Origin of the sequence: Bradyrhizobium sp. SBR1B, assembly GCF_014198205.1 — a bacterium.
In the GTDB taxonomy this organism is placed as follows: Bacteria; Pseudomonadota; Alphaproteobacteria; order Rhizobiales; family Xanthobacteraceae; genus Bradyrhizobium.
On sequence record NZ_JACIHC010000028.1, the window covers coordinates 1 to 47668 of the forward strand.

Genomic DNA, 47668 nt, shown 5'->3' on the forward strand with positions numbered 1-47668 from the left:
TGCTGCCGGCGGGCTCGTCTGCTCATCGTCTCTCCTGATTCGCGGGACAATCTTGCCCGCCGTCAGGCACAAACTCCACTTATCGCCCTGTCCAGATTTCCGGAGCCAGCTCTAATCACCCGTCGCATTCGCACCTCCTGCCAATCAGACCACATGACGGGAGCTACGGGCGACACGACAACTACGGATTCGCGCTCTCAGCGCAACCGGGCGAGTCGCAGAGGCGGCCAGCTACTAACTCGAGCTCGCGACTCATGGTATGCATCGGCCTGCCCGCACCTTCGTGCTCCCGGTGCCTCTGTCCCGATGGTCGCACCATACGTCAGGATGCAGAACATCGCAGCGGAACGTTGGCACCAAGAAATCTCACACCGGTTACAAACCCAATCGAGAGCGTGTTCGCCACCGTGCGGCACAGGACGGTGCGCACCAAGGGCTCGTTGTCGCCGACCACGGCCAGGCTGATGGTGTTCAAGCTGGTCATCGCTGCAGCAAAGACCTGGCGGCGGCTCAAAGGCACAAATCAGTTGCCGCAGCTGATCGCAGGTGTCAGATTCAACGACGGCATCGAGGTCATCCAAATGCCGGCAAACCACGCCGCCTGATCACCTCGTCACCCAAAATCCCGCATAACTCCTCTCAAGCATCGGCTCACCACAGCATTTCATCACGACCCTGACGTCGCGAGCCGGGGCAGGCCGCTCAAGGTGGTGGCGCCTTCGATCTAAACAGCGGGAAAGTTAGCGGGGCGGAGACAGCGCTAACTGCCGCCTCGTCCACTTCATGCGCAATGCGCTGGCACATGCCGGCAAGAGCGGCCGCCGCGTCGTCTCCGCCTTCATCGCCACTGCGTTTGCCCAGGACGATGCCGAGGCCGCACGAACCCAATGGCGCAAGGTCGCCGATCAGCTCGCCCCAAGCTGCCCAAGCTGGCCAGCTTCCTCGGAGGCTGAGAGCGATGTGCTGGCCTACATGACGTTCCGGTAAACAAAGACGTTGCATTTGACGTATTGGCGACCGTGCATCACGCTCGGTATCTTTGCAGGACGTATGCCCCGGTACGGCCGCTCATAGTAGGCATGCCTACTTGGAATAAGTTAACGACACCTGAGACAGACAAGCGGACCGAGCGAATCCTACACCTCGAGGAATGCTTCTGATTCGTCGCCTCACTGCTCCTCTTGGCGTTGTCGGATATGAATGTCTGGGTGTTCCCTACCTGTCGTGTTTCGATGGCGTCTCACTTAGAGGCGGTAAGGGCCGCAGGGGCTTATACGTCCAGAGGTGAAAACAGGACCGGGGAATACTTGATTGACGCACTGCGGAACGTGAAGCCCGCGCTTGCGCCAAGCTATGATCGAAAACGTTTGCGGGGAACTCGCTGGCGAAAAAATCAATGGGAATGCGCTGCTTAAGCGCCTAGATTGTTTTGAGTAGTTTCAACATTATTACTACACTCATGAGGAGTTTGTGCAAGCGTTAGAAGCTGCTGGCACAGAGTTTCGAGAAGAGCTCGCCCTGTCGAGTTACCGCCCGTTTGACCGGCTGTCTCACACGGTTTCTCTCGCTAGATCTTGATTTTAATTGGTGGCGCACCAGAACATCATCGCTCTTGCTCCTTCATTCTTAACGGGCCTTCGTGACGCGCCTCGTCTTTGTCGTTTCGCGGTAGGTGGCGCTCTTGAGCAGAGTCTAGGATGCTTGCGCGTGCAAAGGAACGACCTTTTCCGAGATGCTGCGCGATCCGTTCCTTGGCGAATGCCATAGTGCTCTGGCGAGCACTCTCATCATTGGGCAGCGCGCGTTCGACGAGCTTGTTGATCACGACAAGCTGGGATTGGACAGCGAGCAGGTCGGAATCATGCCCTGCCCCTGGCCGGTCTGCACGGCGTTCCTCCACCGTCACTTTCCACATGTTGCGCCACATCTGGCGCCGTTCAGCGCTAGCGGCTCCTGTGGCGGCGTCTATGGACTTGATCGACCTGATGACGGGTTCGACGCTATCCCTTCGCAGTGTGATGCGGTCGCCAGGCCTGGCGCCACTGTCTGCGACGTCCGTTACAATGCCGACGCCCCACACCTGATGTCGCCGACCATCGTCTAATTCGATGGCTACATAGGTTGACGGCTCCGCGTCGGCGCGGTTGCGATACGGGCCGAAACCGACCTCTATCAGACGTCCGGAAACGCCCTTGTCGTAATCGAGCCTATCCGCCTGCAGTGACCTGCCGGAGGCCGAGTGAGCCTCGACATCATTGGTATGGGCGTGGGCTCGATCCCATGCGACTCGTCGGTCAGCGAGCGCCTGGCGATCAAGTTCGTTTGGCTGAAAGCCCTGCACCTCTATTCCGCGCGCGCTAGCCTCGAGCCAAGCCTCGCGTCGGAACTCGACGGAACCACGGACATGCAGTGCCTCCCACCGGCGATGGTGTGCCACACTGACCATGTCCCGGATCACCTCGGCGGCAGCGATGCGGGTGACCAAGCGATCGTCAGTGGTCTTGAACGCAAGATACTCTTTTCGCTCATCGGCGTAGAGCCGCGCTTCGCGGCCAGATCCATCCTTTTCGGATGCACTGGCCACCAAGTAGTATTTCCGACGGATACGATCCGGAAACGCACTATCAGTGACCTCCGCGGATGAGGGCTTGTTAGGGGCTGGTGCTATGGACTCGCATTCCCCCTTTTCTCGGGCGGAAGCGCGCCCGGCGCGACGTTGCCGCTCCAGGCTGAAGCCCTCGCTCGCATCACGTATGTCGTTCATGCTGCTCACCCTTCTGCCTGCGACCCATCCGCCGCGACGGCGGAATGACCTGAGCATCGATGTAGTTCAGGGTCCAGGCTTTCAGGTCGTCTTCGGAGAGACCTTCAAGGTCGACATCCACATCCCCGAAATCGAAGCTGGCGCCGGCAGGAATCGTGGAAGGGTCGGCCACCTCCTCATCGGTCATGGGCCGCGCTCGCAGTACCACGCGCAACTCGGCAATCTCGGAGCGCAGCTCCTTAAGTTCAGCATCCAGCAGCGCATTTGAACGTCCCTTGGGCAGTTCTGGGACGGGCGCCGGCAGCAATCGCTGCAGAAAAGACTTGTCTTCGTAATAGATGATCTTCTCGGCAATGATGGGGGGGATTCCCGTACCGAGAATGAAGGCTTTGGATTTCGGAAGAAGCTTCAGCTCTTGCGGCAGCATCAGGGCGCGACGATGCTCGGATACGGTCTCGCTGATCGCGCGCATCGCCAGCCCTTTTGGTCCGCTGCGGCTGCGGGCGTTCACAGTCTCGAAGCCGAGGCGCTCCGAGAGCTCGTTGGCCACGTCCTGCTCCTTCGGAGCAAATACGACCTCAACGGCATGGTTGGTCATGAAGTTGCGCGCAGCGTCGACCCCGTAGATGGCGCGCAGCTGCGCCGGGCTCTGGACGACGGTGAGAAGGCGGATGCCGTATCCGGCAATGAAGGCGACCGATTTTGCCAGCACATTGACGTTGCCCAGCGCCGGAAATTCGTCCAGCAAGAGCAATACCTTGCGAGTGAGTTTTGGGTTCTGTTCCGGCAGCTCGCGGGTATTGAGATTGACCACCTGCTGAAAGAACAGATTGAGAAGCGGCGCCATGCGGTCGAGATTGTCAGGTGTCACCCCAAGGTAGATCGACATGGGCTGCTGCCTCAGCTGCCGCAGGTCGAAATCATTGCTCGAGGTTGCGGCATCGATGCGGGGATTGAGCCAGAGACCGAGCCGTGCCGTCACCGTCTTGCGGACCGAGTTCAACGTGTTCTCTGAGGCGGCGAGAAAATCGTTTAGCGCTGTGATGCAGTGCCGCGACAGCGGGGAAGGACCTGCCTTGCGGTCAGAGATGATCTTATCGAAGTGGGCTTTGAGATCCTGGGTCGCCGACAGCTGGCGCAGAATCTCACCGATCGTCAAAGGCAAGCCCGGTGTTTCCGCGACATAGCCGCCGATCGCCACAAAGGATGAACGTGCCGCCTCGAACCAGAACGGATCGCCGCGGCTTTCGGCCGGAAACAGCATCACCGCGATGCGCTGCAGATCGTCATAGAGGTCGGCGGGGTCGCTGCGCACATAGCCCAGGGGATTGTAACGTGCGGTGCGACCGTTCTCGTCGAGGGGATCGAACAGATGGACTTCCTGCCCGTGGGCGGCGCGAAAGCCTGCCGAACGATCCCAGTTCTCTTTCTTGACGTCGAGGGCAACAACTGAATCCGGCCAATTGAGCAGGTTCGGAATAACATAGCCGACACCCTTCCCCGCGCGGGTTGGGGCGTAAAGGAGGACGTGCTCCGATCCACCGAAGCAGAGCATTTTTCCATCTTTGCGGCCGAGCAGCAGACCGTCTTTTGACCGCAGGCCGGCGGCCTTGATCTCTCGCTCGGAGGCAAAGCGGGCTTTGCCGTGTAGGGGAAGCGGACGCTGCCGAAGGATGGCGCCAAGCAGAGCAAAGACCACAATCAGGCCGGCGAGAGTCGACAGCGTTAGCCAGCGGTCGAAGCGCGGGTCGGCGCCATAGCGCGGCAAGCCTGTGGCGATCTCCGACCAGTGAAAGCCGCCATCGTGAAGCCTGAGCCCGAGCAGCAGAACGTTCGAGGCGACCAGAAGGAAGACTGCGGCGGCCCCGAACGCAAGCGCCGTACCCTGTGCCGCCTTAACGGGCGTGGTCGCGTTTGCGAACGGGGTCATAGTAGATTTCCGAAATGCGATATCGCCCATTGCGCTTCTGCATCTGGACGACGACGTCGACGAGATGCAGCAAGAGGGAACGGATATCGTCGCGATGAAGGTCCCGTCCCTCCGCACTCTCCTTGACCAGGAGTGTCATCTGTTCGAAGGCAAGGCGGGCGCTGTCGGCGTGAACCGTCGTGATCGACCCCGGGTGGCCTGAATTCACGTTCCTGAGATAAAAGAAGGCGGTGCCGTCGCGCAGCTCCTGCAAAAGGATGCGATCTGGCCGCATGCGCAAGGACGACTCGAGCAGTTCGCGGGGGCCGATCTTGGCCACGCCCTGCCCGTCCTTGGCATAGAGGAGCCGGACACAATTCTGATGCGGGATGGCGAGCTCGGCGGTGTCTTCAATGGTGAGCAGCCGCTCATGCGGCGGGATCGCCGCAATCAGCGCCTTGGACAGAGTGGTCTTGCCAGAACCGGTCGCCCCCGAGATCAGGATATTGCGGCGCGTGCGCACCGCGAGCTCAAGGAAATCGCGCCATTGGCCCGCCTCTTTCAGAGCAAGCAGTCGACGCTCGTCGGGATCCAGCTCGTCGCTGGCGGAGCGGACTTCATCGAACAGCTTTACCCGCGCAAGAGCGTCCAGGTTCATAGTCAGTGTCGAGGGCTTGCGGATTGTGAGGCTGATCGTGCCAGCTGGCACGGCAGGCGGCACGACGATCTGGCAGCGCTCCTCGCCGATCAGGCTGGTCGATACGACCGGGTATTCCGGCCCGATGTCCTGACGAGTATGGCTGGCAGCCGCGGTCGCAAGGTGAGAGAGATAGGCGCGCGTAAGGGCTGCGACTTCATGCCGGATCCAACCGTTGGATCCCTCCACGAAGATCTCGCCGGGGCGGTTGACGACGATTTCAGTCAGGGTGTCGTCGGCCAAGTATGGAGCCAGCGGCTCGAGGTAGCGCGCCAACACCAGGCGACCACTGTCCAGTCCGGTGAATGCGACTTGGCTCATTTCGTCCCCACGGCGGGCCCGACGAGGCGTCCGGGAATGGTGCGGTCGAGAATCTCGGTGCGGCTTTCGATCCGTTTGAGCTGGTAGACCGACGAGAAATCTAGGTCGCGCGCGACAAAGATATTGACGAGCTCGCCCTGATTCTTGCTCAGCGTCGGCGGGATGTTGATGGACTGCTCGACGGCGATGCCGGCAGCCGTGTTGGTCGCGCCAGCCGTGTTGTTGATCTGGATCGAGCCGTCTTGCAGCTGGCGTCCGATCGCAGAGGCATCGCCAACGATTGACAACAATAGCGCCGAGCCGAAGCGTTCCCAGAAGTGCGTGTCGATGTCGCCGTCGAACCCTGCGCGACCGAGCGCATCCGTGGCGGGCGAGGCCAGCGCTACGATGACACCTGTCGGTGTCTTGGCGCGAGCCCATAGCACAAACATTCGTTTTGAGCCGCGCCGGACATTGCCGCGGTATTCGCCAACGACTTGCGTGCCCTTTTCCATGAGCACAACGTTGCCGGAATCCGACATCACGTCGCGCAGCACGACGCAGGAGACGAAGCCGGACACATCCGACGACATTGCGGTCTCGAGCACGCAAGGGATTGACGTGCCCTGGGTAACCAGAAGATTGCGATTGGGCAGCCGCGCCGCCCGCACGCCCTCGATCGGCGTGGGTTTGAGCTTCTCGGCAAGCTCATTGCGTGGCTCGGGCCGCCCGAAATCAAAGGGATCAGCTGGGACGCCACCGGCCGGGACGTCGCGGGCCGAACGTCCCGATGCGACCGGCCGATTATATGCCAGCACCGGTGCGCGCCGCGCGCTTTCGAGCATCTGGTCGGGAGCCGGCGCGGCGGCCATCGGCGGGGCTGGGATGGGTGCGATCGGAATTGATGCCGTGGTGACCGGTACAGCGGGTGTTTCCGCGGCGGGCTCGAAGGCCGCCGCCTGGCGGATCATGAGCTTTCGGGCCGAATCCGTGACCGGCTTATCGCTTTTCCAGGTTCCCCAGATGATCAGGAAGGCGAATGCGGTGAGCGCGAGCGCGCCAAAGCCGCGTTTGAGCATTGCTGTTCGACCATTGTCCCCTCCTCCCACCGGGGTAATTCCGCGCTCGCCGGCAAGCGTCTCATGTTCAAGCTCGGTCATGTTGCACCCGCCTCATCGTGCCTTAAGGGTTGGAGATGACCTCTTCGCCCGCCGCTCGACCGAGGGGCTCGTGGTGTTGGTGCCGGGATTGACGCCGACAGCATCGAACGCTTCGTTGAAGATACAGAGCACGATGTCGCCCTTGCGCAGTCGGAACTCGCGGGCCGTGGCGTGGACGACCACGAGCTCGCCGCGGACATCCTTGGGCACCAGACTTTCAGAGCCGTCCGAGTTGATCAGATAGATCGCCGGGATCTCGCGATTGCCAGCGAAGCGGAATGTGGTTTCTTTGCCGTCGTCGAAGACGGCTTCGGGTTCGAGGTCGATCGAGCCCTGGGCCGAAAAACGCCAGTTGCGCGCGCCATAGGCATGATGCAGGTCAAAGGTCTGATCGATCAGCGCGCCTTCCCGCTCGGCGCCCCGGGCGGCCGCCTCAATGCGCCGGCGCTCGATTTCGTCGCCGGGATAGGCAAAGCGGACGACGAAGTAGCTGTCCGCCAGCGTCGTCTCGGCGATCGACAATTCGAATTGATAGGAGCGCTTGCGTCCGTCGGGCCGCGTGGTGACGACCTGCAGATTGGTCGGTGGGTGTTTTTCGCGCGGCTTGAGGAACAGGATCGAACCAGCCGGCGCGACTTCCCATGCGATCGCGTCGCCGATGGCGACATGCGCGATCTCCTCGTCATCGGCAAACACGACCTGGGTCGAGGCGCGAATGACGCCGTTGAGGCGGACCACATTGGCTGGGTCGTAGGTCACGGTGCGCACACGCGCATCGTGTTGCCCCGGCGCTGGCTGCTGCAGCGCCAGCACGGGCCCGACGAATCCTAGAGCTAGAGAGATCAGAAGCGCAAAACGTTTCATGGCACGACCTCCGGATCGGCGCGATATTCCGAAACCAGAAAGCCGAGCGGATTGATCAGGCGGTCTGCGGAGGACATCGGTGCGCTGGCATAAGAGAACGTCAGGGTCGACACCCAGTGCGTCACATGGGTTTCCTCGCCCTTGCGGCTCTCTTTCATGAACCGCACAGATGCGACGTTGTCGGCCAGCAGCGAAATCGCCTTGATACGTATCGTGGCAATCCCGAAGCGGCCCTGAACGACTTGCGGGCTCTCGGGATTGGAGCCTCGGTACCAAGCTGCGAAACGGGCCTGTTCGCCCTGGCCCGAAAGCAGCGAAATCGTCCGAAAGTTGGTTTCAGCCTCCGGGTAGCTGTAACCCTCACGCGCGCGTACGTAGCGTCCAAGGAAATATTTGGTGACGGCCTCGTCGTAGCGTACCGGCGTCGAGTTGAGGGCCGAGACGGTGTCGACAATGCCGGTGGCATTGTCGACCCGAATGACGAACGGTTCGACGGTCTTCAGCGGCGCCAGCGCAGCGACCGCACCAACCGAGGCCACAGCCAAAGCGCAGGCGCCCGCGGCAACCACCCACGCTGTTCGCCGCGAGCGATGGGCCGAGAGCAAAAGGTCCTGTTCCCATCGCCGCGCATTCTCGAAATAGCTCTTCAGATCATCCTGCCCAACCATCTCACGCCTCCTTGCCGCAGGAGCGATAAGAGGCCGCAATGCCAGCCCAGCGGTCGGACGCAGCGAGATGGGAAGGTGCGGACAAGCCGCCTTCGCCCTTCCGGATGGTGGGTGCGGATGGCTCAGCTGGCGGCACGGGTGTCGCTGACGGCGCGCCCGACTCCCAATCCCAGAGCGAGCGATTGAGCGGCCGCCGAGTCAGGCCATCACAGGACGGCGGCCCCTTTGACCAGTTCGCGCAGCCGCCAAGCTGCCATGCGATGACGCAGATGATGAATAGTCGACGCCACATCGTTCTGATGCCCCTGTCTTGCTTGTCGCCTGATGCCGGCGATCTTTGCTTACGTTGTCGAAGTACCCTGGGATTGCGCCCGCCGCATGCTGCCGCCCTGGCGGCCGGCTCTGAGTGCGGCAAGGCCGCGGCCGGCCGACCAGCGAGCGCCGGCATAGGCACCGCCGGCGGCGGCCGTCGCGTTGGCAATCATCGGGCTGGTGACCAGTCGGCTTGCTAGCGATGCCCCGCCGCCGGCGAGACCACCTGCGATGATGGGCAGCTGAAGCGCGATGTACCCGGACAGGCCCAACACGGCGCTGATGGCGATCGCGGCGACCACCAGCTCGCCGGCCGTTCCCGCATTCGCCGCGAACCGGTCCATGAAGCCGCTGACAGTGGACAGCATCAACCCGACCAGTGCGACAACAAGGACCAGCAGGATCACGAAATTCGCTACCTGCCGAAGCCAGGCTTCCGTAAATGGCCGCGTTGCCTCAAACAGTCCCAGTGCAATGAAGATTGGGCCAAGCGCGATGACGACGCCTAGGCCCACTTTGGCGTAGAGCAGGATGGCAAATTGTAGGAACGACCCGACGGCCACAAAGACCAGGAGAATGGCTGCTATGAGCGCGGGTGCGATATTGGTCAACCCGGCTTGTTTGTAGATCCTGTTGGCGACATCAATTCCCTTAGAGAGGAGCTGATCGAATGGCGCTCCGGAACTGGTATTCAGTCCAGCGCCTGCTAGCGCATTGCCGATCTCTTTGGGCAAGGAATCGAAGAACAATCCCGTGACGTAGTGTTGGAACTCACTCGCGTTCGTCGCTAAAAGCACCACGACGACGATCCGCATTGCGCGCCAGGCAAACTCCATGATCGGCTCGGAGATCGCGCCGCGCATTACGGCAAACCCATAGAGAATGACATAGAGCGTCACCGCGGTACGAAGTGGACCGTCGATGTAAGAGGCGAGGTTCGAGACCGAGGTCGACACGAATGCCGTGATCGGTTGCTCAAATTCTTTCAGGAAACTGTCGAAGACGTTTATGGCCACGCGGCGAATCCTTATTTAAGGGCGTCTTCCATCTCTTTGATGGTGACTTGGTTGCGGGCCTCGTTTGCATTGATGCAATTGGGCGTCTTCTCCAGTTCTCCGGGGTTGTCGCTGCATCCCTGGAGAGTCGCCGCAAGCTCGCCCCGATGATCAAGGAACCAGCCGACCGTCTTGCCCTGCTGACCCTTGTCGGCTTCGTTGCAACCCGTGAGAGCTGCGGCGACAGCGAAAAGGAGAATTGCAAGTCTCGTTTTCATTGCAGAGCCGCCTTCATCTCATCGATCAGTTGTTCCTGTTTCTCCCGCTCCCGCTGACCATCCATGTCCATGCGAGCCTGCTGAATCATCGTCAGTCCCTGCATTCGGAGCACGTCGTTTTGCAGCAGCGCCTGTTCGGCCTGCAGCCGCGCGGAGAGATCGAGGGTCTCCTTGGCGTCCGTCGCCGAGCTGATGCGGGCCCTGAGCTCCTCAAGCGCATCGATCCGCTGCGAGGCGGTGTCATAGACCGCCTGGCCCAGGGAATGCTTCGCTCCCGTCTGTCGGGCGATCCGGTCGAGCTCGCTCTGGTAGTAGGAGTTGCCGCTGTTGCCGGCGTACGCTCGGTTCTGCGAAAGATAATGGTTGATGGAATCGGCGAAATTGCCGCCACCCTGCCCTGCGACGAGCCGTTCGATGTCCGAGAATTGTTGGGGCAGAACTTTGCGGAACTGCGGCGTGTTCAAGAGCGCGCCGATGTCGTTCGCGGTCGTCCGCTTGTTGAAGCTGTCATAGAGCTGCTTGGCTTGGCTTAATTGATCCTGTGCCACTTTGAGCTGCGACGTCAGGGTATCGACCTGCTTCTTCAGCTCCGTCAGTTGCTCAAACTGCCGCGCATAGACGCTTGGGTCGAACACGATTTCCGCCCTGGCCGGTGAGGCCGTCAGCAAGATGACGACAGACAGGCAGGCGAGAGCCGCCAGGATACGTTGAACCATCATCGGGCCGTCCTCCGTTCCGCGTGAAATACCGGCAGCCATTGCGCGGGGTTGTCGCCGACCTGCTGGCGAATGCGGTCGAGCAGCTCGACGGTTTCCGTGCGTCCCGACAAGACGGCGAGCGCATCGTCGAAACCGCCAAGGTCGAGCTCTGCCACCACGGAGTTATGGCCTTGCTTGACCAGGAATCGCCGGCTTTCCGGCGCGAGTTCCTCCTTGATCAGGCGGAATTCTGTGTCAGTCAGGTGAAAGCCGTCGACATAGTCCGAACGCGTGCCACGCGCGTTGGGCAGGAAGATCTGGGTTGGGCATTGTTCAACAATGGTGTGCGCGATCGGCGAGGCCAGCGCGTCGCGGGGCGACTGCGTGCCGAACACCATGACCCCGTTCTGCTTGCGGATGGTTTTTAGTTTGTTGTTGGCGAGATCGCGAAACGCCCCATCACCAAGTGCCTTCCAGAACTCGTCGATGTCGATGATCAGGCGACGACCGTCGATCAGCCGCTCCACCCGATGGAACAGGTACATCATCAGCGGAGTGCGAACGGTGGGATGATCCAGGAGATCGGTCATGTCGAAACCAATGAACCGGGCGTCGAGACCAATCGCATCCTGATCACCATCGAGCGCCCAGCCGAATGGAGCTCCCCGGCACCATCGCTCAAGCCGCGCGCCGATGCCCTCCCGATCCTGCTGACCAAGAAATGCCCGCAACGTCCCGAATGATCGCTCCGACTGCCGCAACTGACCGAGCGCGCGCAGCCCGGAATCGATCCTTTCCTCCTCGACCACGGTCAGCGCGCGGTCGTCTGGCGTGACGAGTTTCCGGACAAGTTCTCCCAGGAATGAAAGATTTGCTGGAGTCAGCTCCAGCGCCTTGAGCGGCGCGCATCCGGTCGGGGCGCCATTGTGGAGCGTCAAATAGGTGCCGCTGGCGGCACGCACGAAAATCTCGGCGCCACGGTCCTTGTCAAAGAAAACGTAGGACGCTCCTAACCGCTCGGCCTGCGACAGCAGGAAGTTCTGTACGACGGTCTTGCCGGACCCCGAGGGGCCGCAGATGAAGGTGTTGCCGAGATCGCCATGATGGAAGGAGAAATAGAAGGGCGATCCGGATGCGGTCTTAAGCATCGCTACCGCCGGTCCCCAATGGTTGCCCATAGGCTGCCCTGTGGGATAGGTGTGGAATGGCGAAAACGCGGCGAAATTGCGCGAGTTGATCGCGCCGGTGCGTGCCCGATACTTGAAAAGCCCGGGAAGCTGAGCCCAATAGGCTGCTTCAAGTCCGAGATCTTCCCGGGCGACCACGGCACCCGCATCGGCCAGTGCGCGCCGGGCCACGCTCATGTGATCCTGTAGCTGCGAAGGCGTGTCGGCGTAGACCAGGAGGGAGAGGTGATGGTCTCCAAGCACGAACCGGTTGGATTCGAGATCGTCGAGCGCGTCAGAGAGCTCATCGATTTGCGAAGCGGCGGGATCCTGGGCCGAGACCAGCTGGTTCTGCTTACGCGTCAGGACCGTCTTGGCATCTGCCTTCCCCAAAAACGCGAATGATTGCGTGACGATCAGTTCAAACGGCGCCGAAAGAAGCGCGTTCAACAGGCCTGGCCGAGTAGACGCCGGATATTCCTTGAGGCCGAACATGCCAGCGAAGCGCGATCCGCCGGCCCCGCGAATCTCAAGGGCTTCGCGGCCAAAGATGACGCGATTCGAATAGAGTGCGGGGCCGATCGGCCCTTGCGGCAACGGCATCGCCATCCATTCCCCGGAAGCCAGAACATGGAGCAACTCCATCGGTTCTGAGAAAGTGATGCCGTTGCGCTCGACCAATCCGACCGTTCGGGCGCCGTAACGGTCGAGTGCTGCAACGATATCTCGCGTAGCATCGTCGAGGCGCTTCAGGGCCGCGCTGTCGACCTCGGCGGAATTCCCACCACTTCGACCGAGCCGCCGAAAGAACGCTGCCGCCGTATCCGTCGCCGCACGGCCGGGGTGACAAACCAGGGTCAGATAGAGATCGTTGCGAAACAGCGCTTCCTTGCAAAGCCGCTCTCGATATTGTGCGTCAAGTGCGGCTGCAAAGGTCGACCGGAAGACGCCGTCGGGATAGACGGACGTCCGTCGGCGCACCAGGTGGCTCCAGAGCGCGAGCTGCGGATCTGCGACGTTGCGCAGGGTCAGATTCAGCTTGCTGTGAAGATCGTTCAGATCCGACGTCTCGGCCGTCTCGAAGGAGGTGCCGTCAATCCGGATCACCGTCGCCAGGGCTCGGGTCGTGAGACTGATCACCGTGTTGGTGACATGCCGACCGAACGGCAGATAGACGTCGGGCTCAATCTCTCGGGTTTTCAGCGCCCTGTTACGCATAACCAAGGTCCCTTGTTCGATATCGCCGCAGGAGTTTGAGGGGCGTGCAGGACGAGCCGCCCCAGAATGCTGCGTTGCGCGCGCGGCCTCGGGTTTCGATCCAGGCAAGCAGGATCCGGAACATATTGGGGTCGTGCCGGCAGATGATGCGGCAAAGCCCATGGATCGGAATTGCGACCAGGCCGTAGACGATGCTCCCGGCCACCAGGAAGAGGATGCAGGAGAACATCACGTTGAGCGCCAGGGCTTCCATGGTGACGCCGGCGACCATGGCGGGACGCGTACATGCGAGGAACAAGGTGTCCTCGGTGAGACGCGGGGCCTCGATCATCAATGGCCCCCAGCCAAGGTCGAGACCACCTCGGAGGCGCCGAACGTGATGGCGACGCCCAGCACGACATAGGCGGCCTTGCGCAGATCGAGATAGCCAAACATCCAGGCGATGCCGACGATGATGACCGCGAGTGTGGCCAGCAGGCGAGCAACGTTGCCGGTCAGCATGTTGACGATGTTCTGCAGCACGCCTTCTATGTTCGCAGTCTGAGCCAGCGCCGGCTCCACCAACGCAATGCTGAGAACGGCCCCCATGCAAAAGAGGGCAGCGGAGTGTTTAAGAGGAGAGGTCATGGCTCGGCTCCGATTAGCACTGCAGCCGGACTCCTGCCCGGACCGCGTATTGAGTTGAGAGGAAAAGAGGGCGTTCTTCATCGCTCGTAAACAAATGCAGACATGCCTAGTCCCGAGCGATAGACGTCCCAGCGCGGGCGCTCACTGGCAGGGACTGCGGTTGGATTGATCGTGGCATCGCCGGTGGGGCGAGCACGACCGGTGGTCGCTATCGGCTGAATGCCAGGCTCGGAGGCTTGGCTGGGAGCTTTGGACGCAAAGCTCGCGATAACTTTCTCAATGGCCTTGTCGCGATCTGCGCTTTTCATGCTCGCAGCTTGCAGTCGCGCATCGAACAATCTGCCAAGGCCAGCAATGTGCTGGCACGCATCAAACGTGGTGGTAGCCGTCAGCCCAGCCTTCTTTGTTTCCTCAGCATCAAGTTGAGCAAAGCCTGTTCGGACCTGCTGGCCGCTAGCGATGGCCTCGGTCGCGAGCTGGATGGCTTCGTCACGATTCGTGGCCTGAATCGGAATTGGTTTGCGTCCTTCAATCGTGATGAGCAGCGGCTCGAACGAGCTCGCTTGCCGCACGATTGCCGTCAGCGGCCGGACCATTTCGGTCGGGGCGCATCGTTCGACCAGAGCCACGAATGCAGCGAGATCCATGGTGAAAGCCTTTTGTGAGGAGCTGAAGAGATCCGACGTTAGGCCGCGATCGCCAGACTTAATGGCGCGTCAATTGCACACCCCGAAATCTGACCGGCCGCTCGGATCGCGCCGAGAGCCTCATCGGTGATCGGCAACAAACCGGCGACGGCTTTGGTCGTCCCGATTTGACGAGGTGTTCCAAGGCGATGGAGCTGCCATCCGGCCCGGCGCAGGATGCGTTCCATGCGCAGATCAGTGACAGTTGCGATGGCCCGAAGATTGCGCTGCTGACCCCATTCGATCATTGCTGCAAACAGCAGGAACGTTGCCTTGCGCAGACCATTCTCTGCCGTTGCAGCAACAGTCTGTGTGTCAACGCAAAAACGCGAGCTCTCCCATATCGTGGTCGCCTTCGGCGCCGGGTTGCCATCAAGCAACACCGGGAACGTCTCGGCGAGCATGTTGCGCCCAGTGGTCGGCAGCAGCCGAACACAACCCACGACCTCAGTCTGCTCAAGCGCCAGCAGATATGTCGGCTTGAAGGTGTCGTACTGATCGATCTCCAGTCCGTATGAGACGGAGACGTCCCAGTCGAGCCGATCCTTGAACACGCGCCCTCGCAGGCGATGCATTCCGATTGTCAGTTCCGAATCGTGCAGGAGTGCCGCCCGGCTACGCACAATGACTTTCATTCTTAACCTCGAACTTACGAATCACAGCTTCGAGATCAAGAAAGCAGTCGTGGTCACGGCGTTGCGCTGTCAGTTCTGACAGGGCGCTATGGATTGGGCGCGAACCGTCTTCGCAAGCCGCGACTATCCGGGCGCACTTTGGAACTCGATAAAATCGCGACGTGCCAAGCTGACAGGTGAAGGAATGAAATTTTTCACCTCAATAAAACGGAGAAAAATTGTTGCTTTGGGTGACTCAGTCAGAGGTTGTTCGTCCTCTATCTCTCGGTTCGGGTTTGCCGATGTAGTTCTGAGGACGCGATATCGAATTGCTCATGCCGCAAAGCTGCCGCAACGTCAGAATACGGCCTGCACGTAAGGCGCGAATCGTTAGACTGTTCGCGTTGTGGGAACTAAGAATCGGCTGAAGTAGCGCAATGAAAGATGTCAAAAGAGCATATGATGAATTCGTCGATTGTCTTCACTCGGCCCATATGGAAGATGATTTTCGGCGCGTCGCGGAACGGACCGCGCATGCGTTCGGCTTCCGTTGGTTCGCCTATTTTGGCCACCGCGTGAATGGCCCCAGTCTGATCTCATCCTATCCGAAGAGTTGGACAAGCCACTATTTCCGGGAAGGGTATCACAACATCGATCCGGTTCTGCAGGAACCGCGAAATACAAGCCGGGTCTTCTTCTGGGATGGTCGTGAGGCGCGAAGCGCCAGATCACCCAAAGAGCGCCGTCTGTTTGATGATGCACTCAGCTTCAAGATCAGAACGGGGCTGACTGTTCGCATTCCCTCACGTCAAAACCAGTTTGCGGCATTTACCCTGGCGGTGGACGAGCGCAGCCTTGCGCTCGATCGTTTCATCGAGACCTCGCAGGACTTGTTGGAGATGGTAGGGCAGACGTACCACGCACATGTAAACGCCGCCAGAATCGGACGCCCGATCCCGGTCGGGCAGCAGGAATGCCTGCTGACTCCGCGCGAGCGGCAGTGTCTCGGTTGGATTTCTGACGGCAAGACAATGCAAGATGTAGCGGAGCTTCTTGGAATCAAGCCGCGGGGAGTAAAGTTTCACCTAGACAATGCCAGGCAAAATCTTGCTGCATCAACCCTCCCGCACGCTGTGGCCCTGGCGCTTCGGAAGGGGCTGCTCCCATAATGCGCCAAACAGCTGTCCACTGGCATGAAGTTCCAACGTTACGGTTCAATCAGGATGGCGGGTTGGAGAATCGCAACTGTCGAAAGCACCGTCCAATTAATTTATCGAATCGATCAGGCCTCTCGATTCAGAAGTTTAATGCTGGTGCTGAAGGCCGTTGAGGGTGCTCGGCGAGCGGTCTCGGAAAATAATGTCGGCTGTTGTGCGCCTCTGACTGCGAAGAAGATGGGCGTCACCCTGCGGGCCGCGCTGTTGGCTGCGCTGAAGCCCCGCGAGCGGGTCTTCCGGTGGGGTAGGCGCGGGACACCTCGTAAGAGGATATCCCTACGCCTCCCTCCAAACCGTGCGGGCACCTTTCAATGCACACGGCTTTCCGTACGCGCATGCTTTCGACCAGAAACGGTTGTTCGGCATGACGGGCACAGGACAATGGTCTTGCGCCGCCAACCGGACTGTTTCCAAACCGCCAGCACGCTTCGCAGATCTCCTACGCGGCGGAGGTGATGCATCTCAAATGGTCCGCTCGTACCGCCGCACGCTTCGCACCTGCGAGCGCTAAGTCGATCGATGAGATCATTTGGGTTTTTGACCCACCACGCACCTGCCGTGACGTTGTCCACAACAGGACTCGGCCAGAAGGTTTGAGTGAGATGCTTCAGTCTCCACAGCTTGATGCTGCGAAGCTTGCCACGAACTACAGAGCTAACCTCGTAGTCCGACCCATTCCACAGACATGCCATCGTTCTCGCTGTCGTCGTTCGATGTCGCATCGCCAGCGTCTTCACAAGACTACGGAACACAACAAGCTCCAGCAGTCCCAAGGCGCTTTTGATATCGTCGGCCAACGAATGGTAGTTCGCGAATCCACGGAACTCTGAGTTATAGGCGAGGACGGTTGCGACGTCGCTGGTAACAAGGAACTGTGCGCGATGGCGGCCAGTCTTCCTGGCGAGGTCGCCATAGCCGTGTCGCTTACAGAACTTGGTGACTTCCTTCCGTGGCACTCGCAAGCTGACATTGTCGGTGGTCGGGCGGCGTACCACGCGCCATGTCCGTCCGTCCGGTCCCGTGCGGCTGGTTTTCCGTCCAGCCCCGTAGGATGTGTATGTCGAGATGCGATAGCTGAGGAAGGTCACTCCCTTTGAAGCGGCGTGAACTCCACTTTTCTCGGGCGACACGGCGAGCTTCAAGGCGTGCGTCAAGAACTGTTCGACGCTCGCCATGATCTCACACGCTTCCCGCTTGCTCCCGATCACGCCGATGAGGAAGTCGTCGGCGTAGCGGCAGTAACGGAGCCTTTTGAAGTTGGGGTCCATCGGATCGACGGAAGGCACTTTCCGTCTCTCCTTGTTGACGGCTTTGATCTCTGCAAATGCAGCGTCGATCTCGGCCTGATCCGCACCGTCGGCACGGAGCCGTTCAATTTTGCGGCGGAGACGGAGCACGCGCCGTTCCAGCGCGGCATAGCGCGGGAATGGGCGCCGCACGCGGCCTTTGTCGAAGTCCGCTTTCATTGTCTGCATTTGCTGATCCAGCTCATGCAGATAGATGTTAGCGAGCAAGGGCGAGACAACGCCGCCCTGTGGCGTACCACTGTACGTGCGTCCGTAGACCCAATCTTCCATGTAACCTGCTTTGAGCATTCCTTCGATCAGGCCGATGAACCTATCGTCATCGATCCGTTTCCTCAGAAGCTCGAGCAGAATGTCATGGTCGATATTGTCGAAGAACCCACGCACATCCACTTCGACTAGCCACTTACAACCCGTCCAAGTCTTCTTGATGGTCTTAAGAGCGGTATGGCAGGATCGACCCGGGCGGAACCCATGCGACTCATCGAGGAACACAGGTTCGTAGATCGCTTCGAGCAATATCCTGACCGCCTCCTGGACGAGCCGGTCTTCCACCGTAGGGATACCCAGCGGTCGTGTTTTGCCGTTGTCCTTCGGGATATAAACCCTCCGGACCGGCCGGAAGCGATAAGTACCCTCTGCTAAGCGCCTGGCAATATCGGCAAGCTTCGCCAGCGACATGCCGTCGAAGGTCTTGCCATCTACACCGGGCGTCAGGGCTCCCTTGTTGCGGGAGACCTTTTCGTAGGCCCGCTCGAAGAGATGCGGAGATCTCATCAGGCGGTGAAGGCCATTTACGCGCTTACCCGACCGCGACAAAGTCGGCAGTGATTCAATTCTTCTCTGGATAGTAGCGGCCTGCATCAGCAGAACCTCTCCGTCGAAGAATCTCTTCTACGCATACTGCAAATGCCGCTGTTAACGGCATCGTCCTTCCCCCGATCGGAGGCGCTTTCGGTCCGGTCACTCGGCCTTATACGCATGATCGTCCACCTCGCGGCGGCTGTCCCGGCCATTACGTCGGGCATTTGGGTACTATGACGGCTCCGTCGCCATACAGGTTCTCGAAAGAGCCTGCTGTAGGCGATCCCGTAGTTACGCGTGTGGGGAGTTGCGGCATGTTTAGGTGTCCCGTTCGTCTCCTTGACCCACTGACAGTGGTCGTCCCACGCGGACTGGTGGCAGTTCGCACTGGGAGGTGCGATCTGCCCCGCGTGGCATAGCGTGTCAGCCGCGTTCGCTACGGCCAGCCCTTTGGCAACTGGAAACAGCGTGCGGGCCAGATCGAAGGCGTGATTCTGAGCGAGGGAAACTGGGATTCAGGCAATACAGCTTTCACCATGCATACCTTTACTATGTACTCTCCACCGGGCTGCGGCGCCCGATTTCGAGACGTTTCCCGGCATGCTCTGGTCCCGTTCCCCTTTCGAGGTTTCAGTCGTTTCCGACACCGGTAAGCCGGGCAAGTAAGAGGCATAACCAGCAGGCTCCATTCTTTCGAACACTCCCTTCTTCTCCACGCCTCTACGGCGCGCCCCTTGCGGGCTGCCATCCCTGACGCGAAGCGGCCCGAGCCCACCGGAAGCATGTAAGCCGAAACGCACATGGTTCGTCTCGCGGATACATGCCGGTCTGATTGACCGCGAGAACAGCCGCCGTCCTTTTTGTCCGAAGCGAATGTCGATTTGCCCAATTGGCGGTTGCCCCGCGAAATTTCCGCTTTCGTTCGATGTCCTCGAGGCCATAGGCAGATGGTGCCAGTCATCCTTTTTCAGACTGAGAACGAGTTCGGCGTGATGGTTTCCAGCGAATACGACGGCGATCAGGACGCCACCGTCCATGAATACGATCCCTGGTGCCCGGCTCATTGAGCCGGGTGACCGGCTGCCGCTGGCGCCATGCCGGCTGCAAGGGAAGCTTCGCCGCGCGCAGCCATCTGACAAATTCGACAGCTTGTCTGCGCGCCCTTGCGCCCGGCAGGCTTCGCGGCCGGTCGGAGATGTGCCGCAAGGCCAGGAACAAGTTAGACCAACAGAAGAAGGGGCCGGTCGTCGCCTGCGCAACGCCGGTGCAAACAATGAACAAGAGAGCAATCGAAGAGTTGCGCGAAAAGGTTGGCTGCGCTGCCCTGCTGGAGAAAGACGGCTGGAAGGTAGACCTCAAGGAAAGTACCCGCCGTGCGATCAAGTATCGCCGCGAGACGAACATCATCATCGTCATCCATCAGGGCCGCGGCTGGTTCGATCCCTTGTCGCCGGCAAAAGGGGACGTGTTTTCGCTTGCCGAACACCTCGGCGCCGACGGTTTCCTCGAGGCATGTGACCGTGTTGGGGATGTGGTTGGCTTCGTCCCGGCTGCGCCTGCGTGGCAGCGCCCGGCAAGGCCCAAGGCCCCCTCGTCCGTTGCAGAACGGTGGAAACGTCGTTTCAGACCGCGCCCCGGCTCCCCAGCCTGGCGCTATCTCATCGGCGAGCGGGCACTGCCAGCCTACATCGTGAAGCAGGCGGTCGGTGGCGATCGGTTGCGAGAGGGCCCCCAAGGCAGCATGTGGGCGGCGCATAGCGATTCTGCTGGAGCGCTCACAGGCTGGGAGGAACGTGGACCCGCATGGCGAGGCTTCGCCACGGACGGCGGCAAAGAGCTATTTCGGTTCGGATCGGAGGACGCCGAGCGGATCTGCATCACCGAGGCGGCTATTGATGCGATGAGCCTCGCCGCGATCGAGGTCGCGCGTGCTGACACGCTTTATGTCAGCACCGGCGGCGGTTGGTCGCCCGCAACCGATGACGCCATCCGCGGCTTGGCCAAGCGCGCCAACGCTCTTCTCGTGGCGGCAACCGACAACAATCGGCAAGGCGACATCTATGCCGACCGTGTTCGCGCCATCGTCGCGGATGCAAGCGCGGGGTACGTCCGATTGCGGCCGTGCGCCGGCGACTGGAATGAGGATTTAAGGGCCTGATGGCCACCTGATGCGGCTCGCGAGGGCGGCGCGCAGGCTGCGTGGCTGCACCCCGATGGCCTCCGCATGAGTGGGTTTCTATCCCTCGGCATCGAGCGAAGGAAAAGGGAATCGAACAATGAGGGAGGGTAAATGAAATGAAACGCTGCCGCACGCCCGGCCGGCGCGTCAAGGGTGAAGCTTCGCCCGCGTTCCGCGGCCCTTGACCCGCCGGACCTGCGATGCGGCCGGCGATGAGGTGTGATGAAGGACCGAAGTGACGAAGGGATCAGGCGGATCGCTCGCGCTGTCAGTCCGGCCAGGCCAAGAGGAGCCGCCCATGCACACCTCCCCCAGCATCCGCAAAGTCTTCGAGGGCGTTGCGACGCGCCACGAAATGCACCGCTTGTTCAATCGCCATCGTGGTGACCCTGCGATGGCCGAAGGTGAAGGCCAACGTCTCTTCGCCGGTGAGTGGTTCGAGGTCAACGAGCGGGAGCACGACTACATGCTCGAAATCCTGCCGCCGCTGTTCATGCGCGCTGACATGTTCGCGATGCGTGAATTCATGACGGGCAGCGTCACCAGCATCTTCTTCGCCCTTGCGATCGACGGAAAGCGGCGCTGGTTTCACGGCTATTGCGATCTTTCCGACCGGCTGTCGCTGGAGCGGATGAAGGCGGCGATCATCGAGCGCGAGTCACGGCCCGTGCGCGCGATGACGCGCGACGAGCGGCTCGAGCACATCTGGTCGAGCACGCATGACGATTATCGCGGCTAAGCCGGCGAGCGCTGGCCGCAGGCCGCGCGCGGCCGCCGCACTGTACTCGTCTATGCCGGCCAGAGCGGCACGGTCCTAAAGCTGCTCGACGACCTCACCGAGGCAGAGATCGCGGCCAAGCTGCCGGTGCAGTTCCGCCATCTGCCGGAGACTGTTGCCGCCTAGCCCGACCCCCCTCCCCGCCCCTCGGCAGCCCGGCCTCGCGCCGGGCGCCCGCATTTCAGAACCCGGCCCGCCGCGGGCCCACTCATCAACCCCCGCATCCCCGTGCCTGTCCATCGCAGCCCGCGGTTGGCGGACGGCGGCGCGCGCCCAACTGGAGGACATTTCCTATGCCGCACGACGATCCTTTTACCCTCGACCTCTTCGGCAATACCGCCCTTTCATCCAGCCTCGGCCTTGGCGTCACGGCCTTTGCCGCCGATTTCGGCGGTGACGACGACCATGAGCATGATCCACCGCCGTCGACGCTGGCCCCGGTAGGCCCGGCCATCGAAGCGGCGCGGCGCTCCGATGACGGTCCCCGCAAGCGCGGCGACAATTTGTATCTTTCCGGCGAGCGCGGACTCGCAAAGGGCTGGAAGCAGCGCGCCCGCGACAGCATCGCCGCAGTTCGGCTCGCAGCACAGATCGAGAGCGAGGAGCGCCCCGCGACGGCCGAGGAGCAGCGGCAACTGATCCGCTTTACCGGCTTCGGCGCCTCGGAGCTCGCCAATGGCGTTTTCCGAAGGCCCGGCGCAACCGAATTCGCGAAGGGCTGGGACGAGATCGGGGCCGATCTGCAGGATGCGGTCGATGAGGCTGACTACGCTTCGCTGGCACGCTGCACCCAGTACGCCCATTTCACGCCGGAGTTCATCGTCCAGACGATGTGGGCGGCTTTGCTGCGACTCGGCTGGCGCGGCGGCCGCGTGCTCGAGCCCGGCATCGGCACCGGCATGTTTCCGGCGCTGATGCCGCCAGTTCTACGCGAAGTCTCCCACGTCACCGGCGTCGAGCTCGATCCTGTCACGGCGCGCATCGCGCGGCTGTTGCAGCCCCGGGCGCGGATCGTCACCGGCGATTTCGCGCGCACCGAGCTGCCGGCGCGGTTCGACCTTGTGATCGGCAACCCGCCCTTCTCCGATCGCACCGTCCGCTCGGACCGCACGCTGCGCTCGCTCGGTCTGGGGCTCCACGACTACTTCATCGTTAAGGCGATCAAGCTGCTGAAGCCGGGCGGTCTTGCCGCCTTTGTCACGTCGCACGGCACGATGGATAAGGCGGATGGCTCGGCGCGCGCGCTGATCGCGAAGCACGCCGATCTCCTCAGTGCCATCCGTCTGCCGGAGGGTAGCTTCCGCGCCGATGCCGGCACCGACGTCGTGGTCGACATCCTGTTCTTCCGGCGGCGCAAGCAGGGCGAGCCCGAAGGCGACCTCTCGTGGCTCGAGCTCGACGAGGTGCGCCCGGCGACCGAGGACGAGGGCGCAATTCGCGTCAACCGCTGGTTCGCGTGCCATCGCCACCTTGTGCTCGGCGCGCACGCGCTGACCTCCGGCCCGTTTGGCGAGACCTACACCTGTGTGCCTGATGACGGCGAGGACCTCGCGACCGCGCTGGACGAGGCGATCACCCTCCTTCCGGCCGCAATCTATAACGGCGAACCGGAGGCGATCGACCCTGACTGCGAAGACGAGGCCGAGCCGGCGAAGTCGGAGAGCTCGGGGAGCCTCACGGCGCTCGAGGGTAGCTATCTCCTCGATAACCGGCATGGCTTGATGCAGATCCTCGACGGGAAGCCGGCTGCTGTCTGGGTGCGCAAGGGCCGCAGCGCCGATGGCATTCCGGAAAAGCATGTCCGAATCGTCCAGAAGCTGATCCCGATCCGCGACGCGGTGCGAGAGGTGCTGAAGTGCCAGGAGCTCGACTGGCCGTGGAAGGATGCGCAAGTCAAGCTGCGCATCGCTTGGTCTAACTTCGTGCGCGCCTTCGGGCCGATCAACACGACGGTCGTGTCGACGGCCGAGGACGACCAAACCGGTGAGGTCCGCGAAACGCACCGCAGGCCGAACCTGCAGCCATTCCTGGACGATCCGGACTGCTGGCTCGTCGCCTCGATCGAAGACTACGACCTCGAGTCGGATACGGCGAAGCCGGGTCCGATCTTCACCGAGCGGGTGATTGCTCCGCCGGCGCCGCCCGTCATCACCAGCGCCGCCGACGCGCTGGCCGTCGTTCTCAACGAGCGCGGGCATGTTGACCCCGACCACATCGCGGAGCTCGTGCACTGCGATGCGGACGACGTCATTGCCGAACTCGGCAGCGCCATCTTCCGCGATCCCAGCAGCGGCTCGTGGCAGACGGCGGACGCTTATCTGTCGGGTGCGGTCCGGTCGAAGCTTGCGGCGGCGGAAGCGGCGGCTGCGCTCGACCCCGCCTATGCGCGCAACGTGACCGCCCTGCGCGACGTGCAGCCTGCCGACCTCCGGCCCTCGGACATCACCGCGCGCCTTGGCGCGCCGTGGACTCCCGCCGCCGACATCGTCGCCTTCGTCAAGGAAACGATGGGCGCGGAGATCAGGATTCACCACATGCCGGAATGGCGTCGTGGACCGTGGAGGCCCGCCAGCTCGGCTGGCTGGCCGCCGGCACGTCGGAATGGGGCACGGAGCGGCGGCACGCCGGCCAGCTTCTCTCTGATGCGCTCAACTCCTCCGTCCCGCAGATCTTCGACACCATCAAAGACGGCGATAGCGAGCGTCGGGTCCTCAACGTCGTCGACACCGAGGCGGCAAAGGAGAAACTCTCGAGGATCAAGACCGCGTTCCAGAATTGGATCTGGTCCGATCCGGATCGGACCGACCGGCTGGCGCGGGTCTACAACGACCGCTTCAACAATATCGTGCCGCGCGCCTTCGACGGCTCCCATCTGAAGCTCCCGGGCGCTTCAGGCGCCTTCGTTCTCTACGAACATCAGAAGCGCGGGATCTGGCGCATCATCGCCTCGGGGGCGACCTATCTCGCCCACGCCGTCGGCGCCGGCAAGACGATGACGATGGCGGCTGCGATCATGGAGCAGCGCCGCCTCGGGCTGATCGCCAAAGCCATGCTTGTCGTTCCGGGCCATTGCCTGGCGCAGGCGGCGCGCGAGTTCCTGGCGCTCTATCCCGGCGCCCGCATCCTCGTCGCCGACGAGACCAACTTCACCAAGGACAAGCGGCATCGCTTCCTGTCGCGCGCCGCGACCGCGCCGTGGGATGCGATCATTATCACCCATTCGGCCTTCCGCTTCATCGGCGTCCCGTCCGCCTTCGAGCAGCAAATGATCCAGGATGAGCTCGAACTCTACGAGCAGCTCCTGACCAAGGTGGAAAGCGACGACCTCGTCTCGCGCAAGCGGCTCGAGCGGCTGAAGGAGGGATTGAAGGAACGGCTCGAAGCGCTGGCCACGCGCAAGGACGATCTCCTGACCATCTCCGAGATCGGCGTCGATCAGATCATCGTCGACGAGGCGCAGGAGTTTCGCAGGCTATCCTTCGCTACCAATATGTCGACATTGAAGGGCGTCGACCCCAACGGCTCGCAGCGCGCCTGGGACCTCTATGTGAAGTCGCGCTTCATCGAGACCAAGAACCCTGGGCGGGCGCTGGTGCTCGCCTCCGGCACGCCGATTACCAACACGCTCGGTGAGATGTTTTCGGTGCAGCGCTATCTCGGCTACGCCGCGCTCCTGGTTAGGGGCCTGCACGAGTTCGACGCCTGGGCCTCGACTTTCGGCGACGTCTCGACGGAGCTCGAGCTCCAGCCGTCCGGCAGGTACAAGCCGGTCACCCGCTTCGCCACCTTTGTGAACGTCCCTGAATTGATCGCCATTTCAGGTCCTTCGCCGACGTGGTGATGCCGGAGGACCTGCGGCAGTACGTGAAGGTCCCGGCGGTCTCGACGGGCAAGCGCCAGATCCTGACGGCAAAACCGACGCCGGCGTTCAAGCGCTACCAGGCCCTGCTCGACGCGCGGATCAAGGCGATCGAGACGCGCGGCCGGCCGCCGGAGCCGGGTGACGACATTTTGCTCTCGGTCATTACCGACGGGCGGCATGCGGCGATTGACCTGCGTCTGGTCGATCCGGACAGCGATAACGAACCGAACAACCAGTTGAATCTTCTTGTCGGTAACGCCTTCCGCATCTGGAAGGAGACGTCCGACAACAGTTACGTGCGCGCCGATGGCAAGCCGTACGAGCTGCCGGGCGCCGCGCAGATGATCTTCTCCGATCTCGGAACGATCAGCGTCGAGAAGACACGCGGCTTCTCGGCCTATCGCTGGATCAGAGACGAGCTCGTCCGCATGGGCGTGCCTCCGTCCGAGATCGCCTTCATGCAGGACTTTAGGAAGTCCGAGGCCAAGCAGCGTCTGTTCGGCGACGTACGCTCCGGCAAGGTCCGCTTCCTGATCGGCTCCTCAGATACAATGGGAACGGGCGTCAATGCGCAGCTTCGCCTGAAGGCGCTCCATCACCTCGACGTGCCGTGGCTGCCGTCGCAGATCGCACAGCGCGAGGGCCGGATCGAGCGCCAGGGCAACCAGCACGACGTGATCGACATCTTCGCCTATGCGACCGAGGGCTCGCTCGACGCGAGCATGTGGCAGAACAACGAGCGCAAGGCTCGCTTCATCGCCGCGGCGCTCTCCGGCGACACGTCGATCCGTCGGCTCGAGGACCTCGGCGAAGGCCAGGCCAACCAGTTCGCGATGGCCAAGGCGATCGCGAGCGGCGACCAGCGGCTGATGCTAAAGGCCGGGCTCGAAGCCGACGTCGCCCGGCTCGAGCGTCTGCGCGCGGCCCATATCGACGACCAGCACGCCGTCCGTCGGCAGATTCGGGACGCGGAACGCGACATCGAGTTCTGCACGCGGCGGATCGCGGAGGTCGGCAAGGATATCGAGCACCTCGTTCCGACCGCCGGCGACGCCTTCGCCGCGACCGTTGCCGGCAAGCGCTATGTCGAGCGCAAGGAGGCCGGCCGCGCCCTGATGAAGGAAATCCTGACCCTCGTCCAGCTCCAGCAGGAGCGCGAGACTATCATCGCCACGATCGGCGGGTTTGACCTCGCGTACTGCGGCGAGCGTTACAGCCGTGACGGCTATCGCTACACCACCATGCTGATCCGCACCGGGGATGAGCAAGAGATAGAGTTGCCCGTAACGGTGACGCCGCTCGGTGCGATCTCTCGCCTGGAGCACGCGCTCGACCCAGCGTCTCGCCGACGCACGTCGCCGGCTCTCCTCGTACCGGTCGCGGGAGGACGGCGAATTCGCACTTGCAGCCGACCTCGCCGAGAAGCGCCGGCAGTTGGCGGAGGTCGAGAATGCTCTCGCGACGGATGTGGAGGGCGCGGACGAGGCCGCAATCGCAGCGTGATGAGGGAGGAAGGGAAAACCGCGCTCGCAGATCGGCCAGGCCGGCAGCGCTAACGCTCAACCGCCGCCTGCGCGATCCCAGCCCGTCGTCCTTCGCAGGGCTGTTAGCCCTGCTCGTCCGGCCTGGCAGGGATGCTCGGCCGCAGTTGTGCCGGCCCGACCGCTCCGCGGGGTCGGGGGGTCTTCGGAAAGAAGACAAGGAAGGACCCGCAAGGCGGGGTCCGCGAACCCGAACAGGAGAAATCCCATGCATCTCATCAAGATTGATCCGCGTGCGCTGAACGAAAATCCCGACCGCATGCGCCAGACGAAGTCGACGCCGCAGGCCGACGCCCTGCTGCTTGCGACAATCAAGGCCGTCGGCATCGTCCAGCCACCCGTCATCACGCCCGAGACCGGCGGCGGCAACGGCTATGTCATCAATGCGGGTCATCGCCGCGTCAAGCAGGCGATCGCCGCCGGCCTCGAGGAGATCGACGTCCTCGTCGACGAGGCGGCGAACGACAACGGCGCCATGCGCTCGATGATCGAGAACATCGCGCGCGAGGCGCTCAATCCCGTCGACCAGTGGCGTGCGATCGAACGCCTCGTCGCGCTCGGGTGGACCGAAGAGGCAATCGGCGTCGCATTGACCCTGCCCGTCCGGCAGATCAGGAAGCTCCGCCTGCTCGCGAACGTGCTGCCGATCATGCTCGATCACATGGCCAAGGGCGACATGCCAGACGAACGTCAGCTTCGTACCATCGCCTCGGCCTCGCTCGATGAGCAGAAGGAGGTTTGGAAGAAGCACAAGCCCTCCAAGGCGGATCCGCAGGTGTCGTGGGGAAGCGTCGCGCAAGCCCTGACCAAGGCCCGCATGTACGCTCGTCACGCCAGCTTCGGTGACGACCTCGCCCAGGCCTACGGCATTCAGTGGGTCGAGGACCTGTTCGCACCAGCAGACGAGGACAGCCGCTACACCACAGATGTCGAGGCATTCCTCGGCGCGCAGCAGGAGTGGATGACGAACAACTTGCCGAAGAAGGGCATCATCGCCGAGACGACGAACTGGGGTGAGGTCAAGCTGCCGCCAAAGGCGGAGCGCGTCTACGGCAAGCCGTCGAAGTCGGATTGTACGGCGATGTATCTCGACCGGGACGGGCGGGTCTCGAGCGTGCATTACCGCATGCCTGCGGCGAAGAAGTCGAAGGACAAGGGCACGGCGGCCGGCGCGGATGCTGCCGATGAGAGCACAGCGGTCTCGAAGCCACGTCCTGAAGTGACGCGCAAGGGCGTCGAGATCATCGGCGACCTCCGGACGGACGCCCTCCACGAGGCGCTGGCGAGCGCCCCAGTCGAGGATGACGCGCTGATGGCGCTGTTGATCCTCGCCTTCGCCGGTCAGAACGTCTCGGTCGATTCCGGTAGCAGCGGTACCTATTACGGCAACCGCCGGATTGCGCGCCATGCCGCGACGCTGTTCGATCAGGACGGCAAGCTCGTCCTCGACATGGACACGCTGCGCGTTGCGGCGCGCTCGATCCTCGTTGAGGTTCTCTCGTGCCGGGAAAACGCACCGACAGCGGCATCGTTGCGCGCGTCGCAGGCCAAGTGGTCGGCGCGGACAACTTCCTGCCGAACATGGGAACCGACGACTTCCTGTCGTGCCTGTCGCGCACCGCGCTCGAAGGCTCGTGCAAGGACACCTCGGTTCTCCCGCGCCAAAAGGTGAAAGACACCCGCGCCGCTTTGGTCGAGCACTTCAAGGAAGGCCGCTTCGTTCATCCGGCTGCGCTGTTCGCTCCGGACAAGGTCAACTTACTGGCTTGGCTGGCAAAGAACGTGGTCACCGCCGCCGACGAGGCCGACGACCAGATCGAGGACCAGATCGAGGACCCTGGCGCTGGCGACGAGCACAGCGGCGAAGCCTTAGGTGACGAGGCGTTCCGTGAGGCGGCTGAATAGCCCGCACGCTATCGACAATCCGAATGACATCCCGCCGCCGGCCACCCGGCGGCGGCTTCGTTTCCACTACCCATGAACAGGAGGACGTCCATGTCCGCCCAATTGATCTACGACCTGGTCCCGCTCGGCGCGATCATCCGGTTTTCCGACGGCACTCCGCGGCCGCCGGAACGTCACCGCAAGAAGCTCGCAGCCTGGGAACACCGCAACAGCGGCGGCCGGCTGATCCGCAAGCAGGCAGAACGCCGCGTCGGCAACACCGTCATAGCCGCCACCATCACACTGCACGCCGGCGACTATGGCGGCGGCGGGGTTGTGGTCCTTCGCGTCCACCGGACCTTCTCGGTCGACAGCGACCTGAGATTCGTCGTGACCGAACGCCCGAGGGGCGGGGCGGTCCGCGTGCTCAGCCGATCCGGCGAGGACGCCGAACTCGTCTATCTCGCTAGCCGCGCCGGCGCCGAAGCCTGGCTGCAGAGCCACGGCTATCCGGATGCGGTTCTCGACGAGGTGACCGCCGATGCGCCAGCAGCTGACGTCATGGAGGGGAGGACAGCCGCATGACTACGCCCTCACCCCTCACCACCGAGCCGGACTCGGATTCTGGATTTCCCGAGGTCGAGTTCGGCCGCAACGGCGACGGCGATCTCGTCGCTCGCGTCGGCGACACGGCCTTCGCCATGCTGCCGGGACGCGACGGCCGCCATTATCTCGCGACCGGCTGGCGCATCAACCGGCCGATTGCCGAATGGAAGCGCTCTGACTTCTACGGCCATTCCGGCGGGCTCGCCGAGGAGGCGGCGTTCCGCACGAAGGTCGTGGAGAACGCAGAGCATCAGCGCGAGAAGCGTGCGCTCGGCCGTCGCGACATCGGCTCCAATGCGAACACGCCATGGGGTCCGTCGCAGGGTGCAACCGTCTATGCGGAGGGCATTGTCTGCCATTCGGCGGGCCACGGCGGCTTCCATCTCTCGGCCGAGCGCAACCGCAAGGTCAACCCTGTACTGCGCGCTCGGAGCGGCTGGTACGAAGAAGATGAGGCCTGGGCGATCGTGGCGATCACCTTCCCGCATCTGTTCACGGGCTACGAGCGGGGCTGCGCCGAGCGCACCATCAAGGATAGCTGGCCCGATGCGTGGGAGGCGATCTTCGGGACTGTGCTCCAGCCCGGCGAATCCCGCGAGAAGGATCGGCGCGCATTCGAGAAGGAGCACGCCGAGAACTGGATCGTCGTGTCGGCGATCACGTCGGATCAGCAGCCGGGCTTTATTGAAGTCGTCGCCACGCCGGGCGGCAGACGCGGCGCGGGCACCGAGGAGCGACGTTTCCTCGTCCCCTGCGACGAGTACCGGATTGGCCGCTTCGGCTTCGTCGTCGATGAGACCCGCCACCCGGTCTATTCCGGACCATCGAGCTTCATCGGTTGGCAGGGAAGGACGTCGCCATGAAGGCTTCCCCCGAACGCCTCGCCCAGCTTTCGCGCATGGAGGAGGCGCGTCGCCAGACGCAGCGCCAGCTCGACATAATCGACCGGCAGATCATCCGCCGCATGACGGCGCTGATCCCGCAGCTCGGCCGCAAGCGGTCCGGATATCGTCGCGGCAAGCCGCCTGACCCGAGTGCATTCCTCGAACGCTATCGCTCGAACCTCGCGGCGATCACGGCAGAGCGCCAGCCGGAGATCGACGCGCTGTCGCGCAAGCTCGCCCGGCAGGATGCCGCGATCGAAACGCTGCGAACCCGATGCGCGCCGGAGTCTCGCCCCGCTCGTGGCGACCCGGAGTGCGCGCATCGCAAGGATGAATGTCGCAGTCCGGCCGACTGTCGTCCGGGGAAGCGGCATGGCGCTGCGGCCTCGCTAGAGCCTAGGCCGACCTTGCGGCCCGCTCAGGCGGAAACATCTTGAGCTCGGCGCGAAGCTGGCGATCTGCTGGCTCGAACCTTTCCAAAGTTTCGCCAACCCCGGCCCCGGACCCCGTCGGCTCTCCCCTCGGGTTTGCTGCGGTCTGCGCCCCCGGCGGTCCGCTTCAAGGCCAAGTCGCAAGCGACCGGAGACCGCCGATCTCGGCAAGACCCGGCCGCGTCCCGCGCAGGGCTCCAGCAAGCTGAGCCCCGCTTGTCCGCAACCGGGCCTCGCTCGCCTGGCGGTCCCCGGACCTTGAAGCGGCCCTCATCCCGGCGGCGCTCGGCGAGCGCACCCGAAGGGAGGTCCGGCAGGGGCCGGATCGAACCGACGGCGAAACCAGACAAGGAATTCACCATGACCAAACCTGCTCGTTCCTCTCGCGCCAGCGCCCGTGTCATCCCGCTTCGCAAGGGCACCACTCTCGAAATGGTCCGGCTCGCCTGCCCCGACGCGGCGCAGGCACAGCGCATCTCCGAAAGCTTCGGGCTTGCGATCCTGGACAGCGACGGCATCAGCGATCTGCATGAGAGGCTCATCATCGAAACCGCCGACGCGCTCAAGGACGGCCTGAGCGAACGCGCAATGCAGATTCACCTTCAACGGATCGTCGGCGCTTACGTCGGCTCCGCGCACGGCGCCGGCCAGTTCTACACCCGCGCAGTTACCGAAGCGCGAGATGCGACCGCCAAGCTGGCCAACGACGGCCGCGATGAGGACCTCGATGGTCCGGTCGGCTTCGACAGCCAGGCACGGCGCAAGCGTGAGTTCGCCGCCGACATGGGCGTCCAGTCTCACGCGCTTCGCATGGCCGCCGAGGGCGCCGTCGCAGCCTACGAAAAACTGGTCGGCGAGACCTGGAAGCCTTTCGAGCGTCCCGTCGACCCCACGACCGACACCGTCGGCAGGAAGGCGGCCAAGGCACAGATGTCGGCGTTCGACTGATGCCGCCGGGCGGGGCTTCGGCCCCGCCATTCTCTTTCACAGTTCAATGTCGGCCGGTCCATGCGGGCCGGCCTTTTCATGTCGCACGGCGCGACGGCGCAAACGAGCAAAGAGAAATCAATCGGGTTGGACTGCCCCTCACGGCCCGTAGCGGCGTCGGTCGATACTCCGGCCCGCGCGGCAGCGCAACGGCTTTGCCGTCCTCCACTGACGTTCCGGTCCGGCGTCTCTGTCGCCACTCAGACCATCAGCGCCACCGGATGCGCGACCCCGCAGGCCTTCGCAGCGGACCGCCGTGACGGGCCGCGATGGGCGCGGTCTTCAACGGAGACTAGGATCATGACAGGTAAGGAAACGAAACCCCGCGCCGACATCTATGCGCGGATCACCGATCGCATCGTCGCGGACCTGGAGCGCGGCGTACGTCCGTGGGTCAAGCCATGGAATGCGGCCAACGCCGGTGGACGCATCACGCGGCCGCTGCGCCACAACGGCATGCCCTATCAGGGCATCAACGTCGTGCTGCTGTGGTCGGAGGCCGTCGCCCGCGGCTTCACATCACCGATCTGGATGACCTTCAAGCAGTCGCTCGAACTCGGCGGTCACGTTCGCAAGGGTGAGAGCGGAACGATGGTGGTCTATGCCAACAGGTTCACCAAGACCGAGACGGATGAGCATGGCGACGAGGTCGAACGGACCGTTCCGTTCCTGCGCGCCTATACGGTGTTTTGCGTCGATCAGATCGACGACTTGCCGGATCACTATTACGGGCGCCCGGCGCCAAGCATCGCGCCGGGGCAGCGCATTGCGCATGTGGACGGATTCTTCGCCAATACGGGCGCAACCATCCGACATGGCGGCGACAAGGCATTTTTCGCGCCGGCGCTCGATCTCATCCAGATGCCGCCATTCGAGAGCTTTCGTGACGCAGAGAGCTACGCCGCCACACTCGCGCACGAATGCGTGCATTGGACTGCGCCGGCGCACCGCGTCAATCGCGATCTCAGCCGCTACGCGAAAGATCGGAGCGAGCGCGCCCGCGAAGAGTTGGTCGCCGAACTTGGCGCGTGTTTCCTCAGTGCGGATCTTGGTATTGTACCCGAGCTCGAGCCGCGCGCCGATCACGCAAGCTATCTAGCGTCGTGGTTGGAGGTGCTGTCCAATGAGAAGCGCTTCATCTTCTCCGCGGCCGCCCACGCTCAGCGGGCAGTCACCTATCTGCACGATCTTCAACCCAAGCCCGCCGAGATTGACCAAGCGGCATGAGGCGCAACGATCCGCGCCTCGGCTGCTTGCGTTCATCGTTCACCTTTCTAGAAAATGACGAAGGCCTCGCCTCACGGCGGGGCCTTTTTTATGTGCATCGTCATGCGTGTGCTGGTGACTGGAGAGGCGGTGCTTCCCCCCATCCTGAGACGTAGGCGAGATGCGCCTGGCGGATTCTTCTGGCTTCCGAGATGCCCGTCTGCTTCAGGGCCAGCGTCTTTCCGAAGCCGCAGAAGGGCGATGTCATCCACGATGCGACAGTCCGTGGTTGTTACCGCGTCCGCCGGACTGGACGAAAGCTTACGCGGCGCGCGCGAGTGTCTTTCACCAATGCGCCCGTCGTCGTGCCGTGTGGCTTGCGTGTCGCTCAGTCGTATCCTCATCGTTCGGCCTGTCGCGCCCAATGCGTCCTCGATTTGGCATGTCTAACCGAAGGCCGTCGTCGCTGCGCTCCGCCTCGATCAAAAGACCGCAACGGCCGTTCTCGGCTTTCTTCCCCTGGTCGCTGCGCGCCCATTCCTCGCGAGATAAGAAAGCCTCGCCCTGGCCGCCCTCTACTGCGTGGCGGCCCTTCGGGTGCGGCCCGATCGCCTCCGGTCAACGACAGCCATCGAGGTCGCGATGGTCGCGACCCGAGGACACGAACATGGCTGCATCGGCAACTTCACCGTCAACGGCAACGGTTTCCTCGGCACCGTCAAGACCCTCGCGCTGGGCACCGTCAAGACCAAGATCGTTCCGGCCGAACGCACTTCGGACAAGGCCCCGGACTACCGCATCTTCGCGGGCGCGAACATCGAGTTCGGCGCCATGTGGAAGAAGAGGTCTCAGGACACGGGCCGCGAGTACCACTCGGTCAAGCTGGACGACCCGAGCTTCCCGGCTCCGATCTACGCGACGCTGGTCGAGGTCGAAGGCGAGGAAGGCTTCTCGCTCATCTGGTCTCGCCCGAGTCGCGACTGAGACGCCGCGTAGAGGCTCCGCCGCCAGGCGGGGCCTTCACGCGTAGGCGGAAAGGAGAACGATCATGTGCAAGGTCTTGAGGCGCGGACTGTCGGCAAGTACTCAAACGCGGCGCGGATCTATTCGGCCGACCCAGCAAGTGGGGCAATCCGTTTCGTCATCGGATGCGACGGCTCACGCGCGGACGTCATCGCGGAATATCGCGCCTGGATCGGCAGCCTGCGCTGATAAATGCGCTCGGCGAGCTGGCGGCCGCGATCTTGTTGCTGGCGCGCACCGTTCGGGTGCCACGGCGACGTGCTGCTCGAACTTGCCAAAAGGCGCCATCACGCTCGCAGGCGAGATCCGGATAGAGTACCTACCCTGACCGGCAGCCATTCTGCCAACATAAAGAATCCTCGAAGAGCAGATGGCGTTCGGTCGAGTGCCTCGCGCGGAAGCCCGCGAACTGGAGTCTCTTCCCACGACAGCTGCCCTTATGCGGATGTACTAGATAGCTCATCAAGCGCGGACACGAGTACGCGGCTGCACCTGGATGTTTGGCAAGATCTGATCATAAACCTCGACAGCACCGGGCATCTCGACCGTGACTGTCAACCCGAAAGGAATAGGCTCGTCGATCGGTACACCTTGATCCCGCTCTCGCTGAACCTGCACAGGAATTGTTGCAGCGCCGGTGCCGATCCGTTCGTCCCGCCAACGGCGATGAACAATCGTACCGCTCTCCGATTGGCTGTTCGTGGGTTGCCCGGTGACAGTATCGATGCCGGCCATTTCCAGAGCGTCGGCTTGGAACGACGGAATCCGCAGCTTGACCGCTCGATACGCAAGGTAGCCTGGCCGCGTCGGTGCAAGCCAGGCGAGCGTAGCCCGCACTTCTCGCGGGTTGGCATTGCTGCCAAAAATGGCGGGAAGCGGGACGTCGAATGCCATCGACCCTTCAGGTTGAATGGTGCCCGTGGCCCACATCGTCGCTCGGTCCCCCGCGCAGAAGATTGCATCGTCAGGATCGACGAACCCATATCCAAGATGACGGCAGACTTCGCGACGCCAATGCTCATGATGCAGCGCTTCATCAGGATCAATGACCGAGCGAATAAAGGCTTCTGAGCCCCGCCATGAGGCCGTGTGGACAAGTAGAGTCTTCAATAAACAGGCGCGTTGCGGCAGCGACATTCCTGCCAGGACGTCAGGGTAGGCCTCCTCGAGTGCATCAAAAATGCGATGCGCCGAATGGGTGGCAAGCGCCGTGGCGGCGCTCGTGCCCATCGTGAAATGCAGTCCCGCCGTCCCGTTTTCCGGCGGAGCCGCCACCTTCAGCCCCCAAAAACGGCTTGGGAGCGGATGGCTCAAAAGGATCGGAGGCGCGGCAATCGGGTCAAGACGCCCGCGCTGTCGACCACCGGCGAACAGCGCGTCAGGCTTGGTGCTACGGCGCAGACCAGGTCCGAGGCGCGAGGACAAGTTCGGCATCTCTTCGCCGTCATAAGGAACGAAGGGGCTCGCGCCGCGGAAGACTTCGGTCGACGCATCGCGATGCCAGGCACCAATCGTAAGTGCGTTTAGACTATCCGCCGGCGCCAGCAGCCTGCGGTCTGCCTTCATAGCATCAATTCCCCGCAATGCTCCTTCCGCGCGCGCAGCCGTTGTAGCAGCGTCGAAAGCGGCTCCATTTGCGAATTCTGCGAGCGGAATTCCATCGTTGACGTTGCCGGCGCTCACTAGAAAAAGGATGCCGTAGGTGAAAGCAAGATAATCCAAGGCCCGTCCCCAGGTCGAAATCTTTCCTGCGAACGGCTTCGTCTGGTCGCCCAGCGAAAGGTTGACCACGATGACGTGCGGGCCGCCATTGGCGCGCATGCGCATGATGGCCTCGACGATGACGTCGACCACCAGCCTATCGTTGTCGAAGATCTCATCTCCCAATGTCGGTGCGTACATTACTGGCCGGAAGTAGACGCGTCGACTGATCGGACTCGGCGGATCGTTGAGGTCTCCGTGGAGTACAATCGAGGCCATGGCGGTGCCATGCACTCGGGCACCGACAGCCCTCGCCTCCAGATTGGTGGGATCGTCGATCGCGAGCCGATCAGCCAAGAGAGGATGCGCCTGAACTGGAACCGCGTCGAAGATCGCGGCGATCGGATCATCAAGCCGCGCGGCTGGCCTCGCCTGATCCACGGGTGTCCGATCTGCTGCCTCGATCGGCGTACCAAGGCTCTGCGGCACGATCGAAGCCACCGGATCCGCGCCTGCGAGCGAGGCGGGATCAAGGTCGGCAATGCGGCGGATTTCTCCTGCGGGGACGTCGGCCAATACGGCGTGATAGGCAAATTCCGGGCGGCGGGATCGGTCGATGACCGCGCCGCCGCCTTGCCTGATGTGCTCTGCCACGGCAGCCTCGGCGACCTGAGCGACATCGCCTCCCGCGCGAAACACCAGCTCGATTTCGATCCGAACCAGCTCGTTATCAGGTGCGCCGTCTATGCTGTGACGAAAATACTCGCGGTTCTGCGGCGAGACGCGGTCTGCCGGGCCCCACGGGCGCACGCTCCGCATTTGGGCGAACAAGTGTCGCCACGGCCCATAGTTTCGCGGCACTGAACCGGTTCGCTGCCAGCCTTGCCAAAGGGAGAGGATTTCCCGCAATGCGTCGAGCTGCGGGACGAGAAGATAGAACTCGGGATTATCGTCGAACTCGTCGGCGGCTAATTCTTCTTCGCCTGCGAACTCAAGTCCTGCGATTCGTGACACGGCGTTGACGAAATTCTGAATCGAGCCGGTGACTTCAAACACAAGGAGTCGCTCTGGGGCCAACGAGTTGGGGTCGGCACGCAGCTGCAGCGCGGCATCGGGTCGATTGAGGATCGTCTGCAGACGCTGAAAAACTGGACCATGCGCCCGCCCCTGCGCGGCACGATCAAACGTCCGTGCTTGGCTGCCTCCGCCTCCCGACCGGCGCCTTCCGGTGTCTTTCGGATCGTTCAGACGAAGGAGGGGTTTCTCCGGGTCGTGTGGCATCGATTTCTTCCGGCGCGACTCTGGCGGTCCAGAGATTGAGTTGCTCGCTCACGATGTCCCTCAGCGCGCGGTTGCCGAGGGCGAGAATGTGTTGGCGCCGAACGGTCTGACAGAATTCGAGAGCCTCCGCGAAGCTGATGTGTCCCAGGCTAGCGGCAAGCTTGCCGGCTTCAATCCCAGCCGGTTCAGGCCAAGCCTCGAACTGGCGGTCGAGAAAGACAGAAAGTGCGTCGAGCGAGGGTTGCGGCAGCGCTAGCCGCAGTTGAAACCGCCGCCATACGGCGCGATCCAGCAATTCAGCGTGATTCGTCGCCGCGACGGTGACCACGTAGCTCGGCAATTGATCGATCTGCATCAACAGGAACGATACGACGCGCTTGATCTCGCCGGTCTCATGAATGTCGCCGCGCTCTTTGCCGATCGAGTCGAACTCATCGAAGAACAGCACGCAGGGAACTGTTCGCGCGTAGTCGAACAACCTTGCGAGGCGGGTGTTGGTCTCACCGAGATATGAGCCCACGAGTGCATCGTAGCGAACCGTGAAGAATTGCACCGCCAAGGCTTCTGCGATCGCTTCTCCAACAGAGGTTTTGCCGTTGCCGGGCGGCCCGGACAGCAGGACGCGGTGTCGGGGTTGCATGCCATGCGCGCGCAAGAGGTCGGCCCTGTGCTGCTCCTCGACAAGCTGTTTAACCTGCTCGTTGACAGGCAGTGGCAGGATCAACTCGTCAAGGCGGCGTCGAGGCGTACTCTCAAGGATGGTATCCTTGCCCGATTGGCCCGCCGACGGCTGCGTGGCAGGCGGACTGACTGTGACAGTGCTCAACGCGCGTTGGAGACGGTCCGCTAGAATATGGTGGTTCTTGCCGCGCTCCTCGGCAACGATGGCCTCCACCGATGAGCGCAGCGCATTGCGGTCGCCGGTTGCACCGGCGCGGACAATGGAGAGAAGAAGATCGCTTCGGGCCACCGCGCTACATCCGGAAATCGCAAATCAATACGGCAAGACTGGTTAACATTTTGGCGCCCGCTTGACACCTACAATGACGGACTGACCGACCCACATCACAGGAAAGCGAGGCTGCTGGCAACGCTCCGGGCGCCGGGCGTTCCGCGACATCTCGGCTATCATGGTATTCCCAACGCCTGATATCTCGGCCCTCTCCCCGTCGCCTCGCGCAAGCCGAGTTCGGCGACGAGGTTTTGCGCCGCAGGAGGTGTGATTGCGAGCTGCCGCAATCATGCCGGCCGACACGATCGGCCGGGTCAGCACGTAGTCGAGGAGCGCCGGGAGTCTTTGACGTTGCGCGACGGCCTTCGAGCTTACGGCCGAGCAGGTTTCTGGTCATCGCATCGTGGTCCTTGCAGCCGTCTTCGGCGGCGGCCGTCATTGCTTCGGGCTGTACGGCGAGCTGCGCAGCGGCATTGCGCGGCCGGCGGCGCTCCTCGACCGAGGCGAAGGTGGCGGCGAGTCGTGGGTCAGTCTCGATGGACCTGAGTGCCAAGTCTGATTCCGTCGGGTCCGGGTCGTCCAACGCGTCCCTTACCCACTCCCCTTTGTTTCTTCCGGTCGCTCGTCTCGTCGCCTCCCATCCCCTCCCCTAGGGTGCCCGGTCCGCCGCGGCCCCGCAGGCTGGCAAGCCCGGTGATCGAATGCGCCCAGCCGGCCTCTTCCCTGAGATGCGGCGGCGGGTCCGCAGCACGGTATGGGCGCGAATGAGCTCGTGGGTCGGTGCGCGGATGTCCATGCTGGCGTCATGGAGGACCAGATCTTCCATGTGGACGAGCTCGCCGTCGGGCCACAGACAGGCCAAAGCATCAGTATGGGCGCGTGATAGCCGCTGGTGCATGTCATTCAAATGTATTACATTTCACTGCGAATGAGAATAGGAGGTTGCCATGGCTTCGAATGCCTTGGTCCAAACCCGCATCGATACGGACGTGAAGGAAAAGGCCACCGCGCTTCTGGGAAACATGGGTCTCACGGTATCAGACGCCGTGCGGATCCTGCTGACGCGCACGGCCAATGAAGGGATGCTCCCGCTGGAACTCGTGAGCAACAGCCAAGCTTACGATACCTGGTTTCGTGAGAAGGTGCGCCAGGCGTTGGCCGACACGCGGCCTGATATCGATGATTTCAAGGTCGAAGCGCATTTCGCACAACGCCGAGCCGCCGCGTTTCGAAAAGCGCCGGAACAGGAACGGTGAAACTCGTCTGGTCGCGCTTCGCGTTGTCCGATTGCGACAGCATTTTCAGCACATCGAGGCCGAGAATCCTCGTGCGGCGGTCCATGTCGACGAACAGATTGCGAATGCCGCGCGGCGCCTGCTCGACTTTCCGGATAGCGGTCGGCAGGGGCGTGTCGCTGTAACGCGCGAGTTGGTCATTCCGCGTACATCTTATGTCGCGGCGTACTGGTCGGCGGCGATACCGTTCGCGTCTTGCGCGTGCTCCATGGCGCGCAGATGTGGCCGGACGAACTTACCCACGACGATCGAGGCGGCTCCGTACAGTATCGTGCGACCAGCTGGGCGGGCAAGTTTCGATTTATTGCCTATATCGTAGGTTGGCTACGACAAGTACGATCAAACTAAATCTTCAAGCCTTCATCTCGCGTGCGTGCCGGACGAATAAAGGCCTTGGTCAGCGTCTCGAGCGTGACCGGAGTTTTCATATACCCTCGGGCACTGGAAACGGCCGCTGCGCTCATCTGGCGAAACGGTCTTTCTGCCGAGCGTTCACAGCACGGACTTTCGCCTCTACAGGACGCCCCACGCCCGGTAGCGTCCCCGCCCGGTCGCCTCGCGCAGGCCGAGCTCGGCGACCAGGTTTTGGGCAGCACGGGGAGTGATCCCGAGTTCCGCCGCGATCATGCCCGCCGAGACGATCGGCCTCGTCAGCACGTAGTCGAGGAGAGCCGGCAGTTTTGAAGTGGCGCGACGGCCGGCGAGTTTTCGGGCGAGCAGGTTTCTGGTCATCAGCCAGCGGTCGTGATCCTTGCGGCCAGACTCGGCGGCGGCCGTCATGGCCTCGAGTTGCACGACCAAACGCGCTGCGGCGTCGCGTGGCCGCCGGCGCTCACGCGGAATGCTCTTCAGCCCAGCATGCAGGCACGGCAGATGCGATCGCGTTTTGCCGCGGTCTCTCAGCAACGCCGCGGCGAGCAGGCGGCCGAGCCAAGGCGTGTGCTCGAGCGGTTCGATCTCACCCCATGCGTCGGCGGCAATTGCCCCCGCCAGGGTCGGTGGCAAGCCGCGAGTCTGGTCAACCACATCGCGCCAGTGATCGAGGCGTTCCTCCTCATCCCAGTCGGGATCGTAGATGAGAGAATCCCGCTCCGGCCGAAACCGAGTCTCGTCGGCAAGCCTGCGCTCCGCCCTGGTGTTTGCGGCGTCGACGGCAGCGAAGGCGGAGGCCAGATGGGGATCGGCCTCGATGGCACCGAGCGGCTGTTCGAGATCCTCCTCGTCCCGCTCGGGAGCCTCGTCGATCTCAAAACCTCCCTCACCTTCCTTCCGGTTGCTCGTCTCCTGCTCTCGCTCGCCCCGCCCACGGAGGCTGGAGAGCCCCGGAGCCGATAGAGCCCAATCGGGCTTCGCCTCGGCGATGCGCCGACGAGCGCGCAGCACAGCGTGAGCGCGAGTCAGTTCATGGGTGGGAGCGCGGACATCCATGCCGGCGTCGTGAAGCACGAGGTCTTCGAGGTGGACAAGTTCGCCGTCCAGCCACAAACTGGCGCAGGCATCGGTGAAGTGTGTCCGGCTGATTGCGCCGTCGCGGATTGGGCTTTTGGCCAGCCGCTCGTCGAAGCGGGCCACGGCATCCTCGGCCGCGGCGAGCGGCCCGGCGAGCTGGGCCCAGGGCAGCGGATCTGGGATTCTGTAGGTGGTCAGCAAGGCCCTGATAACCTTAATGGGAACCAGCGAAACGGAAGCTAACACGGCTTTTGTTTCCGTCATAGCGATGTCGGTTCCAGACCCTCTCGGGATTGAATCGCCTCACAATCAACGAGCTCTGGCGACCCAAGCCGGGCTAGCCGCCGGCGCGCCAAACCGCCGAGAGGATCCCTTCCCTCTCCGGAACGCCGTCGGCCGCCGTCCGCGCTCAGACGTCCTCGTAGGTAAGGTCAACTGTCGTCACGGCAATTGGGCTGGCTTCCCAGCGCAGGTTTGGTGGCCCCCGCGAATCAACGTTCATTACTTCTGCCACGCTCAGGCCCGCTTCGATAGTAGCGCTTGTCAGCCGCCTCGATAATCGGCGCCCTTGAACATCACCGGTTCGCCGAGATGGCGGGCGCAGGCTAGGCGAAACAGTCGCTAGAATTGAGCCGTGCGGGTGTCGACCCTTGCCGTAGCGGTTGTATGCTTCGAGCGCGATGCGGGCTGTTTCGGGCGCAACGTTCACCATTTTGATTTCGATCAGCGCGAGATAACTCTCGACCGCTTCGGCCGCCGCGGCGATCGGCAGATTGAGCTCGCGGGCCGATGGCAATCGCCGCCTCCCAGACGGCCAGCGGCGAAGTCAGCCGGGCTGTGCTTGCTGCAAGCGCGCTAGCAACTCGCGCGCCTCGTCTTCGTCGGTCAGCATCGTGGTGAGCGCCGAAGCGTCAATGAACATCAGGAATCCTCGTACAGGCTGTCGCGGAACGCCTTGTCAGCAGCCTTGCCCCTCTGCGGATTGCCCCTGGCCCGGAGATCGCGACAAAACTGTACGCCCAGGTCGACCAAGGTAGGCTTACCCTGCTCACGCTCCAGCTCATGGGCAAGCGCGTGCACAGCCTCGGTGAGGCCGATCTTCTTGAGCGCGGCGACCCTGCGTGCCAGCGTGTCGGTCTTGGGATTCTTAACATGGAAGGCCATCGGGCGCTCCTCTATCCGCCGCCGTGTATCCTTACATACTGCGTCGGATACACCACTTGAAGGGCAACCCCAATGCTCGCCATGGCCTCCTCACGGCAGCTAGCGGCATTCTGATGGTTAACCCCCGTCGGACCAGTACGCTCAACAGACTGGTCGGAATTGCTGGTCGTTCTGTGCTGCGTCCAGCCCCGCGGTACGGCGCCAAGGCCGTGCGACCTTGAGGGTCACTGGATTGGGTTGCCTGATCTGGATCGGCTCGGCTCCTGCGTCGGGGAATGAATCTTGAAAAGAGCGCCTGCTCCTCGGATTCCAAGCGCGCACTTGAGGCTCACAATTTCCTTCAGCGTGTTGACCGCGGTCAACTTTCGATGTTCGGGCGCGCAAAGGTGGGACGTGTAGGTGTGATAATACCGCAAACCGGAGGTGGGGGATTCGTGCATTGCATGGGCTGCGCGCGTCGCTAGGAGGAACAAATTCGGCTTTCTGCACCCAAGAAAAGTTGACCGCGGTCAACATTTCCCATGCATCGCATTACGCGACCCTCGCTGGACGTTGGGGCGTGGAGCCGTCCACGTCCGAACCGGTTGCAAAATTGACATTTGGGGCCAAGGGTTCTTTGACCACCAAGCCTAAGTCGACCGAAATCGCAAATTCCGAGATTGGCCTAGCGGACATGGTCGAGCAGAGCGGGGTGGGCAGGTCTGTTAAAAGCCTGCCGGCCTTTGCCGCACCATGAGAATCGAATTCCAAAGAGCCTTCCGCGCATCGCCCCCGGCAGGTAGAAGATGCGAGAATCGCCTGGGCGGTCCTAAGAGCACCTCGGAAAAATCGCCGAGCAAAGAGATTGGCTCGTGGGTATCCGTCCAATTTCCCACTGGTACGAGACTAGATCGAAACCACATTTCGGTCGGCCCATCGATGATGGTGATGAGGTCCTGCGCTGTCTCGCCGTCGTATGGCATCTTCTCGCAGTTGGCCCAGACGATGCGGGGAGAGCGGCCCGAATGGTCGCCAAAGCGGGCTCAGCCCGCGAAGAAAGTTGGCGGCGCCCCGTAGAGTTTGCACTTCACCGCTGCAACGGATGGATCGGGAGTCTTCGATAGAGGGATGCCTCGCTTAATTCCATCGCTCGCGATCCAAGATTTCCTTTCCCAGACAAAGACTGCATCGAGCTGGCAGCAGCCTATCGCTCGGCGGAAGAAATCTTCTATGCTTACCATGGATTCTGAACTTCCACGGCAGCATGCTGGCGGCTTTAGGAGGCGCAATTTCGTCGCCGATGGCCGAGTGACGGCGTTGGGCAGGGTGCTCAAAGTGTCGACGTCGACCAGTCTGGCAGAGACCACTTCGGTGACGGAGATTGCGGTGAGAACATCGCCGAACAGGGGATCGCCGCTCACCGCACGGTTGCTTCCTCGTTGAAGCGCGATGCATGAGGAACTCGGCCTTTGCGCGACTGGTTCGTTGGCCTTGCCCCCGGCAGGCCCGTAGTCCTTAATGTCTCGTTAACCCTTTCTTCATTGCCGAGCGGTAGAGAATCTGAGTTACTAACGCCGAATGTAGAGTTTTCGGCAAAATGTCGTAACCACGAGATGCCGCCGTGTCTTTGACAGAACAAACTGTCGCCGATCATTCGGCGTTAAATGAGCCTCGCGCGATCCATGAACTGATCGCTGCGGACGCTCGCGAGCTGTCCGCGAAGCTTGTCGCCCACAGACTCAAACTCTTCCCGCCGAAAGCCGCCAAAACGTTACGTCGATTCTCGTCCGGCGAAGCGGCCAAGTTGATCGGCGTGAACGACTCCTATTTGCGGCAGTTGTCGCTCGAGAAGAAGGGGCCCGATCCCGAGATCGGCCCGGCCGGCCGACGTCTCTATTCCTTGGGCGACATCCAGGCCCTTCGGACTTATCTCGACGAGACCGGAAAGGCCTCGCGTCGATATCTGCCGACGCGCAGGGAAGGGGAGCATCTGCAGGTCATAGCTGTCGTTAACTTCAAGGGCGGTAGCGGCAAGACCACCAGCGCGGCGCACTTGGCCCAGCATCTCGCCTTGCAGGGATACCGCGTTCTTGCCGTTGACCTCGATCCCCAAGCGTCCTTGTCGGCTCTGCACGGATACCAGCCCGAATTCGACGTCGAAGAGAACGGCACCTTGTATGGCGCCATCCGCTACGACGACAGCCGCCGCGAATTGAGCGACATCATCCGACGGACCTACTTCCCGCTCCTGGATATCGTGCCAGCGAACATCGAACTGATGGAATTCGAGCACGAGACGCCCAAGGCTCTGGCCCAGCGGCAGTCCGGAGATCCACTCTTCTTCGCAAGGGTGGCGACGGTGCTCGGGTCGGTGGAGGCGAACTACGACGCCGTTGTCATTGATTGTCCGCCCCAACTGGGATTCCTCACGCTGTCGGCACTATGCGCCGCGACCGCAGTCCTCATCCCGGTGCATCCCCAGATGCTCGACGTTATGTCGATGTCGCAGTTTCTTCTAATGACCTCGGACTTGTTGGAAGTCGTCGCGAAAGCCGGCGGCAACATGAATTACGATTGGATGAGATATCTCGTTACGCGCTACGAACCCGGCGACGGTCCGCAGGCGCAGATGGTCGGCTTCATGAGATCGCTTTTCGGCGACCGCATGATCACAAACATGATGCTGAAAAGCACCGCAATCAGCGACGCCGGCATCACCAAGCAAACCCTCTACGAGGTGCCGCGCGAACAGTTCACGCGATCGACCTACGACCGCGCGATGGAGTCACTCGACGGCGTCAATGGGGAAATCCAGAACCTCATGCAAGCGGCCTGGGGGAGAGCCTGATGGGACGCAAGAACCTACTCAGTGATCTGCTGAGCGATGCCAAGCCGGCCGCTCCCAATGCGCCGCCGGCCGAGGAGGGGAGGGCACCCCACCCGACCCTCGGTGGGCGTGGCGTCGTCGGAGCCATGAGTCGATCGCTTGAGCGATTGACGGCAGAGAGCGAAGCGGCGAAAGCGCTGGCCGATCGGTTCGCTAATGGCGAGACAGTGCTCGAAATCGATCCCTCGCTGATCGATGCATCTGTCGTGCCCGACCGGATGCCTGGTACGGACGAGGAGCATGAGGCTCTGGTCGAATCGATCTCCGCCAACGGCCAGCTCGTTCCCGTTCTACTGCGTCCTCATCCAAGTCAGCCGGCCCGCTACCAAACGGCTTACGGTCATCGCCGGGTGAGGGCGCTGAAGGCACTCGGACGGCCGGTCCGTGCGGTCATCAGGAAGATGACCGACGAAGAACTCGTGGTGGCGCAAGGCAAGGAGAACGGCGAACGGAAGGATCTTTCGTTCATCGAGAGGGCAATCTACGCCGTCACTCTCGAGGACCGCGAGTTCAAGCGTGACACGATCGGCTCCGCCCTTAGCGTCGATAAGACCGAACTTTCCCGCCTGATCTCGGTCGGCCGCGCCATTCCGCGTGCGCTGATCGAGGCAATCGGCCCCGCCCCGAAAACTGGCCGGAGACGATGGATGGAGCTCGAAGCCTTGCTCCAGGGCAAGGATGCAATTGGCGACTTGGCGCCACTGATCTCGAGCCAGGCCTTTCGCAGTAAAGATTCCGATGCGCGCTTCCTTGCCGTATGCGCAGCGCTTGCGCCCAGGCCACAGCGAGCGGAACCTGAATCGTGGACATCTGCCGATGGCAAGGCAGTCGCCTCGATCGACCGCAAAACGGAAAAGACCACCCTCGCGGTAAACGAGAAGGTTGCCCCGGGCTTCGGCGAATTTGTCGTAGGACGGCTAGGTGAACTCTATGTGGAGTACCTCAAAGGAACTGCGTAAGCGCGCTTCCCGAGGCTCCTGCAGAACATGGCGCAGCCAGCAAAGAAGGCTTGCCGGGCGATCAGTAGGCGTATCGATTTTCAACAGAGGAGTAGAACGCAAAGAAAAAGGCCCCCGAAACGTCTCCGCCCGGAAGCCTTCTCTAACGTGTAAGCAGCCTTAGAGAATCACGGACGCGAATCCTAGTCAAGCGTATTTGCTGCGGTATCGATTCGCCGAGCGCTTTTTCTTTGCCTGAATAGGCGAAGAACATGATCGACAGTCACCCAACCACGCCCTTCGGGCGGCGCGCGCTGACGCTTGCCATGATGGCAAGCCAGGCGGCCGCGAAGGCATGCCCTGAAGGCAGAGTAGTTCACAAGTGGAAGATCTTCCGCGCGATCACCGATGCGAGGGAGCGGCTCGATATCTCGGATCGTGCGTTGACCGTGCTCAACGGCTTGCTGACGTGTCTACCGGAGACGGCTCTCACCCCTGGCAACCTCGTTGTCTTTCCGTCGAACGCGTCTCTGAGCGAGCGCACGCACGGCATGGCAGGGACCACGCTCCGCCGGCATCTCTTCGCGCTGGTCAACGCGGGACTCATCATCCGCCGCGATAGCCCCAATGGAAAGCGATACGCTCGGCGATCTGGCGATGGCACAATCGAGCAGGCGTTCGGGTTCGATCTGACGCCGATCGTGGCGCGGGCCGATGAGTTCGAACGTCTGGCCGAGGAGGTAAGGATCGAGCGTCGCACCGTCGCCTTGGCGCGGGAGCGTGTCTCGATACTCCGGCGGGATATAGCCAAGATGATTGCCGTCGCGGCGGAGGAGGGGGCCCAGGGCGACTGGGGGGATGTCCGGAGGCGCTTCGCAGGCCTCAGTGGCCGCTTGCCACGACTGGTCGGACTAGGCCTCCTCGAGCCTCTTGCCGAAAGCCTGGAGCGCCTTGCCGCAGAGGCGGGCAAGCTGTTGGATTCCCACCTCTTTGCACAGAAAACGGACGGCAATGACAACCATTCCGGCGCGCACTATCAGAATTCAAATCCAGACCCCTCTATTGAACTTGAACCAGCCTCTCAAGAAGGCGGGGGGGCGATCAGTGAAACCCAACCGGTGTCGGAGAGGAGGAGCCAACAGACGACGGGATTCCCGTTGGGGATGATCCTCAAGGCTTGCCCCGACATCGCGATGTACTCACGGACAGGGATCGGAAGCTGGCCCGAATTCATCGCGACGGCCGCAATCGTTCGATCGGCGCTGGGGGTCAGCCCGAGCGCCTGGGAAGACGCCGTGGACGCGATGGGGGAGGGCGATGCAGCGGTGACCGTCGCCGCGATCCTGCAACGGTCGGCGGAAATCAAAAGTCCCGGCGGCTATCTACGGGGTCTGACGGCTAAAGCTAGGGCCGGGAACTATTCCATCGGACCGCAGATCATGGCGCTCTGGAAGAAGCAAAAGACTGCAAATCATGAACAGGCTTCCTAGCAGCGAGCTGGCGTTCCGACGCCCTGCGACTGGCGACTGCGTCTCAGGAACGGCGGGACGCGAACTGCACTGTGGGCGCGATTGAAGTGTTCGATGGTTGGATAGAACCGATGCCGCTGCCGGAGGGCGCGGGAGGCGGTGCGATGTGAAGAAAGGAGACGGGGAGTGCCAGAACATAGACTAACGGCGCGCCCACGATGTGGCGGTGAGGCAGCCCACGATCTGCGCTGCGACCTTTTCTCTAGGACTCGCCGGAGCCGGCGAACAGCACCGTCGGTGGCGTTGCGTGCGGCGGCGGGATGGACCGTCCGCCTGGTGATCCTGGTTTGCTCTTGAGGTCGTATCGCTGGGCCAGGTCGAGTAGTCACCGCTTGGTGAACGGGTCCGCGTTCTCGGCCAGATCGCGCGCCCGCTTCGCGAAGCCCCTATAAAAGTCTTCCACGACGCCACCCCCGCAACATCACTGAAAACTGGATTTCAGTGCGGGACGCGCTCCGCGTCAAGCGGTCTGGTGCATACGGACAAGTTTTGGCGATCTACTTGAGCTCGCGGCGCACCGGGAACTAGGTTCCGGCAGGGAAAGCCATGACTCCGCTCTGCCTGAGCCGGAAGCTGTGCCCCAAGTGCGGGAAACCGATGACGGTTGTGCCCGACGACGTCGCGCCGGGCCGGCCGCGCTACGTCTGCTTGGCCTGCGAAAACGATCCGCTGCGCGAACCCGCTGCCCGGAAATGGGCCGAAAGCCCGCTGCGGCCGCCGGCCAAGTAATGTTCGATGTCAATCGGCATTGGACTGGGACCCCCGATCGGCATCCAAAGGGGACCCCTTTGATCGACGCGTTCTGCCGGTAGCGCTCGGCTCGTCGGAGCT

The 47668-nt window shown here is 62.4% G+C and carries 34 protein-coding genes and 8 pseudogenes; 19 read left to right on the forward strand and 23 right to left on the reverse strand.

Features of this window, described 5'->3' with window-relative positions; genetic code table 11:
* Positions 1–377: 377 nt before the first annotated feature.
* Positions 378–605 (forward strand): annotated as a pseudogene (locus tag GGD61_RS37010) (IS256 family transposase); the annotation flags it as partial.
* Positions 606–774: 169 nt separating this feature from the next.
* Positions 775–981: pseudogene (locus tag GGD61_RS37015) on the forward strand (transposase); the annotation flags it as partial.
* Between the two features lie 622 nt (positions 982–1603).
* Here the strand turns inward: GGD61_RS37015 and GGD61_RS37020 are convergent.
* The 14 genes from GGD61_RS37020 to GGD61_RS37085 all read right to left on the reverse strand — a co-directional run bounded on the left by GGD61_RS37020 (position 1604) and on the right by GGD61_RS37085 (position 14977).
* Positions 1604–2764, reverse strand: coding sequence for an LPD7 domain-containing protein (locus tag GGD61_RS37020; protein WP_183232193.1), 1161 nt, complete (start codon positions 2762–2764; stop codon positions 1604–1606).
* Positions 2748–4694: a type IV secretory system conjugative DNA transfer family protein gene (locus GGD61_RS37025; RefSeq protein ID WP_183232194.1), complete on the reverse strand. Its 1947-nt coding sequence runs from the start codon at positions 4692–4694 to the stop codon at positions 2748–2750. Before GGD61_RS37025 ends, GGD61_RS37020 begins: the two co-directional genes overlap by 17 nt.
* Complete coding sequence (gene virB11 / locus GGD61_RS37030) at positions 4660–5691, reverse strand: P-type DNA transfer ATPase VirB11 (protein ID WP_183232195.1); 1032 nt, start codon at positions 5689–5691, stop codon at positions 4660–4662. The genes GGD61_RS37025 and virB11 overlap by 35 nt, the downstream gene beginning before the upstream one ends.
* Positions 5688–6830 (reverse strand): type IV secretion system protein VirB10, encoded by a 1143-nt coding sequence (virB10, locus tag GGD61_RS37035; RefSeq protein ID WP_183232196.1) that lies wholly within the window; start codon positions 6828–6830, stop codon positions 5688–5690. Before virB10 ends, virB11 begins: the two co-directional genes overlap by 4 nt.
* A 12-nt stretch (positions 6831–6842) precedes the next feature.
* Complete coding sequence (gene virB9, locus GGD61_RS37040) at positions 6843–7694, reverse strand: P-type conjugative transfer protein VirB9 (RefSeq protein WP_183232197.1); 852 nt, start codon at positions 7692–7694, stop codon at positions 6843–6845.
* A complete protein-coding gene (locus GGD61_RS37045) occupies positions 7691–8362 on the reverse strand; it encodes a virB8 family protein (RefSeq protein ID WP_183232198.1) in 672 nt (223 codons plus the stop codon). Before GGD61_RS37045 ends, virB9 begins: the two co-directional genes overlap by 4 nt.
* A 341-nt stretch (positions 8363–8703) precedes the next feature.
* The gene (locus GGD61_RS37050) at positions 8704–9690 is read right to left on the reverse strand and encodes a type IV secretion system protein (protein WP_183232199.1); all 987 of its coding nucleotides are present in this window, start codon (positions 9688–9690) and stop codon (positions 8704–8706) included.
* Positions 9691–9701: 11 nt separating this feature from the next.
* Positions 9702–9947, reverse strand: coding sequence for an EexN family lipoprotein (locus GGD61_RS37055; RefSeq protein ID WP_183232200.1), 246 nt, complete (start codon positions 9945–9947; stop codon positions 9702–9704).
* Positions 9944–10666, reverse strand: coding sequence for a P-type DNA transfer protein VirB5 (gene virB5 / locus GGD61_RS37060; protein ID WP_183232201.1), 723 nt, complete (start codon positions 10664–10666; stop codon positions 9944–9946). Before virB5 ends, GGD61_RS37055 begins: the two co-directional genes overlap by 4 nt.
* On the reverse strand, positions 10663–13029 hold the full coding sequence (locus tag GGD61_RS37065) for a VirB4 family type IV secretion/conjugal transfer ATPase (RefSeq protein ID WP_183232202.1): 2367 nt from the start codon (positions 13027–13029) through the stop codon (positions 10663–10665). The genes virB5 and GGD61_RS37065 overlap by 4 nt, the downstream gene beginning before the upstream one ends.
* Positions 13022–13360 (reverse strand): type IV secretion system protein VirB3, encoded by a 339-nt coding sequence (locus GGD61_RS37070; RefSeq protein WP_183232203.1) that lies wholly within the window; start codon positions 13358–13360, stop codon positions 13022–13024. Before GGD61_RS37070 ends, GGD61_RS37065 begins: the two co-directional genes overlap by 8 nt.
* A complete protein-coding gene (locus GGD61_RS37075) occupies positions 13360–13656 on the reverse strand; it encodes a TrbC/VirB2 family protein (protein ID WP_183232204.1) in 297 nt (98 codons plus the stop codon). Before GGD61_RS37075 ends, GGD61_RS37070 begins: the two co-directional genes overlap by 1 nt.
* A gap of 77 nt (positions 13657–13733) precedes the next feature.
* The gene (locus GGD61_RS37080; protein WP_183232205.1) at positions 13734–14303 is read right to left on the reverse strand and encodes a type IV secretion protein; all 570 of its coding nucleotides are present in this window, start codon (positions 14301–14303) and stop codon (positions 13734–13736) included.
* 38 nt (positions 14304–14341) lie between these two features.
* Complete coding sequence (locus GGD61_RS37085) at positions 14342–14977, reverse strand: acyl-homoserine-lactone synthase (RefSeq protein WP_183232206.1); 636 nt, start codon at positions 14975–14977, stop codon at positions 14342–14344.
* Between the two features lie 416 nt (positions 14978–15393).
* On the opposite strand from GGD61_RS37085, the gene GGD61_RS37090 reads away from it, so the two are divergent.
* Positions 15394–16125: an autoinducer binding domain-containing protein gene (locus tag GGD61_RS37090; protein ID WP_183232207.1), complete on the forward strand. Its 732-nt coding sequence runs from the start codon at positions 15394–15396 to the stop codon at positions 16123–16125.
* A gap of 356 nt (positions 16126–16481) precedes the next feature.
* Here GGD61_RS37090 and ltrA read toward each other — a convergent pair whose 3' ends face one another.
* Together ltrA and GGD61_RS37100 are read right to left on the reverse strand one after the other, a co-directional pair.
* Positions 16482–18341: a group II intron reverse transcriptase/maturase gene (gene ltrA, locus GGD61_RS37095; protein WP_210311325.1), complete on the reverse strand. Its 1860-nt coding sequence runs from the start codon at positions 18339–18341 to the stop codon at positions 16482–16484.
* A gap of 455 nt (positions 18342–18796) precedes the next feature.
* Positions 18797–19318, reverse strand: coding sequence for a hypothetical protein (locus GGD61_RS37100; protein WP_183232208.1), 522 nt, complete (start codon positions 19316–19318; stop codon positions 18797–18799).
* 236 nt (positions 19319–19554) lie between these two features.
* On the opposite strand from GGD61_RS37100, the gene GGD61_RS37105 reads away from it, so the two are divergent.
* From GGD61_RS37105 to GGD61_RS37150, 10 genes and pseudogenes are all read left to right on the forward strand, one after another.
* On the forward strand, positions 19555–20439 hold the full coding sequence (locus tag GGD61_RS37105; RefSeq protein WP_183232221.1) for a DUF3991 and toprim domain-containing protein: 885 nt from the start codon (positions 19555–19557) through the stop codon (positions 20437–20439).
* A gap of 319 nt (positions 20440–20758) precedes the next feature.
* Positions 20759–21364, forward strand: a pseudogene (locus GGD61_RS37110) (DUF1419 domain-containing protein).
* Positions 21365–21531: 167 nt separating this feature from the next.
* Positions 21532–26603 (forward strand): annotated as a pseudogene (locus GGD61_RS37115) (N-6 DNA methylase).
* 246 nt (positions 26604–26849) lie between these two features.
* Positions 26850–28546 (forward strand): annotated as a pseudogene (locus GGD61_RS37120) (ParB/RepB/Spo0J family partition protein).
* 90 nt (positions 28547–28636) lie between these two features.
* The gene (locus tag GGD61_RS37125) at positions 28637–29110 is read left to right on the forward strand and encodes a hypothetical protein (protein WP_183232209.1); all 474 of its coding nucleotides are present in this window, start codon (positions 28637–28639) and stop codon (positions 29108–29110) included.
* Positions 29107–29994 carry a DUF7007 domain-containing protein gene (locus GGD61_RS37130; protein WP_183232210.1) on the forward strand — a complete coding sequence of 296 codons (888 nt, stop codon included), beginning with the start codon at positions 29107–29109 and terminating at the stop codon, positions 29992–29994. Before GGD61_RS37125 ends, GGD61_RS37130 begins: the two co-directional genes overlap by 4 nt.
* Complete coding sequence (locus tag GGD61_RS37135) at positions 29991–30452, forward strand: hypothetical protein (protein WP_183232211.1); 462 nt, start codon at positions 29991–29993, stop codon at positions 30450–30452. Before GGD61_RS37130 ends, GGD61_RS37135 begins: the two co-directional genes overlap by 4 nt.
* 354 nt (positions 30453–30806) lie before the next feature.
* Positions 30807–31394 carry a hypothetical protein gene (locus tag GGD61_RS37140; RefSeq protein WP_183232212.1) on the forward strand — a complete coding sequence of 196 codons (588 nt, stop codon included), beginning with the start codon at positions 30807–30809 and terminating at the stop codon, positions 31392–31394.
* Between the two features lie 339 nt (positions 31395–31733).
* On the forward strand, positions 31734–32660 hold the full coding sequence (locus tag GGD61_RS37145; protein WP_183232222.1) for an ArdC family protein: 927 nt from the start codon (positions 31734–31736) through the stop codon (positions 32658–32660).
* Positions 32661–33281: 621 nt separating this feature from the next.
* Positions 33282–33623 (forward strand): DUF736 domain-containing protein, encoded by a 342-nt coding sequence (locus GGD61_RS37150; RefSeq protein ID WP_183232213.1) that lies wholly within the window; start codon positions 33282–33284, stop codon positions 33621–33623.
* A 501-nt stretch (positions 33624–34124) separates the two neighbouring features.
* On the opposite strand, the gene GGD61_RS37155 is transcribed toward GGD61_RS37150, so the two are convergent.
* From GGD61_RS37155 to GGD61_RS41740, 4 genes and pseudogenes are all read right to left on the reverse strand, one after another.
* Positions 34125–36419 carry a S8 family peptidase gene (locus GGD61_RS37155; protein WP_183232214.1) on the reverse strand — a complete coding sequence of 765 codons (2295 nt, stop codon included), beginning with the start codon at positions 36417–36419 and terminating at the stop codon, positions 34125–34127.
* Between the two features lie 124 nt (positions 36420–36543).
* A complete protein-coding gene (locus GGD61_RS37160; RefSeq protein WP_183232215.1) occupies positions 36544–37614 on the reverse strand; it encodes an AAA family ATPase in 1071 nt (356 codons plus the stop codon).
* Between the two features lie 158 nt (positions 37615–37772).
* Positions 37773–37887: pseudogene (locus GGD61_RS40920) on the reverse strand (helix-turn-helix domain-containing protein).
* A 350-nt stretch (positions 37888–38237) separates the two neighbouring features.
* Positions 38238–38479 (reverse strand): annotated as a pseudogene (locus GGD61_RS41740) (hypothetical protein); the annotation flags it as partial.
* Between the two features lie 64 nt (positions 38480–38543).
* Here GGD61_RS41740 and GGD61_RS37170 point away from each other — a divergent pair.
* Positions 38544–38852 carry a type II toxin-antitoxin system RelB/DinJ family antitoxin gene (locus tag GGD61_RS37170; protein ID WP_183232216.1) on the forward strand — a complete coding sequence of 103 codons (309 nt, stop codon included), beginning with the start codon at positions 38544–38546 and terminating at the stop codon, positions 38850–38852.
* Positions 38849–39128, forward strand: a pseudogene (locus GGD61_RS37175) (type II toxin-antitoxin system RelE/ParE family toxin); the annotation flags it as partial. The gene GGD61_RS37170 and the pseudogene GGD61_RS37175, both read left to right, overlap by 4 nt.
* A gap of 276 nt (positions 39129–39404) precedes the next feature.
* Here the strand turns inward: GGD61_RS37175 and GGD61_RS37180 are convergent.
* From GGD61_RS37180 to GGD61_RS37190, 3 genes are all read right to left on the reverse strand, one after another.
* Complete coding sequence (locus GGD61_RS37180; RefSeq protein ID WP_183232217.1) at positions 39405–40604, reverse strand: RHE_PE00001 family protein; 1200 nt, start codon at positions 40602–40604, stop codon at positions 39405–39407.
* 145 nt (positions 40605–40749) lie between these two features.
* The gene (locus GGD61_RS37185; RefSeq protein WP_246786146.1) at positions 40750–41136 is read right to left on the reverse strand and encodes a type II toxin-antitoxin system VapC family toxin; all 387 of its coding nucleotides are present in this window, start codon (positions 41134–41136) and stop codon (positions 40750–40752) included.
* A 125-nt stretch (positions 41137–41261) separates the two neighbouring features.
* Entirely contained in the window at positions 41262–41504 is a 243-nt protein-coding gene (locus GGD61_RS37190) for a type II toxin-antitoxin system VapB family antitoxin (protein WP_183232218.1), read from the reverse strand.
* A gap of 1606 nt (positions 41505–43110) precedes the next feature.
* Between GGD61_RS37190 and repA the strand changes: the two genes are divergently transcribed.
* The 4 genes from repA (at position 43111) to GGD61_RS41325 (ending at position 47566) form a co-directional block, all read left to right on the forward strand.
* The gene (gene repA, locus GGD61_RS37195; protein ID WP_183232223.1) at positions 43111–44331 is read left to right on the forward strand and encodes a plasmid partitioning protein RepA; all 1221 of its coding nucleotides are present in this window, start codon (positions 43111–43113) and stop codon (positions 44329–44331) included.
* Complete coding sequence (repB, locus tag GGD61_RS37200) at positions 44331–45329, forward strand: plasmid partitioning protein RepB (RefSeq protein WP_183232219.1); 999 nt, start codon at positions 44331–44333, stop codon at positions 45327–45329. The genes repA and repB overlap by 1 nt, the downstream gene beginning before the upstream one ends.
* A gap of 254 nt (positions 45330–45583) precedes the next feature.
* Positions 45584–46798, forward strand: a complete 1215-nt coding sequence (repC, locus tag GGD61_RS37205) for a plasmid replication protein RepC (RefSeq protein ID WP_183232224.1) — start codon at positions 45584–45586, stop codon at positions 46796–46798.
* 636 nt (positions 46799–47434) lie between these two features.
* On the forward strand, positions 47435–47566 hold the full coding sequence (locus tag GGD61_RS41325) for a hypothetical protein (protein ID WP_283814579.1): 132 nt from the start codon (positions 47435–47437) through the stop codon (positions 47564–47566).
* Positions 47567–47668: the final 102 nt, after the last annotated feature.

Excerpts from the sequence above, each read along its gene's own strand:
- GGD61_RS37020 (WP_183232193.1), bottom strand. The coding sequence starts at position 2,764 with ATGAACGACATACGTGATGCGAGCGAGGGCTTCAGCCTGGAGCGGCAA.
- GGD61_RS37025 (WP_183232194.1), bottom strand. The coding sequence starts at position 4,694 with ATGACCCCGTTCGCAAACGCGACCACGCCCGTTAAGGCGGCACAGGGT.
- virB11 (WP_183232195.1), bottom strand. The coding sequence starts at position 5,691 with ATGAGCCAAGTCGCATTCACCGGACTGGACAGTGGTCGCCTGGTGTTG.
- virB10 (WP_183232196.1), bottom strand. The coding sequence starts at position 6,830 with ATGACCGAGCTTGAACATGAGACGCTTGCCGGCGAGCGCGGAATTACC.
- virB9 (WP_183232197.1), bottom strand. The coding sequence starts at position 7,694 with ATGAAACGTTTTGCGCTTCTGATCTCTCTAGCTCTAGGATTCGTCGGG.
- GGD61_RS37045 (WP_183232198.1), bottom strand. The coding sequence starts at position 8,362 with ATGGTTGGGCAGGATGATCTGAAGAGCTATTTCGAGAATGCGCGGCGA.
- GGD61_RS37055 (WP_183232200.1), bottom strand. The coding sequence starts at position 9,947 with ATGAAAACGAGACTTGCAATTCTCCTTTTCGCTGTCGCCGCAGCTCTC.
- virB5 (WP_183232201.1), bottom strand. The coding sequence starts at position 10,666 with ATGATGGTTCAACGTATCCTGGCGGCTCTCGCCTGCCTGTCTGTCGTC.
- GGD61_RS37065 (WP_183232202.1), bottom strand. The coding sequence starts at position 13,029 with ATGCGTAACAGGGCGCTGAAAACCCGAGAGATTGAGCCCGACGTCTAT.
- GGD61_RS37070 (WP_183232203.1), bottom strand. The coding sequence starts at position 13,360 with ATGATCGAGGCCCCGCGTCTCACCGAGGACACCTTGTTCCTCGCATGT.
- GGD61_RS37075 (WP_183232204.1), bottom strand. The coding sequence starts at position 13,656 with ATGACCTCTCCTCTTAAACACTCCGCTGCCCTCTTTTGCATGGGGGCC.
- GGD61_RS37080 (WP_183232205.1), bottom strand. The coding sequence starts at position 14,303 with ATGGATCTCGCTGCATTCGTGGCTCTGGTCGAACGATGCGCCCCGACC.
- GGD61_RS37085 (WP_183232206.1), bottom strand. The coding sequence starts at position 14,977 with ATGAAAGTCATTGTGCGTAGCCGGGCGGCACTCCTGCACGATTCGGAA.
- GGD61_RS37090 (WP_183232207.1), top strand. The coding sequence starts at position 15,394 with ATGAAAGATGTCAAAAGAGCATATGATGAATTCGTCGATTGTCTTCAC.
- ltrA (WP_210311325.1), bottom strand. The coding sequence starts at position 18,341 with ATGCAGGCCGCTACTATCCAGAGAAGAATTGAATCACTGCCGACTTTG.
- GGD61_RS37100 (WP_183232208.1), bottom strand. The coding sequence starts at position 19,318 with ATGGACGGTGGCGTCCTGATCGCCGTCGTATTCGCTGGAAACCATCAC.
- GGD61_RS37105 (WP_183232221.1), top strand. The coding sequence starts at position 19,555 with ATGAACAAGAGAGCAATCGAAGAGTTGCGCGAAAAGGTTGGCTGCGCT.
- GGD61_RS37125 (WP_183232209.1), top strand. The coding sequence starts at position 28,637 with ATGTCCGCCCAATTGATCTACGACCTGGTCCCGCTCGGCGCGATCATC.
- GGD61_RS37130 (WP_183232210.1), top strand. The coding sequence starts at position 29,107 with ATGACTACGCCCTCACCCCTCACCACCGAGCCGGACTCGGATTCTGGA.
- GGD61_RS37135 (WP_183232211.1), top strand. The coding sequence starts at position 29,991 with ATGAAGGCTTCCCCCGAACGCCTCGCCCAGCTTTCGCGCATGGAGGAG.
- GGD61_RS37140 (WP_183232212.1), top strand. The coding sequence starts at position 30,807 with ATGACCAAACCTGCTCGTTCCTCTCGCGCCAGCGCCCGTGTCATCCCG.
- GGD61_RS37145 (WP_183232222.1), top strand. The coding sequence starts at position 31,734 with ATGACAGGTAAGGAAACGAAACCCCGCGCCGACATCTATGCGCGGATC.
- GGD61_RS37150 (WP_183232213.1), top strand. The coding sequence starts at position 33,282 with ATGGTCGCGACCCGAGGACACGAACATGGCTGCATCGGCAACTTCACC.
- GGD61_RS37170 (WP_183232216.1), top strand. The coding sequence starts at position 38,544 with ATGGCTTCGAATGCCTTGGTCCAAACCCGCATCGATACGGACGTGAAG.
- GGD61_RS37180 (WP_183232217.1), bottom strand. The coding sequence starts at position 40,604 with ATGACGGAAACAAAAGCCGTGTTAGCTTCCGTTTCGCTGGTTCCCATT.
- GGD61_RS37190 (WP_183232218.1), bottom strand. The coding sequence starts at position 41,504 with ATGGCCTTCCATGTTAAGAATCCCAAGACCGACACGCTGGCACGCAGG.
- repB (WP_183232219.1), top strand. The coding sequence starts at position 44,331 with ATGGGACGCAAGAACCTACTCAGTGATCTGCTGAGCGATGCCAAGCCG.
- GGD61_RS41325 (WP_283814579.1), top strand. The coding sequence starts at position 47,435 with ATGACGGTTGTGCCCGACGACGTCGCGCCGGGCCGGCCGCGCTACGTC.